This is a genomic window from Evansella vedderi, assembly GCF_030813435.1.
Taxonomy (GTDB): Bacteria; Bacillota; Bacilli; order Bacillales; family Salisediminibacteriaceae; genus Evansella; species Evansella vedderi.
In genome coordinates, this window is the sequence record NZ_JAUSUG010000009.1 from 115,344 (window position 1) to 173,014 (window position 57,671).

59 protein-coding genes (2 of these 59 cut by a window edge) are annotated in these 57,671 nt (G+C 38.1%); 17 read left to right on the forward strand and 42 right to left on the reverse strand.

Annotated elements, in window-relative coordinates:
- The 5 genes from J2S74_RS12470 to J2S74_RS12490 all read right to left on the reverse strand — a co-directional run.
- Positions 1–381 carry the 5' portion of a VOC family protein gene (locus J2S74_RS12470; protein ID WP_307326120.1) on the reverse strand. 93 nt of this gene lie to the left of the window's left edge, so 381 of the gene's 474 nt are visible here — the first part of the coding sequence; its start codon is at positions 379–381; its stop codon lies off the left edge, out of view.
- A 222-nt stretch (positions 382–603) separates the two neighbouring features.
- Positions 604–1,269 carry a response regulator gene (locus J2S74_RS12475; protein WP_307326121.1) on the reverse strand — a complete coding sequence of 222 codons (666 nt, stop codon included), beginning with the start codon at positions 1,267–1,269 and terminating at the stop codon, positions 604–606.
- A complete protein-coding gene (locus J2S74_RS12480; RefSeq protein ID WP_307326122.1) occupies positions 1,238–2,392 on the reverse strand; it encodes a GAF domain-containing sensor histidine kinase in 1,155 nt (384 codons plus the stop codon). Before J2S74_RS12480 ends, J2S74_RS12475 begins: the two co-directional genes overlap by 32 nt.
- Positions 2,393–2,531: 139 nt before the next feature.
- Positions 2,532–2,870 carry a hypothetical protein gene (locus J2S74_RS12485; RefSeq protein WP_307326123.1) on the reverse strand — a complete coding sequence of 113 codons (339 nt, stop codon included), beginning with the start codon at positions 2,868–2,870 and terminating at the stop codon, positions 2,532–2,534.
- Positions 2,871–2,906: 36 nt separating this feature from the next.
- The gene (locus tag J2S74_RS12490; protein ID WP_307326124.1) at positions 2,907–3,569 is read right to left on the reverse strand and encodes a TVP38/TMEM64 family protein; all 663 of its coding nucleotides are present in this window, start codon (positions 3,567–3,569) and stop codon (positions 2,907–2,909) included.
- A 275-nt stretch (positions 3,570–3,844) separates the two neighbouring features.
- Between J2S74_RS12490 and J2S74_RS12495 the strand changes: the two genes are divergently transcribed.
- Positions 3,845–4,948: an SDR family oxidoreductase gene (locus J2S74_RS12495; protein WP_307326125.1), complete on the forward strand. Its 1,104-nt coding sequence runs from the start codon at positions 3,845–3,847 to the stop codon at positions 4,946–4,948.
- 59 nt (positions 4,949–5,007) lie between these two features.
- Positions 5,008–5,583 carry an HD domain-containing protein gene (locus J2S74_RS12500; protein ID WP_307326126.1) on the forward strand — a complete coding sequence of 192 codons (576 nt, stop codon included), beginning with the start codon at positions 5,008–5,010 and terminating at the stop codon, positions 5,581–5,583.
- 114 nt (positions 5,584–5,697) lie between these two features.
- Here J2S74_RS12500 and odhB read toward each other — a convergent pair whose 3' ends face one another.
- The 8 genes from odhB to J2S74_RS12540 all read right to left on the reverse strand — a co-directional run bounded on the left by odhB (position 5,698) and on the right by J2S74_RS12540 (position 16,089).
- Complete coding sequence (gene odhB, locus J2S74_RS12505) at positions 5,698–6,978, reverse strand: 2-oxoglutarate dehydrogenase complex dihydrolipoyllysine-residue succinyltransferase (RefSeq protein ID WP_307326127.1); 1,281 nt, start codon at positions 6,976–6,978, stop codon at positions 5,698–5,700.
- Positions 6,975–9,830 carry a 2-oxoglutarate dehydrogenase E1 component gene (locus tag J2S74_RS12510; RefSeq protein WP_307326128.1) on the reverse strand — a complete coding sequence of 952 codons (2,856 nt, stop codon included), beginning with the start codon at positions 9,828–9,830 and terminating at the stop codon, positions 6,975–6,977. The genes odhB and J2S74_RS12510 overlap by 4 nt, the downstream gene beginning before the upstream one ends.
- 365 nt (positions 9,831–10,195) lie before the next feature.
- Positions 10,196–10,891: an SOS response-associated peptidase gene (locus J2S74_RS12515; protein ID WP_307326129.1), complete on the reverse strand. Its 696-nt coding sequence runs from the start codon at positions 10,889–10,891 to the stop codon at positions 10,196–10,198.
- A complete protein-coding gene (locus J2S74_RS12520; protein WP_307326130.1) occupies positions 10,878–12,041 on the reverse strand; it encodes an aminotransferase A in 1,164 nt (387 codons plus the stop codon). The genes J2S74_RS12515 and J2S74_RS12520 overlap by 14 nt, the downstream gene beginning before the upstream one ends.
- A 19-nt stretch (positions 12,042–12,060) precedes the next feature.
- Positions 12,061–12,570: a hypothetical protein gene (locus tag J2S74_RS12525; RefSeq protein ID WP_307326131.1), complete on the reverse strand. Its 510-nt coding sequence runs from the start codon at positions 12,568–12,570 to the stop codon at positions 12,061–12,063.
- Positions 12,571–12,656: 86 nt separating this feature from the next.
- Entirely contained in the window at positions 12,657–13,838 is a 1,182-nt protein-coding gene (locus J2S74_RS12530; RefSeq protein ID WP_307326132.1) for an alpha/beta hydrolase, read from the reverse strand.
- Between the two features lie 290 nt (positions 13,839–14,128).
- Entirely contained in the window at positions 14,129–15,283 is a 1,155-nt protein-coding gene (locus J2S74_RS12535; RefSeq protein WP_307326133.1) for a D-alanyl-D-alanine carboxypeptidase family protein, read from the reverse strand.
- A gap of 137 nt (positions 15,284–15,420) precedes the next feature.
- The gene (locus J2S74_RS12540; RefSeq protein WP_307326134.1) at positions 15,421–16,089 is read right to left on the reverse strand and encodes a DUF4397 domain-containing protein; all 669 of its coding nucleotides are present in this window, start codon (positions 16,087–16,089) and stop codon (positions 15,421–15,423) included.
- Positions 16,090–16,186: 97 nt separating this feature from the next.
- Here J2S74_RS12540 and J2S74_RS12545 point away from each other — a divergent pair, with 97 nt between their 5' ends.
- On the forward strand, positions 16,187–17,881 hold the full coding sequence (locus tag J2S74_RS12545; protein ID WP_307326135.1) for an ABC-ATPase domain-containing protein: 1,695 nt from the start codon (positions 16,187–16,189) through the stop codon (positions 17,879–17,881).
- A 108-nt stretch (positions 17,882–17,989) separates the two neighbouring features.
- Here J2S74_RS12545 and msrB read toward each other — a convergent pair whose 3' ends face one another.
- The 6 genes from msrB to J2S74_RS12575 form a co-directional block, all read right to left on the reverse strand.
- Positions 17,990–18,421, reverse strand: a complete 432-nt coding sequence (msrB, locus tag J2S74_RS12550) for a peptide-methionine (R)-S-oxide reductase MsrB (RefSeq protein WP_307326136.1) — start codon at positions 18,419–18,421, stop codon at positions 17,990–17,992.
- Positions 18,418–18,957 (reverse strand): peptide-methionine (S)-S-oxide reductase MsrA, encoded by a 540-nt coding sequence (gene msrA, locus J2S74_RS12555; RefSeq protein WP_307326137.1) that lies wholly within the window; start codon positions 18,955–18,957, stop codon positions 18,418–18,420. Before msrA ends, msrB begins: the two co-directional genes overlap by 4 nt.
- A 69-nt stretch (positions 18,958–19,026) precedes the next feature.
- The gene (locus J2S74_RS12560; protein ID WP_307326138.1) at positions 19,027–19,227 is read right to left on the reverse strand and encodes a fructosamine kinase family protein; all 201 of its coding nucleotides are present in this window, start codon (positions 19,225–19,227) and stop codon (positions 19,027–19,029) included.
- A 229-nt stretch (positions 19,228–19,456) separates the two neighbouring features.
- Positions 19,457–20,383 (reverse strand): dipeptidase, encoded by a 927-nt coding sequence (locus J2S74_RS12565; protein ID WP_307326139.1) that lies wholly within the window; start codon positions 20,381–20,383, stop codon positions 19,457–19,459.
- A 146-nt stretch (positions 20,384–20,529) separates the two neighbouring features.
- Positions 20,530–21,924, reverse strand: coding sequence for a class II fumarate hydratase (fumC, locus tag J2S74_RS12570; protein WP_307326140.1), 1,395 nt, complete (start codon positions 21,922–21,924; stop codon positions 20,530–20,532).
- Positions 21,925–21,979: 55 nt separating this feature from the next.
- Positions 21,980–22,147, reverse strand: coding sequence for a hypothetical protein (locus J2S74_RS12575; protein WP_307326141.1), 168 nt, complete (start codon positions 22,145–22,147; stop codon positions 21,980–21,982).
- A 401-nt stretch (positions 22,148–22,548) separates the two neighbouring features.
- On the opposite strand from J2S74_RS12575, the gene acsA reads away from it, so the two are divergent.
- The 4 genes from acsA to J2S74_RS12595 all read left to right on the forward strand — a co-directional run bounded on the left by acsA (position 22,549) and on the right by J2S74_RS12595 (position 27,667).
- Positions 22,549–24,261, forward strand: coding sequence for an acetate--CoA ligase (acsA, locus tag J2S74_RS12580; RefSeq protein WP_307326142.1), 1,713 nt, complete (start codon positions 22,549–22,551; stop codon positions 24,259–24,261).
- 157 nt (positions 24,262–24,418) lie between these two features.
- Positions 24,419–25,831 (forward strand): sigma-54 interaction domain-containing protein, encoded by a 1,413-nt coding sequence (locus J2S74_RS12585; protein WP_307326143.1) that lies wholly within the window; start codon positions 24,419–24,421, stop codon positions 25,829–25,831.
- A gap of 133 nt (positions 25,832–25,964) precedes the next feature.
- Complete coding sequence (gene kamA / locus J2S74_RS12590; protein ID WP_307326144.1) at positions 25,965–27,398, forward strand: lysine 2,3-aminomutase; 1,434 nt, start codon at positions 25,965–25,967, stop codon at positions 27,396–27,398.
- The gene (locus tag J2S74_RS12595; protein ID WP_370876008.1) at positions 27,392–27,667 is read left to right on the forward strand and encodes a YokU family protein; all 276 of its coding nucleotides are present in this window, start codon (positions 27,392–27,394) and stop codon (positions 27,665–27,667) included. Before kamA ends, J2S74_RS12595 begins: the two co-directional genes overlap by 7 nt.
- A gap of 86 nt (positions 27,668–27,753) precedes the next feature.
- On the opposite strand, the gene ablB is transcribed toward J2S74_RS12595, so the two are convergent.
- The 6 genes from ablB to J2S74_RS12625 are packed head-to-tail and all read right to left on the reverse strand — an operon-like array spanning position 27,754 to position 33,947.
- Positions 27,754–28,581 (reverse strand): putative beta-lysine N-acetyltransferase, encoded by an 828-nt coding sequence (gene ablB, locus J2S74_RS12600; protein ID WP_307326146.1) that lies wholly within the window; start codon positions 28,579–28,581, stop codon positions 27,754–27,756.
- Between the two features lie 27 nt (positions 28,582–28,608).
- Positions 28,609–29,952 carry a 4-aminobutyrate--2-oxoglutarate transaminase gene (gabT, locus tag J2S74_RS12605; protein WP_370876005.1) on the reverse strand — a complete coding sequence of 448 codons (1,344 nt, stop codon included), beginning with the start codon at positions 29,950–29,952 and terminating at the stop codon, positions 28,609–28,611.
- Complete coding sequence (locus tag J2S74_RS12610; protein WP_307326148.1) at positions 29,949–31,232, reverse strand: peptidase; 1,284 nt, start codon at positions 31,230–31,232, stop codon at positions 29,949–29,951. Before J2S74_RS12610 ends, gabT begins: the two co-directional genes overlap by 4 nt.
- Entirely contained in the window at positions 31,229–31,894 is a 666-nt protein-coding gene (locus J2S74_RS12615) for a 3-oxoacid CoA-transferase subunit B (protein WP_307326149.1), read from the reverse strand. The genes J2S74_RS12610 and J2S74_RS12615 overlap by 4 nt, the downstream gene beginning before the upstream one ends.
- Positions 31,873–32,571, reverse strand: coding sequence for a CoA transferase subunit A (locus J2S74_RS12620; RefSeq protein WP_307326150.1), 699 nt, complete (start codon positions 32,569–32,571; stop codon positions 31,873–31,875). The genes J2S74_RS12615 and J2S74_RS12620 overlap by 22 nt, the downstream gene beginning before the upstream one ends.
- Positions 32,572–32,585: 14 nt before the next feature.
- Positions 32,586–33,947, reverse strand: a complete 1,362-nt coding sequence (locus J2S74_RS12625; RefSeq protein ID WP_307326151.1) for an aspartate aminotransferase family protein — start codon at positions 33,945–33,947, stop codon at positions 32,586–32,588.
- Positions 33,948–34,143: 196 nt separating this feature from the next.
- Here J2S74_RS12625 and J2S74_RS12630 point away from each other — a divergent pair, with 196 nt between their 5' ends.
- The 3 genes from J2S74_RS12630 (at position 34,144) to J2S74_RS12640 (ending at position 36,295) form a co-directional block, all read left to right on the forward strand.
- Positions 34,144–35,802, forward strand: a complete 1,659-nt coding sequence (locus J2S74_RS12630; protein ID WP_307326152.1) for a PucR family transcriptional regulator — start codon at positions 34,144–34,146, stop codon at positions 35,800–35,802.
- A gap of 71 nt (positions 35,803–35,873) precedes the next feature.
- A complete protein-coding gene (locus J2S74_RS12635; protein WP_307326153.1) occupies positions 35,874–36,017 on the forward strand; it encodes a hypothetical protein in 144 nt (47 codons plus the stop codon).
- Positions 36,018–36,136: 119 nt separating this feature from the next.
- On the forward strand, positions 36,137–36,295 hold the full coding sequence (locus tag J2S74_RS12640) for an aspartyl-phosphate phosphatase Spo0E family protein (protein ID WP_307326154.1): 159 nt from the start codon (positions 36,137–36,139) through the stop codon (positions 36,293–36,295).
- 96 nt (positions 36,296–36,391) lie between these two features.
- Here J2S74_RS12640 and J2S74_RS12645 read toward each other — a convergent pair whose 3' ends face one another.
- The 7 genes from J2S74_RS12645 to J2S74_RS12675 all read right to left on the reverse strand — a co-directional run bounded on the left by J2S74_RS12645 (position 36,392) and on the right by J2S74_RS12675 (position 44,019).
- Complete coding sequence (locus tag J2S74_RS12645; RefSeq protein ID WP_307326155.1) at positions 36,392–38,209, reverse strand: S8 family peptidase; 1,818 nt, start codon at positions 38,207–38,209, stop codon at positions 36,392–36,394.
- A gap of 127 nt (positions 38,210–38,336) precedes the next feature.
- Entirely contained in the window at positions 38,337–38,876 is a 540-nt protein-coding gene (locus J2S74_RS12650; protein WP_307326156.1) for a DUF420 domain-containing protein, read from the reverse strand.
- Positions 38,877–38,980: 104 nt separating this feature from the next.
- Positions 38,981–39,151, reverse strand: a complete 171-nt coding sequence (locus J2S74_RS12655) for a hypothetical protein (RefSeq protein ID WP_307326157.1) — start codon at positions 39,149–39,151, stop codon at positions 38,981–38,983.
- A 100-nt stretch (positions 39,152–39,251) separates the two neighbouring features.
- Entirely contained in the window at positions 39,252–40,445 is a 1,194-nt protein-coding gene (locus tag J2S74_RS12660; protein WP_307326158.1) for an MFS transporter, read from the reverse strand.
- Between the two features lie 154 nt (positions 40,446–40,599).
- On the reverse strand, positions 40,600–41,013 hold the full coding sequence (locus J2S74_RS12665) for a hypothetical protein (RefSeq protein ID WP_307326159.1): 414 nt from the start codon (positions 41,011–41,013) through the stop codon (positions 40,600–40,602).
- Between the two features lie 234 nt (positions 41,014–41,247).
- Positions 41,248–43,041, reverse strand: a complete 1,794-nt coding sequence (locus tag J2S74_RS12670; protein WP_307326160.1) for a S9 family peptidase — start codon at positions 43,039–43,041, stop codon at positions 41,248–41,250.
- Positions 43,042–43,155: 114 nt separating this feature from the next.
- Positions 43,156–44,019 carry a patatin-like phospholipase family protein gene (locus tag J2S74_RS12675; RefSeq protein WP_370876006.1) on the reverse strand — a complete coding sequence of 288 codons (864 nt, stop codon included), beginning with the start codon at positions 44,017–44,019 and terminating at the stop codon, positions 43,156–43,158.
- A gap of 147 nt (positions 44,020–44,166) precedes the next feature.
- Here J2S74_RS12675 and J2S74_RS12680 point away from each other — a divergent pair, with 147 nt between their 5' ends.
- The 4 genes from J2S74_RS12680 (at position 44,167) to J2S74_RS12695 (ending at position 48,037) form a co-directional block, all read left to right on the forward strand.
- Positions 44,167–44,292: a hypothetical protein gene (locus tag J2S74_RS12680; RefSeq protein ID WP_307326162.1), complete on the forward strand. Its 126-nt coding sequence runs from the start codon at positions 44,167–44,169 to the stop codon at positions 44,290–44,292.
- A gap of 57 nt (positions 44,293–44,349) precedes the next feature.
- Entirely contained in the window at positions 44,350–46,233 is a 1,884-nt protein-coding gene (fdhF, locus tag J2S74_RS12685; protein WP_307326200.1) for a formate dehydrogenase subunit alpha, read from the forward strand.
- A 435-nt stretch (positions 46,234–46,668) separates the two neighbouring features.
- Positions 46,669–47,319: a deoxynucleoside kinase gene (locus J2S74_RS12690; RefSeq protein WP_307326163.1), complete on the forward strand. Its 651-nt coding sequence runs from the start codon at positions 46,669–46,671 to the stop codon at positions 47,317–47,319.
- Between the two features lie 28 nt (positions 47,320–47,347).
- The gene (locus J2S74_RS12695; RefSeq protein ID WP_307326164.1) at positions 47,348–48,037 is read left to right on the forward strand and encodes a deoxynucleoside kinase; all 690 of its coding nucleotides are present in this window, start codon (positions 47,348–47,350) and stop codon (positions 48,035–48,037) included.
- A gap of 47 nt (positions 48,038–48,084) precedes the next feature.
- Here J2S74_RS12695 and J2S74_RS12700 read toward each other — a convergent pair whose 3' ends face one another.
- From J2S74_RS12700 to J2S74_RS12725, 6 genes are all read right to left on the reverse strand, one after another.
- Complete coding sequence (locus J2S74_RS12700) at positions 48,085–48,648, reverse strand: 4Fe-4S dicluster domain-containing protein (RefSeq protein WP_307326165.1); 564 nt, start codon at positions 48,646–48,648, stop codon at positions 48,085–48,087.
- Positions 48,645–48,905: a chaperone NapD gene (locus J2S74_RS12705; protein ID WP_307326166.1), complete on the reverse strand. Its 261-nt coding sequence runs from the start codon at positions 48,903–48,905 to the stop codon at positions 48,645–48,647. The genes J2S74_RS12700 and J2S74_RS12705 overlap by 4 nt, the downstream gene beginning before the upstream one ends.
- A 55-nt stretch (positions 48,906–48,960) precedes the next feature.
- Positions 48,961–49,227, reverse strand: a complete 267-nt coding sequence (locus J2S74_RS12710) for a hypothetical protein (RefSeq protein ID WP_307326167.1) — start codon at positions 49,225–49,227, stop codon at positions 48,961–48,963.
- A 227-nt stretch (positions 49,228–49,454) separates the two neighbouring features.
- The gene (gene tatC, locus J2S74_RS12715) at positions 49,455–50,195 is read right to left on the reverse strand and encodes a twin-arginine translocase subunit TatC (RefSeq protein ID WP_307326168.1); all 741 of its coding nucleotides are present in this window, start codon (positions 50,193–50,195) and stop codon (positions 49,455–49,457) included.
- A 77-nt stretch (positions 50,196–50,272) separates the two neighbouring features.
- Entirely contained in the window at positions 50,273–50,464 is a 192-nt protein-coding gene (locus J2S74_RS12720; protein ID WP_307326169.1) for a twin-arginine translocase TatA/TatE family subunit, read from the reverse strand.
- 118 nt (positions 50,465–50,582) lie between these two features.
- Complete coding sequence (locus J2S74_RS12725) at positions 50,583–50,915, reverse strand: hypothetical protein (RefSeq protein ID WP_307326170.1); 333 nt, start codon at positions 50,913–50,915, stop codon at positions 50,583–50,585.
- 88 nt (positions 50,916–51,003) lie between these two features.
- Here J2S74_RS12725 and J2S74_RS12730 point away from each other — a divergent pair, with 88 nt between their 5' ends.
- A complete protein-coding gene (locus J2S74_RS12730) occupies positions 51,004–51,897 on the forward strand; it encodes a diacylglycerol/lipid kinase family protein (RefSeq protein WP_307326171.1) in 894 nt (297 codons plus the stop codon).
- A gap of 43 nt (positions 51,898–51,940) precedes the next feature.
- Here J2S74_RS12730 and J2S74_RS12735 read toward each other — a convergent pair whose 3' ends face one another.
- Positions 51,941–52,693 carry an NRDE family protein gene (locus J2S74_RS12735; RefSeq protein WP_307326172.1) on the reverse strand — a complete coding sequence of 251 codons (753 nt, stop codon included), beginning with the start codon at positions 52,691–52,693 and terminating at the stop codon, positions 51,941–51,943.
- A gap of 231 nt (positions 52,694–52,924) precedes the next feature.
- Between J2S74_RS12735 and J2S74_RS12740 the strand changes: the two genes are divergently transcribed.
- Together J2S74_RS12740 and J2S74_RS12745 are read left to right on the forward strand one after the other, a co-directional pair.
- A complete protein-coding gene (locus J2S74_RS12740) occupies positions 52,925–53,980 on the forward strand; it encodes a toxic anion resistance protein (protein WP_307326173.1) in 1,056 nt (351 codons plus the stop codon).
- Positions 53,981–54,006: 26 nt separating this feature from the next.
- Entirely contained in the window at positions 54,007–54,936 is a 930-nt protein-coding gene (locus J2S74_RS12745; protein WP_307326174.1) for a hypothetical protein, read from the forward strand.
- Positions 54,937–54,964: 28 nt separating this feature from the next.
- Here the strand turns inward: J2S74_RS12745 and J2S74_RS12750 are convergent, their stop codons facing one another.
- The 3 genes from J2S74_RS12750 to sigI form a co-directional block, all read right to left on the reverse strand.
- Positions 54,965–55,939 (reverse strand): DUF5667 domain-containing protein, encoded by a 975-nt coding sequence (locus J2S74_RS12750; protein ID WP_307326175.1) that lies wholly within the window; start codon positions 55,937–55,939, stop codon positions 54,965–54,967.
- A gap of 123 nt (positions 55,940–56,062) precedes the next feature.
- A complete protein-coding gene (locus J2S74_RS12755) occupies positions 56,063–57,214 on the reverse strand; it encodes an anti-sigma factor domain-containing protein (protein ID WP_307326176.1) in 1,152 nt (383 codons plus the stop codon).
- Positions 57,211–57,671 carry the 3' portion of an RNA polymerase sigma-I factor gene (gene sigI, locus J2S74_RS12760; protein WP_307326177.1) on the reverse strand. The gene runs 289 nt beyond the window's last position, so 461 of the gene's 750 nt are visible here — the last part of the coding sequence; its start codon lies beyond the right edge, outside the window; it ends in the stop codon at positions 57,211–57,213. Before sigI ends, J2S74_RS12755 begins: the two co-directional genes overlap by 4 nt.

The window sequence follows — 57,671 nt, forward strand, 5'->3', positions numbered from 1 at the left end:
CTGTGGAAGACGTACCGCCATCTCTAGTGAATTACCATCGAGATCCTGAAAATAAACGCAAGCCATAGGAACCCATGTATGAACAACCGGTTCCACAGGTTCCAAACCAAAGGAAACGACAGGCTCAATTCCCCTTGATTTCAACCAATCCGTTGCTTCTTCAATGGAGGAAACTTCAAAGGCGAAGTGACTACGGGTCCACTTTTCTTCCCCTATCTCCCATACTCCAAAAATCTGTACTCCATTAGGCATTTCGTAAAATACAACACGGCGGTCATCCAACTCTAGAACTCTTTTCAGACCTAATTTATCTTCATAAAAACCTTTTGCCCTTTCCAAATTACATACATGAACATGTGTTTCAAAAATACCTTTAATCATAGTCCCATCACCTCTCGAGTTTTTACAGATCCGCTTATAACTAAAACACTCATCATAAAAATAGCCCCTTTCATTTAATAATTTATATACTCATTGTATAAAGTAAAGGGGTTTCAACCATGAGAGTGGAGACTGATATTCCATCATAGTAAATACCGAAAATAATTAAGACCAAAGTCTTAGATAAAATGTTAAACAAGTAAAAAACGTCTGACATTTATATCAGACGTTTTCGTTACCTTCAACTAGTTTATGTTTTACTGCAAATAGGGCTGCTTGGGTTCTGTCTTTCACTGGGAGCTTGGAGAAAAGATTCGTAATATGTGTTTTCACGGTTTTTTCTGAAACAAATAGTGCTTCGGCAATTTTTTTATTACTTTTCCCTTTGGCAATTTCTATTAGCACTTCCCTTTCCCGCTTCGTAAGCTCCTTTAATGCCTTTACTTCCTCCGATTCTCCTTGGTTCACATGCTGAAATAAGTGATTGGCTACCTTCGGGTCGATGTTTTTATTACCGGCAAAAACCCTCTTGATGGCTTCCATTAAGTTTTCTGGCTCCGTATCCTTTAAGCAATAGCCATCGGCACCTGCTTGAATTGCAGAAATAACATGCTCTTGATCCTCAAAGCTAGTTAAAACTAGGATTTTCTGATTAGGATTTTTCCCCTTAATTTTTCTTGTTGCCTCTACTCCGTCCATTTGTGGCATGGATAGATCAAGGAGGATCACATCCATTGACACTCCATTCTCTATAGCTTCCACCGCTTCCATTCCGTCCCTTGCTTCTGCTACCACTTCAAATTCCGTTTCCCTTGCGAAGAAAAAAGTGAGACCTTTCCGGACAATATGGTGATCATCAACAATCATCAATTTTATTGGCTGTGACATTGCTTCCTCTTCTCCCCTTCCTTAAAGGAATTTGAACGTATACGGTTGTTCCTTTATTTAACTCACTAGTAATCTTACAATCTCCTTCAACTAATTTTGCCCTCTCAGCCATACTTGTAAGACCAAATCCATTCTGGGAAACTTCCTGTCTATTAAAACCACAACCGTTGTCTGAAATGGTTAAAGTCATATAAGAATCTACTTTTTTTACTTCGATAATTACTTGTGAGGCATTTGCATGCTTATAAACATTGTTGAGTGCCTCTTGGGTAATTTTCCAAAAAGTTGATTCAACACACCCTGGAATATCCTCTTCCCAAAATATAGAGGTTACGGACAACTTTAATTTTTTGCCGTAGTTCTCTATTCTTTTCTTTAATCCTTCTTTAATATTGTCTGACCGCAGTTGCCATATAAGATTCTTCATTTCCGATAATGCTTCCTTTGACAATTGGTAAATCTCATCTAAGGATTCCCCTACGTCTTCATCCGTCGTTATACTCTTTGTTCCCTTGGCTGTATACATAATCGAAAATAAATGTTGGTTGACAGAGTCATGTAGGTCCCTTGCTAAACGATTCCTTTCCTCCAAAATATGCATTTCATGCTGTTTTTCCGAGAGGCGCATCCTTTCACATGCAGTTCCGATTTGGTAAGAGATAGACTCTAAAATATGTAATTCATCATCATTAAAGTTCAGCTTATTTGGAGAAGCAACATTAAGCAATCCATACAATTCTTCACCAGATTTAATGGGAACCGATGCGTGGTGGGTAATCCCTTCCGTATCACCACGCTTTTCCTTCATGGCATACTCAATCCGCTCACAGTCGATTATATTAGTAGCTTTATTCAAACGCCCACTAAGGCATCGGTCAATACAGCGACAGCCACCTTCACATAAGTATTTTCTATCTTCAAACTCCAAAGCTTCTGGTAATTGAGCATATGCCTTTAACTCAAACTCACCCTTTTCATCAAATAAAAAAATCCACCCTGTATGTAAGCTCGTAAGTGCTAGAATTCTGTTCAAAACTTGTTGGAGCATCGAATCCATATCCGTTTCTTTATTCAACATCTCTGCTATTGATTTAATCAGGAAAAGCTCCTCATTCCGTTCCATTGTAATGCTCACCACCTTATGTCTAGTTTAATGGATAGGAATAGTCCCGTATAGTATATTTTAAGTATGTATACCGCGGAACAAATCCCCCTTTTTTATGAAAAAAACTACAACAATAGTCGTAGTTTTTGAGAATAAATTATGTCATTTTGTTTCTCCACAACCGGTATATCCCTATTACTAAAAAGAAGTACGCAATACATTCAATCGTGAAGGGAATATTGTTAAATAGTTGAAACATTTCTCCAGAAGTCATTCCAAATAAGGGAGAAGCCGTTCCCGCCATGACAGAATCAAAATAGTTCTGAAACATCCACGGTGCTATAAATGAATACATTTGATGAATAATCATGAGCAAAAAGAAATAAAATCCTTCTTTAAACCCCTGCTTTTTACTAAAGACTAGTCCAATAATTAGTAGAAAAAAAATAAAAAGACTAAGAAAAAAACCATAGATATTAATTAATAATCCTATCAAATCATCACCTCTTAAATTGATTTTTTATTATTATAGCTAATCTCTAGAAAAATCGATGGGAATATTTTTTTTCTCTAAGACTTTACGAATAAAGAGAGGTATGATAAAGGCAAGGATAAAGACTAAAGCTGTTATTAAGAGCATTTGCCAGTCTGCTCGTAGAAGGGAAGCTCCAAGAAAATTAAAGGCTATTGTCCCCGGTATAATCCCTACCATCGTTGCCCCTAAATATTCCCGAAAACTAATTTTTGACAAGCCTGATAAGTAACTTACCACATCGAAATTGATTACGGGGATTATTCTTAATCCTAACACATAATAAAAACCGTTGTCTTCCATTCTCATTTGCAGGTGCTTCCCTTTGCCTTTCCAGTGTTTTTGCACTATTGATATACGAAGCTTCCTCACTGCTAAAAAAGAAAGTATTGCACCCGAAATGGAACCGATATAAGTTACAACCATTCCTAACATAGGACCAAAGGAAAGACCTGCAGCTATGGCAAATATGGAAGCAGGAAATAAAATGAACGGCCTCAGTGTATACATTAATATAAATATAAAGGGAGCTAGCAAGCCGAAAGAAAACATCGCACCTTGAATGTCCTCGGGTGTTATCTGGATAAATGTACTATTTACCCAGATAAGAAGGAGAAGAACTACTATAAAGATTGTTGGTTTCCAAATTTCCTTATTTACCATAGATGAATTCCCCTTTAATAAGAACTACTACTATGTATATAACCTAACTTTCCCACTGGTAACCTTTAAATTTACATTTCTTAACAACATACTCTTTTCCCTCACGGCTTAAGTTAGTAATCCTTCCGAAACATTAAGAATATTTATTAAATATACGCTTTTGCATTTTTTTTGATAATGAAAAAGGAAAAGTTATAACAACGGTCGAATGGTATATCATTATTCAATCTTTAGCCATCACCAACAAATTTTTTTTTGCGAAAAGGGGTATGTAAATGGGAAATGTTTATTTTTTCACTGGGTTTCCTGGGTTTATAGCAAAGGAGTTAATAAAGGAATGTATTCACATTAGTGGAAAAACTCCCATTGAACAGATCTATTTACTCACTCTCCCCTCCATGGAAAAAAAAGCCCTACTAGACTTACAGGAAATGTTCATCCTTTACCCAGAGGCTAAGGACCTCATTACACTAGTCATAGGTGATATCACTAAGAATGACCTAAATATTAGTACAAGGTACAATAACGTATTGAAATCGTCCGTTACCCATGTTTTCCATTTAGCAGCCGTTTATGATCTTGCTGTAGATAAAAAAACAGCGGAAAAAGTAAACGTTTCTGGAACGAAAAACGTAAACAATTGGGTTCAAGAAATCCAGTCCCTTAAAAGATATACGTATTTTAGCACCGCCTATGTGTCGGGTAAACGGGAAGGAAGGATTTACGAGAAGGAGCTTTCCATGGGACAATCGTTTAAAAACCACTATGAACGAACAAAATATGAAGCAGAGGTTTTAGTTCGAGATATAATGGATGTTGTACCTACTACGATTATCCGGCCAGGTATCGTCCGCGGACACTCTGAGACAGGTGTAACCACGAAGTTTGATGGTCCCTATTTTATTTTGCACATATTGGATCGCCTTTCCGCCTTACCAGTTATTCCTTACTTAGGTGATGGAAATGCAGATGGTAATTTTGTGCCTGTAGATTATGTAATTAAAGCAAGCTTCTATTTAACTCACTTGGAAACAGGGGCAGGGAAGACCTACCATTTAACGGACCCCGCACCATTTAAGATGTCCGAGGTTTATCGTATGTTAGCCGAAGAGTATCTTGGAAAAACCCCACGGGGCAAGCTGCCACTTTTATTTGGAAAACTAAGCATGTCTATTCCTCCATTTAGAAAATGGATGCAGGTAGAAAAGGAAGCATTAGAATACAATTCCTGTCTTGCATTCTATGATACAAGAGTTGCAGAAAATGATTTGCAAGAAAGTGGAATCGAATGCCCAAGCTTTGATAAAACACTAACCACAATGGTCAACTATTACCGTGAACACAAAGACGATAAACAAAAGTATATACAAATCCATTAAGTTTCTATATTAAAAGCGGCAATCGCAACTAAAATCTTATTTATACCAGGAGGCGAAACATGAATCTCAACCTTATTCACGAAGCAGTGGTCTTTGCAACAGAAGCACACGAAGGGCAAACTCGGAAAACATCAAAGGTTGCTTACATAAGCCATCCTCTTACAGCAGCCCTCTATGCACAACGTTATTTACTAGATACTTCCTTTACTGAGGAAGAACAAACAAATATAGTGGCTGCCATCATCTTGCACGATGTATGGGAAGACACGGATGTCACTCTGGATGCAATTGAGGAAAAATTCGGTTCTGCTATTGCAAAACTAGTTAAAGGTGCCTCTGAAGAAGATAAATCTAAAACCTGGTTAGAGCGGAAAACAGCGACCATAAAGAAAACTACAGGTGCACCATTAGATTTAAAATACATCATCTGTGCAGATAAAGTTCATAACTTAGTCTCCATGGTAGAAGCTCAAGAGTTGATTGGAGAAGAAATGTGGAAATCCTTCAAAGAAAGGAAGGAGACCCAACAATGGTACTATACCAATATGTACAAAGCATTATTGGATGGCGTCGACCATGTACCTGCGTTTTTTCAGGAAATGAAGAGACAAATTGAGTTGGTTTTTGGGGAGTAGGAAGGCGTGTAGAAATAGGGTTTTCTGACCCAGGGTTAGCTGACCTGCGGTCAACTTAGAGAAATAGAACATGGAGACCCTAAAGTCTCCATGTTCTCCAAACTCATCAATCTTTTACCCTTCTAACAACAACGATTCTGGGTCTTCAATTAATTGTTTTACTTTCACTAGGAATCCTACTGCGTCTCTACCATCGATGACACGGTGGTCGTAGGAAAGGGCAATGTACATCATTGGGCGGATTTCCATACGCTCATCATCGATCACTACTGGGCGCTTTTGGATCGTGTGCATTCCTAAAATACCAACCTGAGGAGTGTTCAAGATTGGTGTAGAGAACAGGGATCCAAATACTCCACCGTTTGTAATCGTAAATGTTCCACCTTGTAAATCGTCAATAGCTAATTTCTTTTGATGTGCTTTTTCTGCTAGGCGGCCAATTTCTTTTTCAATGCCTGCAAAATCAAGGCGCTCTGCATCGCGTACAACAGGAACAACAAGTCCTTCCTCTGTAGATACAGCAACTCCGATGTCATAGTACTTCTTCAGAAGCAGCTCGTCACCTTGGATTTCTGCGTTTACGTTCGGATATTTCTTTAGTGCAGCAACAACTGCTTTTGTAAAGAAAGACATGAATCCTAGTTTTACACCATTTTCGTCTAAGAACTTATCTTTGCGGCGTTTACGTAGGTCCATTAGGTTTGTCATGTCTACTTCGTTAAAGGTTGTAAGCATGGCAGCCGTTTGTTGTGCTTCCACTAATCTCTTTGCAATCGTTTGACGGCGGCGAGACATGCGAATGCGCTCCACAGGTTTCCTAGGGTCATCTGCCGGTTTTGGAGTACTTGCAACAGGACTAGCAGCCGGCTTTTGAGGTGCCGGTTGATTTTTCTTCGTTTCGTGCTCTAAAATATCCTCTCTGCGAACTCGACCTAAAGGATCCCGAGCAGAAATTTCGTTTAAAGCGATACCCTTTTCCCTTGCTAGCTTTCGTGCAGCAGGTGTTGCAATTGGACGGGAAGCTTTCCCTGCTTCTGCCGTTTCTGCTGGAGATACACCTTCTGTTTCTGTAAACTTAGGTACGGATTCCTTTTTCTCCTCTGCTGGTGCCGGAGTTTCCTCTTTAGGAGGAGTGGAAACCTCACCTGCTCCTGCGCTTGCTCCCGTATCAATTTTTGCAATAATCGCTCCTACTTTTACTGTGTCTCCTGCTACTACTAATACATCAGTTAGAACACCCGCTTCATCTGCTGCAATTTCTACGTTTACTTTATCTGTTTCAAGTTCTACGATGTCTTCCCCTTTTTCAACGTAATCACCTGGTTTTTTCAGCCATTCCGCAACTGTTCCCTCTGTAACTGACTCGGCTAATTCTGGTACTTTTATTTCGATCATTCCTCGTCTCTCCCTTCGATGTTTCGAGTTAATGCTGCTGTAATTATTCGTTGCTGCTCTTTCTTGTGTGCTTTCGGATCTCCTTCAGCAGTACTTGAACGGCGTCTTCGGCCGAAATAATTAATTTGAATATCTCTACCTGCTATCTCACGTAAATGTGGCAACGCATAATGCCATGCCCCCATATTACGAGGCTCTTCCTGTACCCAAACCCACTCATCTACATTTGGATAATCCTCTTTCAGCTTTGTCACATGTTCCCTAGGGAACGGATATAACTCCTCAACTCTAGCAATATGGAGCCAATCTAGATCACCGTGTTTTTCTAAGTTTTCTTCAATATCCACTGCAATTTTTCCTGAACAGAAGACAATGCGCTTTACAGCTTCTTTGCTCCCGCCTAATCCAGGCTGCATAATTACAGATTGGAAACTGCTATCAGATAATTCTTCAGGTGAAGAGGCTACACGTTCGTTTCGCAGTAAACTCTTTGGTGTCATAATGACTAGTGGCCTTACTTCTTCTTTTCCTAAAAGCTTTGCTTGTCGTCGTAAAATATGGAAATACTGACTGGCCTTCGTTAAATTAGCCACATGCCAGTTATTCTCCGCAGCAAGCTGAAGGAATCTCTCTACTCTACCGCTGGAGTGCTCCGGTCCTTGACCTTCATAACCATGAGGTAGCAGTAATACTAATCCAGACTTTTGACCCCATTTTGCACGGCCAGCTGAAATAAATTGGTCAAAGATTACTTGAGCTCCGTTGGAAAAATCTCCGTATTGCGCTTCCCATAAAGTGAGTGTTTCTGGCGCATGCACATTGTACCCATATTCAAACCCTACAACTGCCATTTCAGATAGTGGACTGTTATAAATGGCAAAGGCAGCATTTGCAGATGGCATAGCATGAATAGGTGAATAAATTTCATCTGTTTCATAATCATGAAGAACTAAATGACGCTGGGAGAAGGTTCCCCTTTCAGAATCCTGTCCTGTTAAGCGTATTGGCGTCCCTTCATGAATAATGGTGGCAAAAGCTAATGTTTCCGCTAGTCCCCAATCCACTTTTCCGCCATCTTCTACGGCGTTGGTTCTACGTCTTAAAATCTTTTCTAGCTTAGGGAAGACATTGAACGTTTCTGGGAACTGCAGCAGTTCTCCGTTAATTTTTCTTAAGAGATCGATATTGACCTTTGTTTCAATCCCTTCAAGCCTATTTTCCACATAGGTTGGGGGCTCCATTTTCTTATCTACTTCTTCACGCTTTCGGTTCTTAATATTTTCAAATTGGTTTTCTAATTTTTTCAGGAATTCTTCTCGCAATGCTGGGAGCTCTTCCTTAGAAATAATCCCTTTCTGAATTAATTTCTCTCCGTACAATTGAAATACTGTATCATGATTTTTAATTTTTTTATAAAGGGATGGCTGTGTTACCAATGGTTCATCCATTTCGTTATGACCGAAACGACGGTATCCAATCAAATCAATGAGAATGTCCTTATGGAATCTTCTGCGATATTGATAAGCAAGATACGCTGCAGCTATACAAGCCTCAGGGTCATCTGCATTAACATGAATTACAGGCACCTCAAATCCTTTAGCTAAATCGCTGGCATAGTTCGTTGAGCGGGAATCGCTAAATACAGTGGTGAAACCGATTCTATTGTTAGCTATAACGTGTACCGTTCCACCTGTGGAGTATCCAGTTAACTGACTAAGATTTAACGTTTCAGCTACTACTCCTTGACCAGGGAAAGCAGCATCCCCGTGAATAAGTATCGGCATAGATTTATTTTTATTTTGTACAGGATATCCTGGCTTCGTGCGATCATCCTGAGCTGCCCTTGCAAATCCTTCTACGACAGGATTAACAAATTCTAAGTGACTTGGGTTATTGGCTAGGGTAATCGTTGCCTCAACAGTGCTTTCTTTAATTTCCCTATCTGCACCGAGATGGTATTTTACATCTCCTGTCCAGCCAAAGTTAATCCCAACGGAACCTTCAGAGGGAACTAACTCCTTGTTTGGGGCATCATGAAACTCAGAAAAAATCATTTCATAAGGTTTCCCTAATACATGGGCCAAAACATTTAAACGCCCTCGGTGGGCCATACCAATTAAAATCTTCTGAGTTCCATCTTCTACCGATTCTTGGACTAACTCATCCAGCATTGGTACCATGGCATCTAAGCCTTCAATGGAAAAACGTTTTTGTCCCACAAATGTTTTGTGAAGAAATTGCTCGAAGCCCTCCACTTTGTTTAATCTATCTAAAATTTGTTTTCTTCGCTCATTGGAAATATTCGGACGGTAATTCCCTGACTCCACCATTTGAATTAACCATTGACGTTCTTCCATGTCATGAACTTGGTTAAATTCAAAGGCCATTGTATCCGTATAAATGCTTTTTAAATATTCAATGGCATCATATCCGTTTTTAATATGTGCCGGAGCATCTGATGAGATTAAATAGGCTGGGATACTACGTAAAGCCTCCTTAGTAAGTCCATAGTCCTTTAATGAGAATAAATCTTCCCCTTCTCTCTTCTCCACAGGGGAGATATTCGCCATTAAATGACCATTTCTTCGAATAGAATCTCCAAGCTTAATGGCATTTGCCATTGCTAACAATTGTTCAGAAGAACTGTATTTAGATACAGACTGTCCCTCATGAATGGATGGACCATCTACGTGATCCTCTGGAGCACCCCATTTTTCAAAGAAAAGCTTTAGCTTTTCATCCACGGAATCTGGGTTTTGTAAATAATCTTCATACACATCTAACATATAACCCAGGTTGGGGCCATAAAATTGACTCCAGCCCTCATCAAAAAGAATGTCGTTGCTGCTCATGAACTAGTACCCTCCAATATTATGTTTAGAAAATTAATAAGAAAATCTTCACAATGTTAAAAGCTATGAAAAGTCATATCATTTCATTATATATGCAGGTAAAATACAGAGTTGCTCTTTTTTTTACCGTTGAAGATTCCCAAATTAAACACTATGTTTATAGTTAAAACGCTTCCATTGATTATTTTAGCACTATAGGGAATTTTACTCAAAAGAAATTCTTTATTTTTTTTAAAAATTTGTCACATTTTTTTATACCCTATATTTTAAATATAAATCAGGTAATTTCCTCTCTGCTTATCCTTTACTTATTGTGGAAAAAATACAAATAAAAATACGGCTATTTACGCCGTATCACGAAAATATTAAATTAATTCTTTTATGCATTCTACAGAATCGTGCTTTGGACTATTAACTACCTTATTTACGGGAAAAGTCATCATTTTTTCAGAGGGAAAGGGTTTAAAAAATTCCTCTTCCAGCAGGTCCTCTGTCCAATTAGCCTGTTGAAGCCACCAATTACATTTCCCTTTATCTAGAATAACCGGCATCCGGTGGTGTAGGTCCCGCATCATTTCATTTGCTTCCGTTGTGAGAACCGTACAGCTAACAATTTGTTCTCCATTTTCTTTGTTAACCCAACGATCCCATAAACCAGCAAAGATAAGCAGATCATCATTTTTATTTTTGATATAATATGGTTGCTTACCAACGTCTGTCTTCTTCCATTCGAAAAAACCGTTGGCTACAATTACACAATGTCTCTTTCCTAACAAGCCCTTAAACGACCTTTTTTCATGAAGAGTTTCCGATCTTGCATTAATCATTTTACTGCTAAAAGATTCATCCTTTGCCCAATGTGGAATTAGACCCCACTTCATATATCCTGCACGTAATCCTTTCTTGCCTTGAACGATAGACAAGATTGGCTGAGTAGGAGCTATATTATAACGTGGTTCAACCTCTAAATTATGACCATTTTCCAAGTCAAAGTAATCTTCTAGGAAATCAGGGTCCGCATAAAGGGTAAATCGTCCACACATTGCATCACCTAGTTTCAATTTTTTTCCAAAAAGCTTCTAAACGGTCTAAAGCTTCTTGTAATTGTTTCATACTGTAGGCATAGGATAATCGAATATAACCTTCTCCGTAAGAAGAAAATGCATCTCCTGGTACTACGGCCAATTTCTCCTCTTCCAGTAATTTTACTGCAAAGTCAAAGGAAGAGAGTCCACTTTCTTGAATAGAAGGAAAGACATAGAAAGCACCTGCAGGCTTTACCGTTGGTATCCCCATTTCTCCTAAGCGCTGAAGCATATAATCCCTACGCTCCCTGTACTCTCCTTTCATTTCTTCTGGGTCATCCATCCCAACTGTTAGTGCCTCTATTGCAGCATGCTGAGAAATGGATGTGGCGCAGCTAACATTATATTGATGAACCTTTAACATATGCTTCTGAATATAGGCTGGTGCAAAAATAAAGCCAATCCTCCACCCCGTCATGGAATGAGACTTAGAAACCCCATTGATTACAATTGTTTTCTCCTTCATACCAGGAAATTGTGCGATGGAAATATGATCTTGGTCGTAATGAAGTTCCGAGTAGATTTCATCTGAAACAACGAATAAATCCTGTTCCCTTAAATATTCTGCTAATTCTTTTCCCTGATCATAGGTCAGAACTGCTCCAGTTGGATTTGAAGGATAAGGTAAGATGACTGCCCTCGTCTTCTCTGTCTTGTGCTTCTCAATTTGTTCTTTAGTGATGATAAAATTTGTTGACCTCGTATCCACAAATACGGGTGTCCCGCCACAAAGGGTAATAATTGGTGCATAGGCGGGATAGACAGGCCCTGGCAAAATAACTTCTGTTCCCGGCTCCAGAATGGTTCGGAAAGTTACATCAATCCCCTGGGAGGCTCCAATCGTTGTAATAATCTCTGAGTCTGGATCGTATGTAAGGTTGTATTTTTTCTTTAAAAAACTACTTGCTGCTTTAAGTAACGCTTTTTCTCCAGCATTAGCGGTGTAATTTGTCTTGTTATCTTGAATAGCAGAAATAGCCGCTGTCTTTATATGTTCAGGTGTATGGAAATCAGGCTGCCCTAAAGTCAATTGAACAGCATCAGGAACAGAAGCAACTCGGTTAAAAAATTGCCTAATTCCAGATATTTGTATATTTTTCACATGAGTGTTTAATAAATGTTCCATCCATTATACCTTCCTTTTTTCAATATAATATTGGCTGCACCCATGAAATAATGAAGACAACCACAATAAAATAAAGCATGTATACAATTAGTGCACTAACATTAACGAGAAATACCAGCTTTTTTCCCTTCCACTGAATGGAAAAGAAGCTGCGTACCATCGGTAACGATAAGAAAAAAATAACAATAGAGTACATAAATAGAATAAAAACTTCAAGAATAAAGGATTCTATTTGAAAGTCTTCTACAATAATTCCGGAAAAAATCATTGACGTTTCTGCAATTAAGGTTACTGCCTTAGCAATCAAAAGCTTCGTATAGACAATAATTGTAAGCCACCAGCTCCAATTTTTCCCCATAAAAAGACCAATAGAAGATAATATCAATAATAAATAAATTCCATCCGAAGCCATGAGTAAAATGAGCCTTTCACCAAATCCCCATTGTATACCAATGTATAAATAATATATCAAAAATGCGGTGACAAAAACCAGTTGAAATACTGCTAACAAATTTAACGGAATCTTCAATGGTCGGTCCAATACTATTCACCTCATTTAAAATAGTTTCATCTGTATAAGGTTATAAAGCGGGGTATAAAGGCCCGCTTCTCTACTTATTGTGTAAAAAAATTTATCCCAGAACGCCCTAATAGGTAAGCAGCAATGGCAAAGGCTTCCGTTTGCTCCCTTACTCGGTCAAAGCCTTGTGGCGGCTGTCTAACCTGAAGCTGATAAGGATCAGGGGTTTGCAAGGTTCCTTGATGGGCTTGACGTAAAAAGCCAGATACTTCTTGTAAGCCGTATTGTCCACTCTGCATAATTTCATATAAAGAAACAAAACCGTGCATAACTCCCTTATATCGCGTGGCTCTAACTGAGACACCAAATTCTGCTAGTCTTTCTGCATATGCCTCCCCTTCATCCCGGAGCGGGTCAAATTCAGCTGTAATAATCAATGCAGGGGGGAGTCCTTCTAAATTCTCTGCTTGTAAAGGTGAAGCGTAAGGACTACTCCACATCCACTCCTCAGGAGTATAGAGATCTCTCGCCCGATACATAACAGTACGGGACAATAAATAATAGCCACTATCATATATTTCCCTCGAGGCCAAAGATACATCGAGAAAGGTTGTTAACGGATACATTAATACTTGAGACGTTAATTCAGGACCCTCCCTATCTCGGGCCATTAAGGCCATAACAGTTGCGATGTTTCCGCCGGCACTGTCCCCTGCAACACTAATCGTATTCTCATCACCATTAAATGTTTCTGCGTTCTGTACCGCCCATTTGATAGCGGCATAGCTATCCTCTACAGCTGCAGGAAAAACATAATCCGGGGCCACTCGATAACCTACGGCAATAACAACACTGTTCGTTCTTGCAGCAAGGGAACGAACAATATTATCATGGGTATTTATATCCCCATAGCCACGTAAAAATGCTCCTCCATGGTAATACATGACGATAGGGAAAGGACCTTCCCCTTGTGGTCGATAAATCCGCAACGGAATCTGAGAATCTCCTTGGACAGGGATATATAAGTCCTCTCGCAGTAATGGATTGCCACCGACCCCTCGCCCACCTGATACTATCTTCGGAACACGAATATTAATATCAAGGGCTACTAGGTTATTATTGATGGCATGAAGAATGACAGCTGTCTTTGCTGGCAAACGGCCTTCATCAGTATTTTGCCATATATATATTGATACCCCGATTAAAATTAATAGAATGGAAATTAATAAAGAACCGAGGAGAAATATATTTTTAAGCCATCGTTTGATCCTCTTCATTACTCTTTTTTCACCTCACCTACTGCACGGTTTAAGCGTATTTCTTAAGGTAAGTTTATCAAAGCTCTGTGGAGTGATTTTAACATTTTACATACTTAATTAAAAGCCACCAGTATAAATAACAAACTAGTCTAAATTGGTAATATCTATATAAATTGTTCTGTTTCCTTTATTATACAGTCACACCTTCATTCTCGCCATCAACGTATAACAATTTGTATCTTATTTTTAGTTTAGGAAATAAAAAAGAAGGTAACTTTAAAGAATAAAAAACTTTTAAAGTTACCTTCTTAGTTTCGGTTAAAGAAATAAAACCCTGAAATGACCAGCCAGTCGGTCCAATGGTTATTTTCCTGTTCCTCAATGGGAACTGTTGCTGATAATACCGGGTTTAAAGAAAAGCGAGGCAATTGCAAGAGCTCACGATGTTTAAGCTGAAAGCCATCAATTTTTCGATTTTCTTCCCCTGTTATGGTTACGTAACCACTATTAGAAATAGAATAATTTATTTCTTCTCCTTTTTTTGTTGTTACTGCTATCGGATCTGGAAATACAAATTGAACTAATAACGGCTCCTTTTCGAAACTTATCCATTGTGTTTCAAAATTATCGAAACCATACCGTAGTAGTGCAAGGGTATCCCTTTGGGCATAGTTTCGTGAAGGAGCTTGTAATGTTACAGCTATTAGTTCCGTGTCATCTACTTTAGCCGCCGTAGACAATGTATAACCAGATAAACGAACAAACCCATTTTTTATCCCTATTATATTTTCTTCGGAACGTAAAAGGGGATGGTGATTAAAAAGCCTTGTTTCCCAACCTTCTCCAACCCAATCGTAGTAATGCGTTCCAACTAGTTCACGAAAGGTCTCATTTTTCATGGCATAAGAGCTTATTTTTGCCATATCCGCTGCAGTTACAATATGTTCATCCTCATATAGTCCATGTGGATTGGTAAAGTTCGTTTGATCACTAACTCCCATCCGAAACTGGGCAAAACGGTTCATACGCTCCGCAAAAGCTTCTACCGACCCATCAATATGCTCTGCAATGGCTATTGCAGCATCATTTCCAGAACTGACCATTAATCCGTGTAATAATTGACCAATGGTAATCTGTTCATCCTCTAATAAATACACACGTGTTCCAATTGCTCTAATGGCATTACCGCTAACCGTTACAACATCATCTAAATCCTGCGTTTCGATGGCTATAATCGCTGTTAATATTTTTGTAATACTTGCAGGATACATTGGTTGGTGAGCATTTTTCTCATATAATACTTCTCCTGAATTGCTGTCTATTAAAATTGCCGATTCACTAACAAGACTCGGTGGTGGGGTGTGGTCTGCAGATATGGACTCAAAAGGGATTAGCAAACCCATGAGTAAGACTAGGGTAAAGGTAATATTTTTAATTTTTCTGTACAATCTTAATCTGCTCATCATTATCACCTTTTTTAATTTCAATTGTTAATACATTTATAAACTGATTTATATTACTGAAACAAGTCATTTTATATAACAATTGTATTACAAATGAAATTAAAAAGGAGTGGAAATTATCTCCACTCCTTTCCCTTTTATTTTAACAGGTCCTTTGTAATAACTACATCTAAACCAGGTTCTCCGTTAAATAACCCTAAAGTAAAAATGGAGTAATTTGCCCCTTCCATAAGTTGCAAATTAGGGATTTCGTATATAGTTGTTTCTTGCCTAGCAACATTTATTTTGATATCTTGGGTGCTAGGTTGAAGTTCTACATAGTCACTTGCTTGTGTATAGGTAAGGTTTTGTACAACTGGTTCATCTGTTACAATATCTACTGCCGAGGTATCAGGAGATAGATGTACAAATCTAATATGAGAAGAATCCTTATTCGGCTGAACAGTATCTGTTAACGTAAGTAATTCGAATTCTTCTTGTTGGCCTAAAATTGCTAATGTATAAAATTGGTTATCCTTTAATTTTAATTTTTCTTTAATAATTGGTTTTTCTTTCTTCGGGTCCGCCCCTTCTGGGAAAACTTTGATTTTATAAGAACCTGCAGGCATGTTCACATACTCTGAAATTTCCTTAAAAGGAATTTCGCTAAAAATATTTTCTTTCTTAAAGTAAACATCTACATTAGGGGCATCTGGAGAAGCATGTAAAAGACGAATATGTGTTCCTTGTACATCAGCAAATGCAGATGAATGGAATAATAAAGTTAATGATAAAATGAACCCAAGGGTGATTATTATTTTCTTCATCTATAACAACTCCTTATCATCGTTTTTTACAAAGTTAGGCTTTCCCTGTTAAATGTATTTATTCATGGGTAAATTTGAGAACAAGGGGGAATTTTTTATGTTGGCTTTACAGAAAAAAATGGATGATTTAGATGGAAAGGGATATAAGGCCCTAAAATCAATACAAGGTACATATAAAGGATCATTTTTTACTATGTTTATTGATTATGTTCAGGGGGATCCCTTTGCAAGTCCATCAAAGGTAAGAGTAATGGTTCCTTTAAACAGGACGGATCTTGATGTTTCTTTGTTTAAGATCACCCATCGGCGAATTGCTTTTGAATACTTTTTCGCTAAAACCATTGATGGGCAAATAAAAGCTACGAAAAATCCAATTAGGGGTACAGGAAAAAGCGGTCTATTAATGATTGATGCACCCGGTCAAGCAATGATAGATAGGACCGCGGTTAATATCTCTGAAGAGGGAATTGAATTTCGAATATTTGTTGGTCTCCCAGCTAGGGGGCGAACAATTTTAGGTAAACAGGGGAAGGAATTACTTTGCTCCCTCATACCAACAATTGTAGAGAAAACAGTAAACGATTATGACCGTGAGATCTTGCAGCGTAGTATACAATTAAGTGACGAACAACAAGAAATACGTACATATTTAAAAGAGAATGATTTTATTGCTTTCGTGGCTAATGGGTCCATATTGCCTCGCAAGAGTGGAGTGAGCCAGCTTCCGTTACAGGGAAATAACGTGATTCCATTTCAATCTCCTTCCAGTTATGAAATTTCTATCTCCCTTTCTAGTGGTAAAGTGATTCAAGGTATGGGAATTCCTAAGGGAATATCCATTATCGTTGGGGGAGGATATCACGGGAAAAGTACTCTGCTGCAAGCCTTAGAACGAGGAGTTTATAACCATTCATTAAGGGATGGGAGGGAATATGTCCTTGCGGATGACTCGGCCGTAAAAATTCGCTCAGAGGATGGGAGATCTGTTAATGATGTAAATATATCTCCTTTTATAAACGATTTACCATTTGGAAAAAGGACAGACAAATTTTCCACAGAAGACGCCAGTGGTAGTACTTCACAAGCGACCAATATAATGGAAGCACTGGAAGTTGATGCTAAAGTACTATTAATCGATGAAGACACAAGTGCTACCAACTTTATGATTCGGGACGGAAGAATGCAAAGATTAGTTAACAAAGAGAAGGAACCAATTACACCCTTCATTGATCGAGTAAGACAATTATTTATGGAGAAAGATGTGTCAACTGTATTAGTTATTGGTGGTTCGGGGGATTATTTTGATGTTGCAGATCATGTTATTATGATGGACAACTATATTCCATATGATCGGACTAGAGAGGCAAAGGAAATTGCTGAACAATATGAAACCAATAGAATACCTGAAAAAGGTACTGTATTTGAATCTGAATCTTTACGGGAGCTGGATTTAAAGAAAATTAACAAACTTTTGGACAGGAAGGAAAAGATAGATGTTAAAGGACTTGGGACAATAATTATTGGAAAAAGTAATGTCTACCTCCATAATGTGGAGCAGTTAATCGACGTTAGCCAAACAAGGGCTATTACGTATATACTAAAAGCTGTATTAAACGATTCAGGAAAACATGGCAATGAAGAGACCGTTCAATCACTGGTTGATAAGGTTATGACTATGATTGATAAGGAAGGTTTAGATTTCCTCTCCCATTCACGCGATCGATACCCAGTAGACCTTGCCAAACCAAGGAAATACGAAATTGCGGCAGCGTTGAACCGTATACGTTTATAAGAGAATTTAATAAGACTTTTAGGCTTGGCTGTACAGCGACATGAATACTAAAATGTGCTCATTTCACTGTTTAGTCCAAGCCTCTTATTTACGACTCTATAGGATTACTCATTTGGATTCAAACAAATAAGAAAGTTCTCCATACCCCTCTTTATCCAAGTCCTCCCGCGGGATAAACCTCAAGGCTGCTGAATTAATACAATACCGAAGCCCTGTTGGCGGGGGACCGTCCTCAAAAACATGCCCTAAGTGGGAATCCCCCTCCTTGCTCCTAACCTCTGTACGAACCATAAAATGAGAAAAATCTGCCTTTTCTACAATTTGATCCTCTTTAATTGGTTTAGTAAAGCTGGGCCATCCACAGTTTGAATCGAATTTATCCGTTGAACTGAATAAGGGTTCCCCCGAAACAATATCCACATAGACACCCTCTTCAAAGAAATCCCAATACTCATTGTGGAAGGGGCGTTCTGTTCCGTTATTTTGTGTTACTTCATACTGAATTTCCGTTAGTTTTTTCCTTAAATCTTCTTTACTCACTGCATGTCACCCCAGTTTTGTTTGATAAAATCTTCTCTCCCACTTCCCTTACGGTACATTTTATAATGGAGTGGGTTCTTCTTATGGTAGTCTTGATGATAATCCTCCGCAGGGTAAAAGGTAGAGGCCTTACGAATCTCCGTTACAATTGGTTTTTGGAATCTGCCGCTTTTCTCAAGGGCTTCTTTCGATTTCTCCGCTAAGGCCTTTTGTTCTTCATCATGATAGAAAATAGCCGTTTGGTAGGACTCCCCCCTATCATGGAACTGTCCACCTGGATCAGTAGGGTCAATTTGTGCCCAAAATAAATCCAGTAGCTTTTCATAAGGAAATACAGTTGGATCATATGTAATTTCTACCGCTTCAAGATGACCCGTTGTATTAGAGCATACCTCTTCATACGTGGGATTTTCTTTATGCCCGCCAGTATATCCTGATATAATACGTTGAATGCCCGGTTGCTCTTCAAAGGGGGAAACCATACACCAAAAGCATCCTCCGGCAAACGTTGCTTTCTTCCATTTTGTATCCGCCAAATTCTCTCACTCCTTCTATAACATTTAGTACTACGGATTACTATACCCATTTTCTTATTACTGTTGCAACTATAACAAAGGGGTATATCTATTTATAATCCCGTCCACTTGTTTTCCGTAGATTTCTCCAAATATATTCAAATGGACCAATAAGTAAAATAGCTGATAAATAGGTCTTCGATTTTCGTATTCCGGATCAATATCGTTAGTGCTCTTATACTCCTCATAAAAGGCACATGGTAAACCGCCAAATAACTCCGTAAACGCCAATTCAAACTCATTTACTGGAGAATTAACCCCTTTATCTTTGTATACTCATTTTCATACAAACCATAAATTTCCGGTACGCGAACCGCCCCTGTATTTCTCAGGGCATTTAGGCCGTCTATTGATAGGTTTTTGGCTTTTAGATGTATTGCCCGCTGCGGATATTATGAACGGTTAGATACAAACAACCAACCCTGATTATGGTTGGCTGTTTTGTTTTTATATTGAAAGATTACTTGTAAGGTAGGCTTTTTAAGATATTTTCAAAGGCAAATCCCCTAACCTCTTCTTCACTATACCTTTTCTGAAGTTCATTTATTAAGGTTTGATATTTTCCTGCATTCTCCAAATCTTTTACATAATAAGAAATCCCGTCAAAGTCTGAGCCGAATGCAATATGTTCCTTTCCACCAAGCTCACAGAAGTGATCCACATGTCTTAGTAAGTCATCAATAGTGGCTTCCTCTTCACCTGAAATAAATGGTGGATTAAAAACTAATCCAATAAAACCATTTTTGTTGAAAAGTGCTTGCGCCTGCTCATCTGTTAAATTCCGTCGATGATCACAGATCGTTTTGGAGTTAGAGTGGGTTGCTACAGGGTAATCTGCTGATTTAATCACATCCCAAAATCCAGCTTCACTCAAGTGGGATACGTCCGTTAACACACGATTTTCATTGTTTAATTTAACTACTTCGAAACCTAACTCTGTTAAACCGCCCCCTCGTGGTTCACCTGCACCATCTGCACAGAGGTTAGCATTGTTCCAAGTAAGTCCAATAGATTTTACACCTAACTGGTAAAGGGTTCGCAATTTCATTAAATCATTCCCGAAGGCATCTGCTCCCTCTAATGTAAGTACAGCACCAATTTCACCATCTTTTAATTGACCAATATCTTCCCATTGAGAAATTTTCTTTATTTTCTCGTGTTTACCAACTACTTCCGTATGAAAAAGATCTACTTGCTCTAGTGCATACTGGAATTTTTGGTCACTCGGGTGTTCTGGGTAAAGGAATATGGCAAAAAACTGTAATTGTACCTTTCCTGTTTGCAGCCTTTCATAATTGGTTTCTAAAATAGGGTGATTCGTAAAAGAACGATTACGATCCTCCCATAGCTTCAATAAAGCATCACAATGTAAGTCGAAAATTTTCATATAAGCCGCCTCCTCCATTTTCAACAGTACCACAGAAAATTTATAATTGTCCATTAATTCCCAGAGAATTAAGGGTACTATGCCCCATATGATAAAAGGCTCAGCTTGCATTCCCTTCAAAGGGTTTAGCTGAACCTTGAAATTAATTATTCTGATGGGTGGATCATTTTTGCTGGGTCCACATATTGGTCAAATTCTTCCTCCGTTAAATAGCCTAATGCTAGAGTTGCATCCTTTAATGTAGTTTTTTCCCGGAAAGCCTTCTTAGCAATTTCCGCCGCTTTTTCGTACCCAATGTAAGGATTCAATGCAGTAACAAGCATGAGAGAATTCTTCATATGCTCTTGGATAACTTCTTTATTTGCCTCAATCCCCACCACACATTTGTCGTTAAAGGAATCCATCGCATCGCTGAGTAATCTCACTGATTGCAAGAAATTATAGATGATCACAGGCTTAAATACGTTTAATTCAAAATTACCTTGGCTTGAAGCAAAGCCAATAGTGGCATCATTACCGAATATTTGTGAAACTACCATGGTCAATGCTTCACTTTGTGTTGGATTTACCTTTCCTGGCATTATAGAGCTTCCCGGTTCATTAGCAGGGATAGCAATCTCCCCGATCCCGGACCTAGGGCCGCTTGCCAGCCAACGAACATCATTGGCTATTTTCATTAAATCAGCAGCTAGTGCTTTGAGAGCACCGTGAACATAGGTGATTTCATCATGGCTCGTTAGTGCATGAAACTTGTTTTTGGAAGAGTAAAATTGCTCTCCAGTAATTCGGGAAATTTCCTCCGAAGTATACTCACTGAATTTCGGGTGGGCGTTAATTCCTGTCCCCACTGCTGTACCGCCAATGGCAAGATAACGTAGGTGCTCCGAAGATTCCTTAATCATTTCTTCACATTTAATTAGCATATGCTCCCATCCGCTGAACTCCTGACCTAAGGTTAAAGGAGTTGCGTCCTGTAAATGAGTGCGGCCGATTTTAATAATGTCTTTAAACTCTTCTTTCTTTTTCTGAATGGAAGTTCTTAAGCGTGATAATGAAGGAAGTAATCGCTCGTTTACACTTTTAAGGGCAGCAATGTGCATAGCAGTTGGGAAGGTGTCGTTAGAGCTTTGGGATCGATTCACATCATCATTTGGATGGATGCGAAGTTCTTCTCCAATGTCGGCTAATTTTTCATTTCCACGACGAGCAACAACCTCATTCATATTCATGTTCGATTGGGTGCCGCTTCCCGTTTGCCAAACGACCAGTGGAAAATGTGTAAGGCTTTCTTCTCCACTTTCCCTGAGTTCTTTACAGACCTCTTGAATCATTGCACCCTTCTTTTCCTCGATCTTTCCAAGGCGAAGGTTTGCTGCAGCACAAGCTTCCTTTAAAATAGTAAATGCTTCCACCACTTCACTCGGCATTTTTTCTGTACCGATCTTAAAATTCTCTAGGCTGCGTTGTGTTTGTGCTCCCCACCATTTATCAGCAGGAACCTCAACTTCTCCAAGGGTATCCTTTTCGATACGAGTCTTCACAGGTATCGCCTCCTATGTAATTCTTCTTAATAAACTTCCCCATAATGGCCGTACATTAAACAGTTATATTTAATAAAACTGCTGCAGCATCAAATTGAGTTGCTAATACATAAATAATCAGTCCCACAATTCCAACCCCAATAACAAACTTAAGAATTTTACCTACAATTCTCAATAACACAAATCCAATAACAATCAACACAAGCACTGTTAAAAAATCCATTTCTATTCCTCCCCCATCTAGACCTTGTCTAAATTTTAGTAGTTTTTTAAACTTACCCTAGTGGAACACCTTCAAATATAATAAAAACAATATATCAAATTCACCGTACAATTCCATTGTGAAAAAATCAAGGAAAAAAGAGATTCATAGTGTTATTTTTCCTTCTTTAAAATAAGGTACAAGTGCGGACCTCTATAAAACCATCTGTATTGTACGTTTTGGACAAATATGTTTACCAGAAGCATTCTTGTTTTGTTTTGGAAACGCGCATTTTGGGCGAAGGTTAAATTACAAACCCCTCCTTAAAACCCCAAACTTATAATTTGAAGTTTCTGAATATTACGTTTATGATTAACGTAAATTGGTACAATAAAGGTTAATTTTTTAGGAGGTGCTCACAAATGGAAATATTACAACCGAAAAAAGGAGATTACCAGCTTAAAGATTACGACCAAACGAGAGACAATTTCAGCTGGGAAGGTGTGAAAAAAGTTTTTTCTTGGTCAAAAACAGGAAGAGTGAATATGGCTCATGAGGTAATTGACCGGCATGTGGAGGAAGGTCGCGGCGACAAGGCAGCACTTCTCTATTCCGATGCTAATCGCGACGAAATGTATACGTTTGCACAACTGAAGGAGAAAACAAATCAAGCTGCCCATATGTTTAAAAACATTAATGTCCAAAAAGGAGACCGGGTCTTCATCTTTATGCCACGAACGCCGGAATTATATATTTCTCTTTTAGGTGCAATTAAGGTTGGTGCTGTTGTGGGACCGTTATTTGAAGCCTTTATGAAGGATGCGGTGAAGGCACGACTAGAGGATAGTGAAGCGAAGGTCCTTGTTACGACTCCTGAACTTCTTACGAGGGTACCGCACAAGGAGCTCCCTCACTTAGAAACTATTATTCTAGTCGGCCCCCACAATGAAACAGGCGATAAATTCGTTTCCTACGCTGAAGAAATGAAAGCTGCTGCAACAGACGATTCAGCCATTCAATGGGTAGACTTAGAGGATGGGCTAATCCTCCATTACACCTCTGGTTCCACCGGTAAACCTAAAGGGGTATACCATGTCCATAATGCCATGCTGCAACACTATCAAACTGGCAAATGGGTGTTGGACTTAAATGAAGACGATATATACTGGTGTACAGCGGATCCCGGCTGGGTGACAGGGACTTCCTACGGTATTTTTGCACCATGGTTGAATGGGGTAACAAATGTTGTCAGGGGTGGGCGTTTCTCTCCGGATGATTGGTACGCGACCCTTGAGAAAAATAAAGTAACCGTCTGGTACAGTGCACCGACAGCTTTCCGTATGCTTATGGCAACTGACCCAGCTACGGTCAAGAAATATGACCTCTCCACTGTTCGCCATATCTTAAGTGTTGGTGAACCTCTAAATCCTGAGGTAGTACGATGGGGCTATGATGTCTATAAGCTTCGCATTCATGATACATGGTGGATGACAGAGACTGGTGCCATGCTCATTTGTAACTACCAATCGGAGCCTATTAAACCTGGTTCCATGGGTAAACCTATTCCAGGGGTAGAAGCCGCAATTATCAACGACAAAGGGGAAGAGCTGCCACCATATGAAATGGGTCATTTAGCTATAAAAACTGGCTGGCCGTCCATGATGCGGAAAATTTGGAAAAACGAACCGAAATATAACGAGTATTTCGCTATTAAGGGGTGGTACGTCTCTGGTGATACGGCTTATCGTGATGAGGATGGCTACTTCTGGTTCCAAGGAAGAAATGACGATGTTATTAACACCTCTGGTGAGCGTGTCGGTCCATTTGAGATCGAAAGTAAGCTAGTGGAGCACCCTGCCGTTGCGGAGGCTGGTGTTATTGGAAAACCAGATGAAATTCGCGGTCAGATTATTAAAGCATTTATCTCGTTAAGGGAAGGCTATGAGTATAGTGAAGACCTGAAGGAAGAAATCCAAGCCTTTATAAAAAATGAGCTATCTGCTCATGCTGTTCCCCGTGAGATCGAATACAAGGAAAAGCTGCCAAAAACCCGTAGTGGAAAAATTATGCGCCGAGTATTAAAAGCCTGGGAATTAAATGAACCAACTGGTGACCTTTCCACACTGGAAGATTAATTGCAAGGGTATAGCAAAAGGTTATAAACATACCTTTTGCTATGCTCTTTTTTTCCTTGATGGGACAAGATTAATAAGCGTATGATACTAGTATCGGTATGCCGAAATTCAGGCACCGCCCAACGATTTTTCGGCAGTACAAAAGGGGGAATTTCTTTTGTTTGCATCAGAAACTGACACGAAAGAAATGTTAAAGGCGATTCTTTCCAGTATTGATGAGGGTATTCATGTGGTGGACAGTCGTGGAATCACTATCTATTACAATAAGATTGCTGCCGAACATGACGGTTTAAAAAGCGAGGAAGTCATTGGGAAGCCCTTACTGGAAGTTTTCCCCTCACTTTCACCGCAAACGAGCACAATGCTTAAAGTCATTGAAACTGGGAAACCTATTTACAATCGTCATCAAACGTATCGGAATATTAGGGGAAAACTAATTGATACGGTAAACACCACGATACCTATAATCACAAATGATAAAGTATTAGGGGCAGTAGAAATTGCGAAGGATTATTCTAGAATCAAGGAGCTCTCTAATAAACTTATTGATTTGCAAACAAAAATTGACCGCCGTCAAAATAAAGCCGAAAAGATTAATGATAATCAGGCTTCTTATAGTTTCCGAGACATCATTACGAACGACCCGAATATGAAGCGTTTGATAACTAAGGCTAAAAAAGTAGCACAAACCTCCTCCCCTATTTTTGTTTACGGAGAAACAGGTACTGGAAAGGAACTCCTTGTACAAAGTATTCATCAAGCATCCCCTAGAAAAAACGGACCTTTCATTTCTCAAAACTGTGCTGCCATACCTGAAACATTATTGGAAAGTACGTTATTTGGTACTACAAAGGGGAGTTTTACAGGGGCGGAAAACAGGGAAGGATTATTTGAATTAGCCCATGGGGGGACTTTATTTTTAGATGAAATACATACCCTCTCATACGATTTGCAGGCGAAGCTCTTACGTGTGTTGGAGGATGGGGTAATCCGCAGAGTTGGCTCAAATAAAAGTGTAAAAACGGACGTACGTATCTTAGTAGCCACAAATGAGACACCCGAAAAGCTATTAAACAAGGAAACTCTCCGAAAGGATTTGTATTATCGGCTAAATGTTGTTTCCCTTTCCATCCCACCTCTAAGGGATAGGATGGGAGATATAGAACAATTGACAGTCTCCTTTATAGAACACTTTAACCATAAATTCCATAAACAAATTTATGGATTGGAAAACAATGCCTTACTTATTTTTAAAAATTATCATTGGCCAGGAAACATTCGTGAATTACGCCATTGTGTGGAATCAGCCATGAACCTTGTGGATGGCCCCTATATTCAACAAGATGACTTACCAGAGGAAATAATAGCACATGTTTCCCATGAAAATAAAACCCACCATCACCTTGCATTAATGGAAGGACTAGGATTGAAGGATGCCGTTGAAAGGCTTGAAATGGAACTGATCCAAACTAAACTGACAGAAACAGATGGAAATGTAAATAAAGCTGCTAGGCTCCTGAAAATTCCTCGACAAACATTGCAATATAAAATAGCCAAATACGACCTCTAAACATAACGCCGGATTTTCGGCGTTTTTTTATTCCCCTTTAAGAGAAAAACCTTCATTTTCCTTATTCTAAATTTGGCACGAAACTTGCATTATTATAAAAGTAATTAACTTGCACCTTTGAGGAGGTAAATTAATGAAGATGGATTTATATAAACCAGCTAGACATTGGAAAGAAATCGAACTATGGAAGGATGTTCCCGAAGAAAAATGGAATGATTGGATGTGGCAATTAACCAACACAATCCGTACATTAGATGATTTAAAAAAGGTCATTCATTTAACACCCGAGGAAGAAGAAGGAGTTCGCATATCAACAAAGACGATCCCTTTAAACATTACACCCTATTATGCATCATTAATGAATCCCGATGACCCACGCTGTCCAATACGTATGCAATCTGTTCCCGTATCTGAAGAAATTAAGAAAACAAAATATGACTTAGAGGATCCCCTATCAGAGGATGATGATTCCCCTGTTCCTGGTCTTACCCACCGTTACCCAGACCGCGTCTTATTTCTCGTAACTAACCAATGCTCCATGTATTGCCGCTATTGTACCCGTCGGAGATTCTCTGGGCAAATTGGCATGGGAGTACCGAAAAAACAGCTTGACGGGGCAATTGAATATATTAAAAATACACCTGAGGTAAGGGATGTCTTAATTTCAGGTGGAGATGGTTTATTAATAAATGACCAAATACTTGAATATATTTTAAAAAACCTTCGTGCTATTGATCATGTGGAAATTATCCGAATTGGGACGAGGGCCCCTGTGGTTTTCCCGCAGCGAATCACAGAAAAGCTATGTAATATATTGAAGAAATATCATCCTGTATGGCTTAACACCCACTTTAATACCTCGCTGGAAATTACGGAAGAATCTAAAAAGGCTTGTGAAATGTTGGCAGATGCGGGAGTCCCTCTTGGGAACCAAGCAGTTATTCTAGCTGGGATTAACGACAGTGTGGAAATCATGAAGAAGTTGATGCACGACTTAGTGAAGATTCGGGTACGACCTTACTATATTTATCAATGTGACCTATCAGAAGGAATTGGGCATTTCCGAGCGCCAGTATCAAAAGGATTGGAGATAATGGAAGGCCTAAGAGGCCACACCTCAGGATACGCTGTGCCACAATTTGTCGTGGATGCCCCTGGCGGAGGTGGAAAAATTACGTTGCAGCCAAATTATTTAATCTCTCAAAGTCACGATAAAGTGGTGCTAAGGAACTTTGAAGGAGTTATTACCTCCTATCCTGAGCCACAAAATTATACCCCTGGAACTGCAGAAGATTATTTCTATTCCTATTACGAGAAGAAACAAAAGAAAAGGGTTGGTATTTCAGCATTAATGAATGACGATGAGTCTCATTTAGTTCCTGAAGGGCTGAAACGGTTAGATAGACGCAAAAGCTACGAACAGGACATTTCCCATCAATCTTTAAAAAATCAGCGTGAGAAAAGAGATAAAATGAAGGAAAGAAAATGGAAAAAAGAGCTTGAACGTATGAAGGAGTCCGAAAAGAAAGAACAGACATCAAACAATACAGGAGGCGTTCAATATTGATTTGTAACTGGTGTCAACATGAAGGAGCAGTTGAGGCCCAAAAAACTGCTTTTTGGGAACTCCCAGATGGAACAAGGGCAGTGGAGATAACCAATGTCCCTTCCATACAATGTCCTAACTGTGAAATGACCTATATTGACGATGATATAATTGATGAAATAGAGGATCAATTTATGCTCATTGATACAGAGAAACTTCCTAATTCCTTTACCTATCAACAATTTATGAACCAGCCAAAGCTATTAAAAAAGAATTATTTTAAATTCTAGGCGCTGGAGTCGCCGCCTTCCGCTTCTCCAAGCTGCAACAAAGTTTGAGAAAGAAGCCAGATTTTAAATAAAGAGGAACCCAACAGTTAAAGTTTGGGTTCCTTTTTGGGTTCCTTTTCGAGTTTCTTCGTCCAAACATTCATGTCCTCGAATCCAGTGGAAATGACGCAGTTATTGGTTAAAGTCCCTTCGTAAACATAACCTAAACGTTTAACGGTCAAGTTCATTCCCACGGATTTGGCCCTTGTAATGGAATAGGCATGATAGATTCCTTTTTTTATCAATTCCTTTTCGAGAGCTAAAATGATACCGTACAAAACTTGATTTCCACGATAATCTGGATGAACTGCACAATCGGTTATTTCCGCACTTCCATAGCCAGATTCCATAGCTGAGGCAGCACCAATAATTTTTCCTGCTTCATTTTTGGCTACTATAAATGTATAATTCTGTTCTCCCGCTTTCCTTAAGTAATTTGGGTCATAAATGTCCGTTGGATAGACGGGGAACACTATTTCAAATAACTCAGCTAAATCATTCCATTCCGTATCCCCCACCAACTCTACTGAAAAATTAGTTATTATCAAATTAGAAAGATCCTTGCTATCCATCTGAACAAGTGCCATTACCTCTTTATTTTCAGACGCAGTCTTTGATGCGGACCTTCTCTCATTTCCATAATAGGAGAAGATACAAGCCTTTTTCCCTTGAAAAAATCCAGACATCTCCGCCTCAAATTGGAAGCCCAGTTCACTTAACCCCTTACTGTCCCTTTCTAAGGAAAAAATAATCAGTTTTCCAAGTGACTCAGTTTTAAACCGGGTAAATATTTCCATCAATTCTCCCTTTTCCATACTTGGTAAATAAGCTACTATCCTATCATTTTGTCTATCCAGCTCCCACTGATTTTCCATAACATCACATCCATTAGCTGCTAGAATTTATTTTCTAGTACATAAGACGTCTAACACAGACTCGAGTATTTCTAAACCTTCTTCCAGTTCCTCATCCTTTATCACAAGGGGAGATAACACCCGTAATACATTACCATATAGCCCCGCTCCCATAATTATTAATCCCTTTTGAATACAAACTTGAATTATTTCATGTGTTAATTCTTTGTTAGGTTCCTTTAATTTCTTATCCACCACTAACTCCATGGCATTCATTGCACCTATTCCCCTAACATCTCCTACCTCTTCGAACTTATCTTTAAACCGATGAAATGCTTCCATTACCATGGCCCCAATTTCCCTTGCCCTTTCAGGTAAACCTTCCGTCTCCATCATCTCGATAACCTTTAATGCAGCAACACAACCGAGGGGACTTCCGCCATAGGTACCACCAATTTCACCAACACCTGGAGCATCCATGATTTCTGCACGTCCCGTTACTGCACTTATGGGAAGCCCGGCGCCAATGGATTTGGACATGGTCATGATATCTGGTACCACATCAAAATGTTCGGAGGCAAACATTCGACCAGTCCTGCCAAAACCTGTTTGAATTTCATCTGCAATAAATACTATTCCATACTTTTCACAAATCTCCTTTACCTTTTGGATAAATGATTTACTTGGAACCACAAAGCCTCCTTCCCCTTGAACAGGTTCTACAATGATGGCCGCCGTCTCTTCTGCAGACACTTCTGAGAGAAAGAAGGTTTCTAATCTGCGGATACATTCTTGGTCCACCTCTTCATTGGTCATCCCTTCTGGCTTGCGAAAATAATACGGATACATCATTTTATACGTTTCCCCTACGAAGGGGCCGAACTCATACTTATACGGTTTTACCTTACTAGTTAAGGACATGGCCATATACGTTCTACCGTGAAAGCCACGGTCAAAAGAGATAACGGCTTTTCTACCCGTATATTTCCTTGCAATCTTAACGGCATTTTCCACTGCTTCTGCTCCACTGTTTAGGAAAAAAGTCTTTTTATAATGTTCCCCAGGGGTTATTTTATTTAATTTCTCTGCTAACTCAATATAAGGCTCATACATCATCACGTGAAAACATGGGTGCAAATAGTTGTCTAATTGCTTCTTTAAAGCTTCAACTACTGCAGGTGGACAATGTCCCGCGTTTAGTGACCCTATTGCCCCTGCAAAATCTATAAATCTATTACCATCTACATCTGTTAAGATTGCTCCCTTTCCCTTAGCCGCAAAGGTGGATGCAGTATTAAAAGGGCCCCTTGGAACATTATTTACCTTTCTTTCAAGAAGCTCACTAGCCTTAGGACCAGGAATAACAGGTTTTATAGCGTCTTTCTTTCTCACGACCATTCTCTCCCTTCCTTTTCCCGGTTACACCACTCATAAACAGTGTTTGCAATTATCTCGGCACATTGGAGTACTTTTTCCACTTCAATATATTCATTGGCGTAATGGGCCAAATTAGTGATACCCGGTCCAAATACAATGGACGGTGTGTTGCCAACAGCGGTTAATAATCCTCCATCTGTTCCCCACGGAGCTGCTTCTACCTCGGGCGTTTTACCCATTACCTTTTCAAAATTACTAGTTAACAAACTCATAAGGGGGTGGTCTGTCTCGATGGAACCAGGGAACCAACGTGCCCCAAACCATTCTAATTTGACAGGGTGTTTCTGAAACCAATCATCCTTTTCCCCTAATTTCTTGACCCATTCTCTAAATTCTTCTTTTGCTGCCTCCACTGTTTCATCAGGGGAAATGCCACATCTCCCCTCAATTTTCACAAGATCGGGTACGGATGAAGGCCAATCTCCCCCTTCTATTACGCCCACATTTATAGGAATCGGGATAGGTACTTTAGAAAACAACGGATCCGTTATGCGATTATTACGAACCCTTTCTAATTCCTTTAAGGCTATTAAGACTGTTTGTGCTTTTTCAATGGCATTTACCCCTTCGTAAGGAGTTCCCCCATGGGCAGATGCCCCCTTAACATAAAGGCGGAACCACATAGACCCTTGTTGCTTTGGGAAAATTTTCATTTTCGTAGGCTCAGGAATAATTGCTGCATCCCCTGTATAGCCCTTTAAAATAGCCGCTAACGTTCCAGCACCGCCGCTCTCCTCTTCTATAACACTATGAAAAATAATGTCGCCTTTCATCGAAAGATCGAGATCCTTAAGGGCCTTGAGAGCAAAGAGCATTGCGGCATTTCCACCCTTCATATCAGTGGAACCTCGTCCATATATTTTTCCATCCTTATAGGTTCCTGAATAAGGGTCCTCCTCCCAATTCGTTAAATCCCCTTCTGGCACCACATCAATATGCCCATTCAAAACAATGGAGTGGCCATTTCCTTTCCCTTTTTTTACTCCAACTACATTTGGGCTTCCCACAAATGACTCCCTTGCAGAAATAAAGGCTTCGTGTTTTACTAACTCCTCTCCCCTTGGTTCCCACATATCTACTTCAAAGTCCAATTCCTGGAGCCATTTTTTTGTTAAATACTGTATACCTGCTTCATTCATTTGTGTAGAAGGCTCTTGCACCATTGTCTTCAGCATTCCAATTAATTTCCACTGATGATCTATCATCCAGTTATGGATAAGCTCGTTTCTAGTCATTTTATATCCCCCTTCAACAGTTTATTCGTTATGACAACGGAAGCGTTGGTCTTTGCTAATACATCCTCCACACAAAATGGGGCAAACACTTCTTCAAGAACTAACTGTTGATCAGAAATTGTAAACACTGCCATGTCTGTAATTACCATGTCTACACATGCCTTTGCCGTTACAGGTAACTTACATTCCTTTACGATTTTTGAATGACCATTCTTGTCCGTTTGGTTCATTAAGACAATAACCTTTTTTGCCTTTTGCGCAAGCTCTAACGCCCCTCCCATTCCAGGTACCCGTTTTCCCGGTACAATCCAATTGGCTAAATCCCCTTGTTCACTTACTTCTAAAGCTCCTAAAATGGTCATATCCAATAAGCCGCGGCGAATGAGGGCGAAGGCGGTAGCACTGTCAAAATAAGCTGCCCCTTTTACAGTTGTAATGGGAAAACCCCCAGCATTGCATAAATTAGGATTTTCCTCCCCTTTTATAGGACTAGGTCCTGTTCCGAGGACTCCGTTTTCTGCATGAAACATTACTGCTTTATCCCCAATGTAATCAGCAACAAGGGTTGGAATTCCAATTCCTAAATTGACAATCATTCCATCCATAATTTCCTGTGCCGCTCGCTTGGCAATAGAATGCCTCACTTCTCTTCCCATGCCCATTGCCAATTCACCCCTTCACTTTGAACCACATAATCTACGAAGGCACCTGGAGTTACTATTTCCTCCGGGTCCAACTCTCCCATATCCACGATTTGTTCTACTTCAGCAATGGTTATGTCCCCTGCCATAGCCACAAGTGGGTTTGTATTTCTAGCACTCGTATCGTAAACTAAATTGCCAAAGGGGTCCCCTTTTTTTGCATAAACGATGGACACATCTGCAGTTAAAGCAGTCTCTATTAAAAACTGTCGGCCGTTAACGGTAACTTTTTCCTTCCCTTTTTCCACAAAGGGGTGCCCCACACCAACATCTACTAAGACTCCACCTAAACCAACACCTCCGGCCCTGATCCGTTCTGCTAAGCTTCCTTGGGGTGAAAACTCTATTTCTAATTCCCCATTGGTCATTTGCTTTCCAGCGTTTGGATTGGAACCAATATGGCTTGCAATTAACTTCGTTAATCTCTTATCCGTTACTAACTTTCCAACACCGATATGGGGAAAGCCTGCGTCATTACAAATTAACGTTAAGTTTTTTATATTATTTTTTAGTAAATAATCAATAATGGTGGGTGGATTGCCTACTCCCCCAAATCCCCCAGCCATTATAGTCATTCCGTTTTTAATGCATTGACCTGCCTTTTCTATGGACACTACCTTTTTCAGCTTCGTTACCATTTCCCAAGTCCTCCTCAAATGACCGAATGAAAATAGCCTTGGATTTGTAATTCATCTTGGATTTCTTTTATGACATTTTCAAAAATAGAGACCAGTTTATCTATTTCTTCCTTTTTGATTGTCAGTGGTGGGGCTACAATAATAGCGTCCCCTCTCATTCCTTCCAAGCCTGCAGATGCCGGGTAAACGAGTAAGCCTTTTTCCATAGATTTCTTGACCACTGCATTTGTCACATTTACCTCCTCAGAGAATGGAAGTTTGTTGAAAATATTAGACACAAACTCCACTCCAGTTAAAAGGCCTTTCCCCCTTACATCACCAATGATCGGGTATTTTTTCTGCAGTTGTGTTAACTGATTTATTAAATAATTTCCTTTTTTCTCTGATTGTTCCACAAGCATATGTTTTTCCATATATTCTAAAACTGCTAATCCAACAGCTGTAGATTGAGGGTTAGCACTATACGTATGACCGCTCATAATTAGCTTTGACCCTGATCTGATAGGTTCCATTACTTTTTCACTTATCATCGTAGCTGCAAGGGGGGTATAACCTGCACTTAAGCCTTTACCAATGGCAATTATATCCGGGACTACACTCCAATAATCTATGGCAAATGGTTTCCCGCATCTCCCTATCCCTGTCATCACTTCATCGGCTATAAACAATATTTCGTGACGATCACAAATCTCACGAATTTTCTCATAATAACCATCTGGCGGTACTACAGCCGCTCCTGAAGCACCAATAATAGGTTCGGCAATAAACGCAGCAATGTTATCAGCCCCAATACGATAGATAGCACGTTCTAATTCATTAGCACACTTTAACTGACACTCTGGATAGCTCTGATCAAATGGGCAGCGATAACAATACGGGGGGTCTATTGTTGGAAAATCTTCCAATAGGGGAACGAATCTCGCCCTTCTCACTTCATGACCGGACATAGATAATGCCCCCAAAGTTATACCGTGGTAACTCATCCATCTAGATAAGATCTTTGTTTTAGTAGGGCGCCCCTTTTCTTGCCAATACTGAATGGCTACCTTCAATGCTGTTTCTGTTGCTTCCGATCCACTATTAACAAAAAAAGACCAATTTACATCACCTGGAGCCCAATCCTTTAGCTTCCATGCAAGCTTTTCTGCAGGTGTACTTGTAAATTGAGACCGGTACACAAAGGACACCTTTTCTCCCTGTTTTTTCATTACTTCTGCAATTTCTAGAACGCCGTGACCAATACTTGCTGTTACTGCACCACTAGATCCATCTATATATTCTTTTCCTTCAGAATCGTATAGATAAATACCTTTACCATATTCAGCAATAGGGTAATCTTCGTCTAAAAAGGGCTTCACTAAGAAACTTTTATTCACAGATAGCACCTCCCTCATTTAAAATAAAAGACAAAGAAGGGTAAAACATGGCAATGGATATTTAAATGATTTTCCTTGCCTATACTTCCATCGTATTCAAACTTCAATTGTCTGACTATTCTCTCTTTTGACTGAAAATTCGTTGTTGTTTTTTATACACTCTGTATAAAAAATCCTTTAGGATGAGGTGGACTAATTGTTAACCATTTATGAAGCATTGAAACTTCCTGCATTAAAGGGAACGAAATTACTTGCTGGGGACCGGGGCGTTGAAAATTCGATCAAATGGGTTACAACGATAGAAATCATTGAGGATATAAGTCGATTTCACTCTGGGGAGTTTGTTGTCACAACTGGCTTTGGTCTAGAAAAAAACGAAAACTACCGAGAGCGTTTGCTTAAGTTGATTCAATTAAAGGTGTTATCTGGTATGGCTATTTATACCGGTTTTTATCTAGAATCGATTCCACCTGAAATTATTCAAAAAGCTGACGATGAAGGGCTTCCCCTAATTGAAATCCCTACCACTATAAATTTTTCCACCATTACAAAGGCAATTGTTGAACAAATTGGCAATCAACAGATGCATTTGTTAAAGAATTCTTTAAATGTTCATAAGGAAATGACAAAATTAGCATTAAATAATGACGGTTTAGATGAAGTGTTATGGAAAGTTAGTAATTTAATGGATGCCAGCATCTTTGTCTTTGACGACATTAATCAATTACAAGGATCTACAAATATACACGAGGAAATCGAAATTAGAGAAAATAAAATCTTCATCGAGGATAAATCCTTCGACCTTGAAAAATTATTCAGGACCAGCAACGACGGTGGAACGGCAATAAAAGCTTTTCCTATCAAAGGATTTTATTGTTTTTGTTCACCGATCAAGGCAGAGTCTTTTATGTACGGTTACTTATTAGCTGTTCAAAAGAAGAGTATATGGACAGATATGGATGATATTTTTATGGATCATGTATCTACATTAGTGGGGATTGAATTAGTAAAGAAATATGCAATTGAAGAAACACGCGCAGGTCTTCAAGGAGAATTGGTGGAGGAGATTATAAAAAAAGAGTTTCTTAATCAAGATAATGCAATAAAACGGGGTAAAAAACTTGGTTTCGACCTTACTAAAACCCATTCAGTTTTTTACTTGAAGGTATTTGCTGATGATAGGCCTTTGAAAACTTCAGAGAGTTTAAGTCAACATTTACATTATGTTGTTTCACAATCACTTTATAGAACGAATCGGCAACACATACTTTTACCTAAGTTCAATTCCTTAACTGCTTTAATAGAGACTAATATGAGGGAAAAATCAAAGGAAAAGGATCAATTACGTTTATTGGCTGCATTGATAAAGGATCGCTGGTGTAAGCATTTTTCAGAAAAACTAATGATAGGAATAGGTAATCCCTATGAGCAGCTAGATCATCTATCTCTTAGTGCAAAAGAAGCTGAAAATGCCGTTAAATATTCTCCCTTACTTTTGAAAGGATCTGATATTGTTCACTTTGATGAGCTTGGCTTTTATCAAGTACTTTTAAAAATGCAAGAAGGAGGTATTTCCTTGAAGGGATTTTATGAAAATTATTTAGGAAACCTTATACAAAGCACTCAGCATCGAACCGATTTAATTTTAACTTTAGAAACCTTTTTAGCACATAACTGTAACTTACAGCAAACTTCCTCCTCCCTTTATATTCATAGACATACATTAAAGTACCGCCTCTCACAAATTGAAAAAAGAACAGGTCTCAGCTTGCAATCTCCGAATGATCGCCTGAATCTGCACCTGGCCATTCTTGCCTATAAATTTGTACAACTACAAAAGCAGCAAGATTTTTAGGCACGTTGCTCATTAAATCCTTTATTTTTGTTTAACATAAGGATAATCAACAAATTAAAGGAGTGATTTACGTGCCAAAAAAGTATAAATTAAGTAAAACAAAACATCCTTCTTTTAAAGAAGATAAAAATAATGGTGTAAGATTCCATTATCAGGTATATATACAGGAAGAGCGTTCTATTCATCCTAAAGATGTGGACGAAATAGAATACTAATTTGTCGAATTGTGACATTTTTAATTGGAAATTGACAAGTTTTTGGGAAACTATTTCACTTTCTTTAAGCTTGTACGATAATAGGAATACAGTACAACAAAGACGGAGTGTTCCTGCCTATGTCCATCCAATGTGAAATTGAACGCAAAAGAAGAGAACTTCAATATATAGCAAAACTAACTGGCTTATCCTCAAAAGATACGCTGCGCTGCTCAGAAGAATTAGATGAGCTTATTATTATTTATCAGCAAAAAATACAACAAGCACAGAACTCTTAATATCTTCTTCGACAACAAACATAGAACGATGTATATAATGATGGGTGTGTTATCCAAATGGATGACACACCCATCATTCATTTTCCCTATTTTATATTAATTTCTGCTTATGCTTACCTCTTCAAGAGCCCTTTGGATATTTATTTCACCAAATCCATAGTATGGGTCGTATCCTTCCACTCCGAGGTCATCACTGGTATAACAAATAATATCGTAAATCTCCTCATTTGTTAAATTCGGATCGAGGGAACGGATTAATCCTGCCAACCCAGCTACATGTGGGGCAGACATAGAAGTCCCGCTCATAATAACATATTGATCTCCTACATAGGTACTAGGAATATGTTCTCCAGGAGCAGTTACGTCGATATGATAACCAAAATTGGAGAATACCGCTTTTTCCCTGTGAGGATCTACCGCCGCGACAGCTAATACTTCCTCATATGCAGCAGGGTACATTGGCGTATCTACATTATCGTTACCTGAAGCTGCAATTAAAACAACATCTTTATCATAGGCATATTTAATTGCTTCGTACATAATATCGGAATCATGACTGTCTCCCAAGCTCAAATTTATTACCTTTGCACCATTATCAACTGCCCAAACAATTCCCTTTGCAATGGACAGTGAACTTCCTTCTGCATTATGGTCTAAGGATTTTACCGCTAATAAAGGGTTATACCATGACACGCCAGCAATCCCATCCATATTATTTGTTATAGCCCCAGCTATTCCAGCCACATGTGTCCCATGGCCATTATCATCTTCATAAGCCCCATTATCTTCAAAGGCATTGTAGCCGTCTGTTATTTTTGCAGCTAAATCTTTATGATCAGGATCGATACCGCTATCGATGATGGCGATAGGCACGCCTCTCTCCCCTATGGATATGTTCCAACCAGGTTCCGTAAAAATTTGTGTTAAATTCCACTGATACGGCTCGTAAAATTCATCGTTAGGCGTTTCAAAACCATCAAACCTACCGAAATAATGTGGAACACTTCGCCTGTTTGATGAACGTGTTACGTGCTGTTTCGAGTACATATAGTTAGGTTCCATATACATAATGGAAGGATCATTTGACCAAAGTTCCATTAATTCCTCAGTTGAACGGTTAGTATCCCTAATAATGATCTTCCCATTAAATTGGTCAATGATGGCCACTTCATTTTCCGCTGCCCATTGTTCCCTATTAATATTCTTTGCTAATTCTATAATAAGCTCTCCTTTTTTAAAATGTTCTTCCTCCTCCATTGGGGCATCACTTTGTACATATAAGTTCCAGCCGATTTCTGGTACTTCTGTCTTTGCATAAGGTAAATTCGCTTCCTCCTGTGACAATGAAACATCAACATCTTCACCGATAAAGAATTGACCATTTGCATCTGCTAAAGAGGCAATATCCTTTACATACCCTTCGATGAACGACAAATCAACTTCTGCAATATAGGAAAGATCTTCAACACCTGCGCCAATAAGGAGCCTTTTCTTCCCTTTTTCAATGAAAGGATCAGAGATACTGGCACCATTTCCTTTTTGGTAGTGAAGGATTTCATTAGGCTCGGAAGCAGTAACTTCACCAATTCTTTGAAGCTCTTCACCATTAGAATAAAGAACAAATCCATTCACATGTGGATGTTCTTCAATTTCCTCCGTCATTTTTTCCTTTAATTCATCATTTGACCAATCTTCCTTCTCCCATCTTTCTAAATCATCCTCAATTTGATGAAGGAACATTTGAATAGTTAGGGATAAATCCTCTGCCATAATCTCACTCATGGCACTTTGTAATACGGAATCACCTTCTTCTGCCATTTCTCCTCCATTTTGGTGATCTGATATAAACCATAGCCCTAGTACTGTAAGTAATACAATACTAAAAGCAATTGTCAGACGTCTGAGGGATCTCATGAAACTACTCTCCTTTGTTTTAGCTTCTGCTATAATAACTTGAGTTTAGGGTACCCATGAAAGGATTGTGCTATGAGGGTCCAATATAAAAAATCCTCCTTGTAGGACAAGGAGGAAGAGTCGTTTTTTAATAATATGGGGATACCAATATATAAATAAGGACACCTGTTAAACTCACATACAGCCACAACGGCATAGTCCAACGAACCCATTTTTTATGACGTGGTCTCTCATCTTTATAACCTGAAAAAAAGCTCATTAACGCTAACGGAACAATAACAGCTGCTAATATGATGTGCGTTATTAAAATGAAATAATATACTCCTGCAATAAGGCCTGTTCCCCCAAATGTAGTGGACTCAGCTAAGAAGTGATAGGTCACATAAGATAAAAGAAAAAAGGTTGTGGTTGTGAACGCAGCATAAATAAACCGCTGGTGTAACGTTATATTTCTTTTTAGGATAGAGACTAATGCTAATAATAGAAAAATAAATGTGAAGCTATTTAAGGTGGCGTTCAATAAGGGAAGCTGCCTTACCCAGTTTGGGAGCTCACCTTGATATGGCGGAATAAAAGATAATAATGTTACTAGTCCAACAATAACTACCGTCAAAATAAGTACTGTTTTTTTGTCATGTTCCACGATTGTATTCCAAAAGTTTTTCACCTATGATAACACTCCATTTCCGTTTTATCACTATAACAAATCAACCGCTTTAATTATACAATAAGAAAAGCAACATTCAAGCATTCATGCTTGAATGTTGCTTGTTATAGTTTTGATGGCTTTACCTTATTAACTTTCTCATTTCTCACGTTTTGTTCTAGTTTAGCAATTAATTCATTTACTTCATCTTTATTTTCCTTAAATCCGAAAACACGCATCTTTTCTTTCTTTAAAACCCTTATTAACAGCTTCTTCTCTTTTTTTGTTAAAATCACGCTTGCCCCAGCCCCTTAAAAAACTTTAATACTATTATTCATTCTATCATGAGATTCCCTGTCCTGTGAAACAGTATGAAAGGCTTCCTTGAGCAATTTATCAAGCAGATAAATCATTTTTACTTAGGGACAATGATGCATATTTTTTTAATACGACTGCTAGGGAAATAGCTGCAATTACAAGGAGTACTGTGGAATAATAAAATACGGATGATATTGCCCATGTACTGGAGATAATTCCGCCTGTAACAGGTCCTGTAACATTTCCTAAAAAACGGAAGCTTTGATTATAACCAAGAACTTCTCCCTGTACGGATAATGGCACGGTACGTCTTATATAAGCTGTTACACATGGGATTGTTCCACCAATTTGAATTCCAAAGAGAAATCTCAATACAACCAACTGCCATATTTCCGTTACGAAGGCTTGTGGTAAAAAGAACAGTGCCCCTAAAATTAAACAAATTAATAGAACCTTTTCGTGACCAATTTTATCTCCTAGTGTTCCCCAAGCTCTTGTGGCTAACAAACTGCCTAACCCAGTTACGGAGAAGGCAAACCCTGCCAAAAATGCAATGTTTTCCCCTTCCATTAATTGATTTACGTACAAGGCCAATTGTGGTTGGATGCTGAAGTTAGCTGTCTGTATTAATAAAGATATAATCATGATCATCAGTAACACGGGATTTTGGAAAACCATCTTGAAAACTTCTGCCATACTCCGTTTTCTTTTTTCGTTTTTACTTTCTTCTTTTGCCATTACTTCTTTTATTCCAAAGGCTACAAAAGTAGTTGCAGCACTGATTACAATGGCTGTAATTATAAATGTGTAGGTGAAACCAAAGGTATCGGCTAATGCCCCTCCCATAAGTGGGCCAATTAAACCTCCTGAAACGGTTCCCATTTGCAGTGTACCTACTACTTTTCCAGCTACTTCTTTCTTCGTTTGCGCCGAGATTAGTGCCATTGAAACGGGAATAAAGCCGGTAACTATACCCATGAAGAACCTTAGGATAAACAACCCTGCTACTGTTTCAACATAGCCCATAATAAAAATACTTGCCGCTATTCCGTATCCAGTGATAAGGAGAATTTTCTTCCTGCCGAACTTATCACCAAACCTTCCCCAGAATGGAGATACTGCAAAGGCTACTAGAAAGGTAATACCAAATACAAAGCCTGCCCACCTTTGTACATAAGCGTCCGAGTAATTTCCAAAGGTCTCTATATACAGTGATAAAAAAGGTAAAACCATCGTTGCACTAGCTGCCACAAAAAAATTTGCGATACACATGATCAGCAAATTACGTTTTTCTAATGAAATTGTAAACACCTTCTCTTGAAGTTTTATTTCGCCTCTCTAAGTATTAATTATACAAAAAAAATAAAAAATTGAAAAGAAAATGACTCAATGGATTTTGTATTCCCATGAGTCATTTACTATATTGTTACGCTTCAAGGTATTTTTTTAACAGAACTATAAAACTGTAAATAGTTATTAGTCCACCAATGGCCATTGCTAAAATAAGAAAAAATGGATCATTAATCATTAGTCCAAATTGTGCAAAGGTGGATCCTGTATGGAAATAGCCTGTTATTCCATAGGCAATCAAAACTATTCCGCCGATTAACAGGATAAAATTTGTTACCTGTCCCTTTTGAGGTTTTCCTTCGGTGGGAGGGGTCTCCTTCCCAACCCTTGTTGTAGATCCCTTTTTCCTTATATCCTTACTTAAAAGTAATATAATCAGAATAGCTATTGTTAATGAAATTATTAAATAGATCAATGATCTAGAAATTAAGCTGATGAAAGCAAAGAACAATAATACAATGAGTAAACGATAGCTTTTGCTACGATTCACTTTAGTTCAACTCCTTATGTATAGCACCTTAACATTATATAATAAATTGTTTCATAATGAGAGTTGGAGGAGTTATTATCGTGTAACAATTAACCTAGTGTGCACTATAATACTTTCAAGGTGACTTTTTTATGCTCCTACTCTCCTTTTGGTCGCCATAAAAGCTTTTATTACTGATGACCAACATTAAAACCAGCTAAGAGCCTTTTCGCTCAGCTGGTTTTAACTCTAATCCTATCGATGTTTCTCAAGGAAATCTAAAATTTGCTTATAAACTTTAATTTCGTTTTCCTTCTTCGAAAAACCATGTCCTTCATCATCTAGAACCAAATACTCTACTTCTGTACCTTGTTTTTGTAATGCTTCAACAATTTGATCTGATTCTTCCTTTACCACGCGTGGATCATTAGCCCCTTGTATGACTAGCATAGGCTTTGTCATGGAGCTTAAGTAAGTAATTGGAGAGTCCTTTTCAAAACGTTCTTTATCACGGACAGGATCCCCAACCCAACGCTCCATGATTGGTTTCCAATGATCCGGTACGGAATTAACAAAAGTGAATAAATTAGATACACCAAATATATCGATTACTGCTCTAAAATATTCAGAATGACGACCAGCAAGGAGTAAAGTCATGTAACCACCATAGCTTCCACCTAGAACAAAAAGGCGGTCACGATCACATTTACCAGTTTCAAACAACCACTCAATACCAGCTACACAGTCAAGTCGAGGTCCTTCTCCCCAGTCTTGTTCTACTAATTTTTTAAAGGTTGCGCCATAGCCGGTACTTCCCCTAAAGTTAGGGGCAAAGATGGAATAACCTCGATTTAAGAAGCATTGGAACATGGCACGAAACATTTTTCTTTCCGCTGCCTGTGGTCCACCGTGAGGCCAGAAAATAACATGGCCATTATCCTGTTCTGGTTTTGCCTTAAACCAAAGGGCCTCAATTTCTTTACCGTCAAAGGAGGAATAAGAAACGACCTCTGGGTCTACCATATCTTCTTGAGATATCCCTAAAACACGGTTGTCTGTAAGCTTAGTCCAATCACCTTCTGGAGTTGAAGCGTAAATATTAAATGGCTCAACGGCACTTCGTCCTAAAACATAGACACGACCGCTTTTGGCCACCTTCACAGAATCTAAGGATGTCAATGGACAAGGGACTTCCGTTGGTGTAGATTCGCCATCAGCGAATCGATAAATGTAGTCCTCTACTCCCTTTTCCGTTACCATGTATAGCGTTTTTGAATCCTTATGCCACTGTATTGAAGTTACACTTTCATCTTCAAATTCCATATATTTTTCTTGAGTCCCAGTTGGAATATGATATTTCACCACATAATTAAATTCTGATTCATCATTTGTAATAAATAACAGTTCATCATCCGAAACGAAAGTAGCACCTGCAAATTCATGAACCCTATCTGGCTCTTGTGAAAGAGTCTTGATTTCACCTGTTTTCAAATCCTTCAGATATCCAACTTTGTAGGTATTAGCATAGAACTTTACCAAAACTAAATATCTTTCGTCCGCTGAAACAGCATAAACAAAAGTGGAAGCGTCCTCCCCAGAATATAACTGTTCATGGCGGTCTTCCTCCATATGATATACATAACCATTTAAAAATTGTGGATTGCCTTTACTTGTTATGTAGTATAATCGAGAGCCATCTTCACTCAAATGAACATAGAAATACTTATCACTTTTATCTGCCTTAATAAGCTCCTTAGGTGGTCCACCTTCATAAGGAAAAGCATAAATATGATAGTTTTCGTCTCCATCATGGTCAAACCCACCTAAAACATAGCGCATCTTAGGGTCTGCTTTCAGAAAACTACAAGCTTGCTCCGTATGTGCAAACAAGTATGGATATCCCCTCTCCATATCCAGTGCCCACACATTCATTTTTCCGTTAAGGTTACTGGAAAATAATAACTTCTCCTCATTGTCTGTTACGGTAAAATTCGTAATATTGTACGTACGAAAAAACTGTTCGACTGAAGGCTTACTAAATTTGATCAAAGTATTTCATCCTCTCTAAGATATTAGTCATTAAGCTATTGTGTCTATTACAAAACCAGGACGAACAGCAAAACCAATGAAAGACTTTCAACTTCCTCTACCTAATATACATCATTATTGATTAATAAATTGAAGAAGCTCTTTATGACGCTTTTTTGCATGTTCATATCCATGATCATATAAATCCTTTAACCTTTCTCTTCTACGCTCCGTTCTATTTACTCCCCTTAAATCATCTGGACGAAAAACAAAGGCTTTTCCTTCCTTCTCTAATTCGTTAACCATTTGGATACTCCCATTATAAATCTTCTCTCTTCTCTCCACTATATCAATTAGGCCTGGATAATCTCTATATTTTCTCTTGAACCACCATTTCCCTCGCTTAACAGGTTCTTTAATATAGCCCTCGCACTGGGTTAAAATGATTACATGCTTTTCATTTCCATCCTCCATAGATTTGCCGATAGGGATCGGATCACTAATTCCCCCATCTAGGAGTGGACGCGTGCCATATTCTACTATTGGTGAAATCATCGGCAACGAACAGGATGCTCGCAGTATTTTATTTAAATCTGGTTTAATTTCATTTTTCTCATAATAAATCGTTTCTCCTGTTTTACAATCGGTAGTTCCTATATAAAACTTTTGCTGGGACTTAAAGAATGCTTCATAGTTAAAGGGATTTTCAATATTTGGAATGGTATCGAAGATTAAGTCCATGTTAAAAAATTCCCCATGTTTGATTAATCTTTTAAAAGAGATATATTCTGGGTGCCCAGCATAATCGACAGTAACAGCTTGGTTTCTTCCAAACTGTTTAGATATATATGAAGCAGCGTTACACGCACCTGCGGATACAGCAACTACATAAGGAAATTGAATATCATTTTCAAGGAAATATTCTAGGATTCCTCCAGTATAAACACCGCGTAATCCGCCACCTTCAAGTACTAAACCGATGTTTTGCAAGTCGTACACCCTCCTTGTCTCTCCTATTATTGTAACGAAAGCTTCTAGTTTCTACAATTATTAAAATCTCCATACTTTACCTATTTATAATTTGTTAAAATAATGTTGTAAGCCTTTACATTTATGTTTGGGGATAGAAGAAGGGAGAGGGAAAGTGTGGGAGAAAAAAGAGAAGTAAAAACCATATGTGCCTATTGCGGTACAGGGTGCGGATTAGTACTAGAAGTAGAAAAGGACCAAATTGTGCGTGCTCGGGGGGACAAGGACGCACCGGTAAACTAAGGTCAGACATGTATTAAAGGTGCTTTTGGTTATCACTATATACACTCTACTGATAGGCTGAGGACACCATTAGTACGAGACTTAGAAACAAATGAGCTTGTGCCAACAACGTGGGAAAAAGCCCTTACCTATGTTGCTGAAAAGCTGACAGCTATAAAAGAAACATATGGCCCTGATACAGTATCTGTATTTGCCTGTGCAAGGGCAACCAATGAAACAAATTTTGTAACCCAGAGATTTGCCCGTGCTGTATTGGGCACAAATAATATTGACGGATGTAATCGTACGTGACACGCTCCTAGTGTCGCCGGTCTGGCGACTGTTCTCGGAAGCGGATTCCCTACTAGCTCTATTGATGACTTTGAACTAACAGACGTCCTTTTGCTAATGGGTTCAAACCCAACAGAAGCTCATCCTATCATTGCCAATAGAATAAAAAAAGCCGCAAAGAAAGGCATGAAGCTTTATGTATTTGACCCTAGAAAAACAGACATAACAAAGGTGGCTAAAAGACATTTGCCCCTGAGGGTAGGTAGTGATATTGCCCTTATGAACGGGATGATGCATATTATTATTCGTGAGAGCTGGTACAACAAAGACTTCGTTCTTCGCTCCACCTTAAATTTTAATGCATTGAAAAAGAAGGTCGAGCATTATACTCCAGAAAAGGTGGAGTATATAACAGGAGTTAGCAAGGAAGATATCTATGAAACTGCCAAAGCATATGCCCACGCAAAAAAAGGTATGATTGCCTATACTTTAGGGATTACGGAACATCATTGCGGTGTAAATAATGTCTTTGATATTGCTAACCTAGCCCTCCTCACTGGTCATATCGGTAGAGAGGGCACAGGGATTATGCCTTTACGGGGACAAAATAATGTGCAAGGTGCCGGAGACATGGGCTGCCTCCCAAACATGCTTCCTGGCGCAAAGTCAATAACGGATGAGGATGCACGTAAGAAGTTTGAAGAGGCCTGGGGAGTATCGTTAAACCCTTTTGTTGGTAAAACATTAACAGGTATGTTAGAAAAAATGAGCGATGGGGCTATGAAAGGCCTGTATATAATCGGGGAAAACCCGATCCTGGCAGATGTTCATCAAAACCATACGAAGGCAGCATTAGAAAAACTCGAGTTCTTAGTGGTTCAAGATATCTTCTTAACAGAAACTGCTTTGTTGGCCGATGTCGTCCTCCCTGCAAAAGGGTGGGCTGAAGTGGAAGGGACGTATACAAACACGGATCGTCGAATACAACGAGTTAGGAAAGCCGTTAATCCTCCAGGAGAAGCAATGGATGATTGGAAAATCTTTGTGGAACTAGCTGAAAAAATGGGCTATTCTATGGAATATGAAACCTCTGAGGACATTTGGAGTGAAGTACGTGATTTGTGTAGTCATATGTACGGTGGAATGTCCTACGAGAGATTAGATCAATTAAATGGTCTCCAATATCCATGTCCAACGGAGGATCATCCTGGGACAAAGATAATCCATACAGAGTTTTATAATTTTGATTCCAAAAAAGCACCATTTACCCCTGTATCCTATACACCACCATTGGAGTTGCCGGATGAGGAGTATCCATTTACATTGACAACAGGAAGAAGATACGAACCATATAACACGAATACTCAAACAAAGTATTATCCAGATAATATTAAATTAAAGCAAACAGAAGAAACTGTTGATATGCATCCCCACAACGCTGTGAAATTAGATGTTTCTACGGGGGACTGGGTTATAGTTCGTTCACGGCGTGGTCAAGTGAAAGTTAAAGTAAAAGTCACAGACCAGGTACAGCCGGACTTAGTATTTATGAGCTTTCATTGGGCAGATGTTCCAACAAATAGTCTGACACTTGATAAATATGATCCAATTTCAGGAACAGCAGAATACAAAGCATGTGCCGTGCATATAGAGAAGCTAATAACTAATTAAATCTAGGTATAAAAGAAGAGGCTGGGACAAAAGTGTTTTTATCAATAAGAAATCCGATAACTAAATAGAAATAATTAAAGTTGGTGCATATAAATCGCTTCGGATATATAACCCTATAATAATGCATTGTTCGTATTTTCAGTTAAACATTTTAGTTATGTCCCAACCTCACTATTTTTAGAAATCCCTATTCTTTTAACTACCTTACCTGACGTTTCTTCCTCAAATTTCTTCTTTAGAAACTTGATTAACTGGACATTTTCGCGGTTTTTCACGTGAACATTATACCCTTTCCGACATATTTCTAAATAAAAGTAAATGATTTAACAATTTCCCTGCCCATATCCGTTTTCTTATTGTAAAATTATGATAGAATTAAATTTGCTTCGTATTTTTTTACTTCTAGGTTCTTTTTCAGGAAAGGAGGCAAACACTATGAGTCAGCAATATCACGCACCATTTATTAGCATTGAAGGTCCAATCGGAGTTGGAAAAACCTCGTTAGCGAATAGATTATCAGACTATTTTAATTATCATTTGCTAAAGGAAATAGTAGATGAAAACCCATTTTTAAGTAAGTTCTATGAGGATATTGAAGAGTGGAGCTTCCAAACAGAAATGTTTTTCTTATGTAATCGTTACAAGCAATTAGAGGATACATATGAGCACCACTTATCAAAAGGTCATGCTGTAGTGAGTGACTATCATATTTTCAAAAATTTACTCTTTGCAAAACAAACACTCCATAAGGATCACTTTGATAAATATAATCGTATATATCGTATTTTAACTAATGACTTACCTAGGCCTAATATAATAATCCACTTACATGCTAGTTTACCCACATTGCTCGAGAGGATTGAGCAGCGAGGTCGTTTAATGGAGCAAGCAATAGATCCAAATTATTTATTACAATTATCAGAAGACTATCACCAATTTATAAAAGACCATAGAAGAGTTTACTCACACATTCCAATTTTGTCATTTAACGGTGATGAAATGGATTTTGTAAATAACGAAGGTGATTTCACTCGGATTATTGATCAAGTTCAAGAACTCATACAAAAACAGGAAGCATTCTTTTAGAATTCTTCTTTAAACGGAGTTGTTAAATATGTCAAAAATAACGCATAGTTTAAATAAAAATTCACTTATCACTCTAGCGGGAACTGTAGGAGTAGGAAAGTCTACTTTAACAAATACCTTAGCAGATGCCCTTGGTTTCGATGCATCCTTTGAAAAAGTAGATGGAAATCCATATTTAGAAGATTATTATAGTGATTTTAAAAAGTGGTCTTTTCATCTGCAAATATACTTCTTAGCGGAGCGATATAAGCAGCAAAAAAGAATGCATGAGACAGGTATTGGTTATGTTCAAGATCGTAGTATCTATGAGGATGTCGGGATATTTGCTAAGCTGCAATATGATAATGGAAACATGACTGATCGTGACTTTGAAACTTACGAATCCCTTTTTGAAGCAATGGTCATGTCCCCATACTTTCCAAAACCAGATGTACTTATATACATAGACGGTAGTCTCCCAAGAATAATGGATCGAATTAAACAGAGGGGAAGACAAATGGAGATGAATACTCCCCACTCCTTTTGGGAGGATCTTTACTTTCGTTATGCTAATTGGATTTCTAAGTTTGAAGAGTGCCCAATTCTCCATCTAGATATTGATTCCTATGATTGTCATGATCCTGAGTCTGTGAAGGAAATCGTTAGAAGCCTTGAAGTACTTCAAACTGACCCAAATATGAAGTATTTGAAATTTAAAAGTAATTTGCAGAGATTATAAGATAAGGATGGCGATTGCCATCCTTTTTTTATTCTGGGGATGGTTTATTACGTTGAGCGGGGTACAATCGTAATTCCTTTATACTCCTCAATACAAGCGGCAATACAGATTCCACAACCGATGCAGATATCAACATCGACTTCTGGTTGTCCTCCACGACCTACCAAAGCATTCACTGGGCAGCTGCGAATGCAATAATCACACATTACCCCTTCGAAAGTGATGCAGTTTTTCTTTATTACCTTTGCCGTACCTAATACTACAGCGTGTGTACCATAGGTCAAGGCTTCTGTTGGGCAGGTTTCGATACATTTATTACAAAAGGTACATGCTGCCTTGGTCAAATTTAAATAAGGTGTTCCTGTCAACTTAACTCCGCTATTGGTGGAAAACAATGAAATAATCCCTTCAGGACATGAGTCCTGGCAAACGCCGCAGCGGGTACAGGAGGTTAAAAAATCCCACTCCTCCTGTACACCTGGTGGTCTAATATAATTAACCTCCGTTGTCATGCTTGCATCAATAAATTTCATCAAAAATCCAATGGATGATAAAAAGTTTTCCTTGATGAACTCCCGCCGGTTCATTTTTTCATTCTCAGGTATAATCATAACCCAGCCTGAGGATTACTTAATACCTCATCCTCGAAGTTAGTATAAATCAAACATAAACTGATAACCCCTGAAAGCTTACTCATTTTTTCGCCGATTCGATAGCTTTGATCTATTGTGTCTGTTTCTAGCGTGACAATTATTTTGATATCTTTAATTATGGAATGTACTTCTACCCCTGGAAGGCTTTTTAATAGAGTTTTAACTTCATCCACTTTTTTTAAATGAGCTTCAACAATAAAACTTGAAATAACCATCTACCTTCCCACCTCTATTAGTTTTCCCTGTTAAATGCAATTATCATAGAAATGATCATTTAGCAATGTAGTAGCTCCTCCACTCCCAGTGACATGATAAGCAACTATCATGCTGCATACTCCCGCTCCACCTGTTTACGTGGTCCTCCGGCTGCATTGGAGGTGATGAGATGAGGACCATTGTAGCTGCATCTACCTTGTCATCTGTTAATTGTGGAAGGTCAACGGCCAAACCTTCACCTACATCATTACTACAGGCAGCAACAACTCCTAAACAACTTATGGAAAGAACTAGTAGAATCAGCTTTTTGAGATTATACAAAGGTTTTCTATTTCCCCCTCATCCCATGTTTCCAAAACATACTTGAGCCCTCTAATTCCTAATTATTAGTGTATCTTTTGCCAGTACCTACCCAATGTGATGAAAATCACTTTTTCCTCCTCATATATGGTTATTTTGTGAAGTTTTTATGAACGAAGAAAATACAACAAAGAGCTGACCCGTAAGTATAAAACTTTGGTCAGCTCCATTAAATGATTTATTCCTATTTAGCTTTCGAGTGATCGTTCGTACTCTTTTTCCTTTTTCAGTTTTCTAATGTAGACCACTCTCGATAAACTTATACTAACTTCATATAAGAAGAGCAACGGGATAATTACTAGTACATCGGAAATAAAGTCTGGAGGTGATATTAGAACGCTAACAACGATTAATGCAAAATACGCATATTTCCTATTCTTTTTCATTCCCTCTGGAGTAATAATACCTATACTAGTTAAAAACATAACTACTAAAGGCATTTCAAATAAAATACTAAAAGGCAATGTCATCCTTAAGACAAATTGGAAGTATTTATCTGGAGTAAACATTGTTACGAACATATCCTGTCCGAGGCCTATCAAGAAATTCAGCACTAAAGGCAATACAACAAAATAACCAAAACATAGCCCACCTACAAACAAAATAAAGGATGCAGGTATATATATAATTGTGGCTCTTTGTTCCCTTGGTGTTAATGCTGGTTTGACAAACAGCCAGATTTGTAAAACAAGGACAGGTATGGTTAACGCAAAGGCTATTACCCCGGCTAATGAAAAGTATACCCAAATAATATCCAACGGCCCCAGAACCGTTAAAGTCATATCTAAATCTTTAACAAACCATTCGTATATATCTGTTATAAATACAAACACGCCGATAAAAAACACTATAAATGCCGCAAGGGAGATCATGATCCGTTTGCGTAATTCATCAAGATGATCTAATATATTCATATTTTGATCTGACATGACCAAACGCCCCTTAAACATGAAAGAGATGTAAGATGAGACACCTCACATCCCTTCAAACGATTTATTTTTTCCTATTACTGATTTCTATTTTCTTTTGACGAGGCTTGCTCATCATCATCTTTTGTTAATTCCCTTGTTGAGTTTTTAAACTCCTTTAATGTTTGCCCCATAGCACGGCCAATTTCTGGAAGCTTTTTAGGACCGAAAATAACAAGTGCAATGACAAGAATTAAAATTAACCCTGGAATACCAATATTAGACAGCATGACTACCTCCCTCTTACCGCACTAGACGGTACATGGTTAAACAACTCTACTCCATTATTATAAATGTTATAATTAGATTTTACTATAAGTATGGTAAATTATCATATAATCTTCATAATTAACGATTTAAATTTAATTGTTCCAGTAAATCATCTATAGAAACCCCATCCCCATAACTAATAGCATCACCAACCTTAGTTTCAGGGAAAACCATTTTATTTATTTCGACCGTTACGTTAGACACGGTAAATATTTCTTTACTTTCCATACGGTTAATAAACCGAGCAGCCGGCTCTTTCATTACAGAAATGCTTCTCTCTTGTTGTCTAACCTGTCCATGGTCTTCACTAGCAATAGGTGCATCTTGGAATAGAAAAACAAACAACATAGTCCAAATTCCTATACAAGTAAAACCTAACAAACATATACCAACACTTTGTCGTTTCGACATTTTTCCACCACATTTCTATATGTTTTCCCCTAATATAGTTTTTCGATGCTATAATAAACATGTTATATGTTTATTAAAGGAGAAAATTATGTATATTATTATTGTTAATTCTTACGCGGGAAAATACCGTTTCCAACATATTATGACTCAATTAAACACACAATTACATATTCCTTTTGTAACATATTTTTCTGATCAATATCAAGGGGAAGATATGTGGATGGAGATAGAAAACAAAATAAAAGAACAAAAAGAAGGGGTGACTGGTTTTATAGTAGTAGGGGGAGATGGGACTTTCCACCAAACTATTCAACGGCTTCTACCATATAATTTGCCATTTGGATTAATTCCAACAGGCTCAGGGAATGACTTTGGTCGCGCATTAAAAATCCCTCGAAATACGCGAAAAGCGATTGAAAGAATTAATAAGCAACAACCCCAGTTATACGATTTAATGGAAGTGAATGGTCAGAAAGTGTTATCAGTTTTAGGGATTGGTGTAGATGCTGAAACAGCTATAAAATGTCAAAAATCCCGAATAAAAAAAATATTAAATCGTGCTTTACTAGGAAGTTTAGCTTATATAACCGTAGCACTTAAAACGATTTTAACTTTCCGCTCTTTCCATGTGGATATAGAAGTGGATAATGGAAAGGTGCATTCTTTCACAAGGACTTGGTTAATCGCTGCCGGTAATAGCTCCTATTATGGTGGCGGAATCCCTATTTGTCCAACTGCCGATCCTCAGAATGAAAAATTAGATTTAGTCATTGTTCACGGATTAAATGCATTTCAATTATTTTTAGTCATGCCAACGGTATTTTTGAAAAAGCACGTTACCCTCCCATACGTTACAACGCTAAAGGGTGAGCAATTTTCTATTAAAACAAAAGAAACAATTGCCGTACAAGGGGATGGGGAAGAATTGGGAAAAACACCTGTACAAGTAAAGGTTTTAAAAAAGGCAATAAATATCTATTAACGGTATGATATGGAGTCAGAAGGTTAGACCGACCTCCAGACTCCTATATTTGTAGTTGAAATTCATAGATAACTTGCATTTCTTCTGGAATATATGTTTTTTCCATAAAGATGCAATTATTATGCTTATCAACAATGATAACCGTACTGGAACGTGATCCATATCCTTCTCCTTTTATAAAAACAGGTGAAAGAAACTTTTCCATCTCTTTTCCAAATCCAGTGTCCGGTAATTCTTCCTCAAGCCCTTCCTTTTCGTCTTGTAGCAGGAGTAATAAGTCCCTCTGAAGCTGCTCCTTACTAGAAATAGATGCCATATTCTCCAATCCCTTTCGCAAATAATTTGACTTCGGCCAAGGAGTGTTAAGAGATGCATTACTTAGTATGTGAACTCCTTCTTTTATCTTTGCTGTATCTAATACTCGGTTAGAAACATAGGTTAGTTCGTTGATATTTCCATAAAGTAAATTAAATCCATCATATTGTTCCTTTTTGTTTAATTCTTTTTCGTAGGAAGATGGATTTTTTAAATAGTTTTTAACTAAATCCCCCCTTGATTGAAAGGGCATGTCCTTATTACCTGCTTCTCTAACATTCGTTAGGGCTGCAATATTTCCATTTCTTTTTATTCCGAGCCAAGTCCCCCCTTTTTCTAAGTCAATCCCTCCTAGAATGGCAGGAGTTTCTTTCCAAAAATGAGCGTGCATCGTTGAACGACAATAAAATTCATCACGGTTTGCAACAAGTATAAATGGAAACTCCTTATTTACCTTTATGGCAACCCCTAATATACACAATTTGGATTCCCCCTCTTTTTTAACAAAATATGTCTACAAAACACCGCATCAATATCAGTAGCCTTCTTTCCATTTTACATAATTTACTTATTAATTAACAATTCTTTCATTATCCCTGTTGTTTCAATAAATATAGACCTGTATAATTTTAAAGAGATATTGAAACTTTCTATGGGGATAATCCGTATAGTCATAGGTAAACTATAATCCTCAATTTAGGAGGCACACGTAATGGCTAAAGAATATACACAGGATCAGAGTAAACAAAACAAATCCATCGTAGAACCGGAAATAAAGGCAGAGGAATATGTAGAAAAAATTCGTACAGAAAAGGACAAAGATTTAAACAAAATTTTAGAAACGTTAGGAAAAATTGGTACAGTTGAACAGGAAAAAGCCGGTGAATCCTTAGAGGCATTAAAAAGACCTGTTAGCGATATGATGAATGATTCTAATCAGGACCTCCCAGAACAATTGACAAAGTTAAAGGAAATGGTTTCGGAGCTTGAGCCAAATTATCTAAAGGAAGGAAAATTTAAAAGGTTCCTTTCAAAAATGGTTCGGAAAAGTCCTATAGAAAAATACGCCCGTAAATACCAAACGGTAGAAGCAGAAGTGGAGACGATCATTGGAGCTTTATTAAGCGGTAAAGACCGCCTTCAAGAGGATACTGTCATGCTCCATCAATTAAAGGATGTGGCAAGGGAGCGTATTAAAGCCCTTCATGAACAAATTGAAGTAGGTAAACAATTAAACCTAATGCTCGAAGAGGAGCAGAAAAAGGAAGAATGGAAAGCTGACCCGACCCCCATTCAAAAGGGACAGCAAAAGGTTTTATCAAGGGTGAAGAATATGCAGCAAGCAGTCCTTGTTCTGCAGCAATCACTAGCATCTGTAGATATAATCGTTGAAAATAACGATAAATTAGAAGAAGCCATTTTTAATGCCATAACAATGACAAAGAATATAATTACTGTTACTGCCTCTATTCAATTGGCACTAAGTAATCAAAAAAAGGTCATTGACGCCGTTAAAAACGTTAATGAAACAACAGAGTCCATGCTCCTGTCTAATGCCCAGTTGTTAAAATCCAATACAGAAGAAACACTGAAAACATTAGAACAGCCTGCTATCGCAATGGAAACTTTCAAGAAGGCATATGAAGATGTTTATGCTGCAATTGAAATGACGGAGCAATCCAATGTCCGTATTATTGAGTCTAGCAAACAGTTTATTGAAGAGATGGATCAACTAAACGAACAGATGGAACGAAAGCTCCTTAATTAAGATGATCTAGATTAGAGGTGACCGTCATGAGTTGGCGTGAACACATTTGGGAGCAAAAGTGGTTAGAACCTCTACTCCCAAATTATTTAAAACCATTAAATGACCCGGCAATTGAGACAGAAGATACAAGGGAGTTTGTCCAAGAAGCAGTGGAGTTTCTCTCCGATCTAACCTCCTTATCTGAGCTGCCTAGGTTAAATAAAACATTTAAACGAACAATCAAAGGTTTTTTATTTAAAATCAAAATAAAGCAAAAGAAAATTCATGTTGAGCTTATAGATACGAAAAAAACCTCAGCATCCATTAAGAAAAGAGTTTATATTACTATATTCCGCAAGCAATTTAAATCTGAAAAGGGAATGGGTAAGTGTATCGATTCAACCATTTACTACCAGGTGGAAAACCGCACCATCGTAAGAAACATTAGGAAACATCCCCTTTTTCAACCTATTTTTATTAAAATTCATCAACTAGACCGATCTTTATCAGGTGAAAAATTACTTCCAGAGGAAACGGAAAGTTTCGTAGCAAAGGAAGTAAAAGAGAAGAAGCAATCTGTAAAAATAAATGATGAGCAGCGTTTTATACTAAATCATATGGAACAGGCCATTAAGAAATACGAAGGCAAAGACGAGTTAATAGAAACGAAGTTGAGAGAGTTGCAGTACTCCCTAAATGAATGTATAAAAGAGGTAGAGTTATTGGATATTGAAGAAAGACATCATATAAAACGATTAGTCAGCCATGACCTGCCAAATTTATTAGAAACGTATTTAAGCCTAACTGAGAATCAAAAGAAAAAATCGTATGATGAGGTCATTTATTCCATTCACTCTATGCGTACTTATATAGAAAACCAAGCAAAACATCTGCACTCATCACGAATGGATCGTATGAAGCAATTGCTCCATTTAAACCGTCTTCGATACGAAACAAAAAAGATGGATGAAGATTAGCAAAGTTGCTATCTTCATCCATTTTTATTTATCGATTTCCGTTATTTTTATTTCCATTACCATTATTTTTTCTGTTCCCGTTTCCGTTCCCCACGTTTTTTCCAGTATCTTTATCTACTTTAATACCATTATTACTATTATTTCCGTTATTACCCCTATTTTCCTTATTCCCCCTATTTTGACCTGGGGCAACTTCCTTACCTTTATTTTTGGATTTATCTTCTAAAGTAGAATTAGTATCTTCTTCCCCTTTATTGTCTGAGGAAGAATCCGTAACTAAAAGTTCTTCGTTGTCTTCTTCCCTTTCCACTATCTCTACTTCCTCTAGACTTGCAAAGAATTCTTCAGGATCCAATCCTAGTTTCGAAAGTTTTCTTTCCACATTTCGTGTTAAGGCTTCTTTTGCTGTTGGATTGTTTATTTTTTCAATATTTCGAAGCAGACTTAAAACAGATTGATGAATAGTTTTCTCATCTTCTATATCTGTTTCTGTAAGGTCTTCCTGTTGAGTCTCATCATCCAAGTCTCCATCTATATCTCCTAATGGGTCTTGTGTGTCATCATTACGAGCTTCTAGGTCTACAGAAATACCTGTAATGGAGCCATAATGATTAAGTCCTTCTTCGATTGCTTTCTCTGCTGCTTCGAAATCCTCTTGTTCAATTAATTGATAGGCTAACTCCATTTTTTCTTGTGCAAATTGTGTTAAAAGCATCGCTCTACCTTGTTCACTAGTTGCTAGCTTTAGCTGAATAGATTCCATGGTCTGCTTCATAAAGTAATAAAAATTACCTGGAACAAGTAAAAGATTATCACTATTTAATACATTATGATCATCAAAGACTTCTTCTACAGTACCTTCCTCAGAAAAAATAACTTGTAAGTCTGCGCTTTTAACTAAATCATCTTCCTCAGCAAAGCTTATATTAGCTGGTAATGTGGTAGAGAGTAAACCAACTAATGCTGCTGTAGTCATTACATTTTTAACCTTTTTCCATTTCATTTTATAAACACACCCCTTTATGTTTTCACACTATTACTTTCGAAAAATTAATAGTTTTTTGGGGTAGTTTCTAATATTTATTTAAAACAGGGACTAATTTCTTATTCCAAGATAAGGGTTCCGCTAATTGTTATTATTATTTCCTTGATTTTGATTCCCATTGTTTTGGTTTTGTCCTTGGTTTCCATTGTTTTGGTTTTGTCCTTGGTTTCCATTGTTCTGGTTTTGTCTTCCATTATTCCCTTGATTTTGTTTCTCCTTTTTTTCCTTCTTGGAGGAAGGATGATCCTCTTTTTTATTTTGTTGTTTGTTTGAATTCTCGTTTTTCTTGTTTGAAGGATGCTCATCATCCTTTGATTTATTATTTCCTTGGTTGTTCCCGTTCCCTCTATTTTTTTTCTCTTTTTCTTCCTTTTGTTCTTCTCTCTTTTCTTCTTTTTCTTGTTGCTTTTCATTATTTTTCTTATGATCAGAATTACCTGGATTTTCTGGTTTTCCTCTTTTGAATGGAGCGTTTACCTTGATACTCTCTGGGGATATCAACTTATCAAGTTTTTTCCCTCTATCTGCTTCAATGTCCTCAATGGACCTATTTTTCATTTGTTCTACGTCAATCTCTATGCCTTCCTCTTGTGCATCCCTTAGGAAAACAAATTTAGTAGGAGAGATAGATAATTCTTTGGCTGCTTCAAATATTTCATTATCTAAGTTTATCGTTATAAAATTCACTTCATAATTTTGTTGAATGGCTTCCATCCAACGTTCATAGCTTTCGCCCCACGATTCCTCTGTTAGGGTTAAGGAAGATGAAATATATATATCGTTTTCGTTTGATAAATAACCTAACTCATTCCCTTTAGTGATTAAAAGACTAACAGCAACATTTAATGGTTGCCCAATAACCTGATCTTTAAGACCTTTTATTATCGTGCGTCCATCTTCATTGTATCCTTCAGCATCGATAACATCGTAGTTACTGTTAACTGTAAATTCTAAACTAGGATTTATATCCACAGTAACAAGTCCATACGCCTTATCTGGTGATATAAACTGGTAAATTGGTAAAAAGGCTAATAAGAGGATTGCTGCTGCCATTACCGATACATATTTCTTACTTTGATAAATAGTAGACCATTTTGGGACTTGTATGGGACTAAAAGGTATTTCCTCCCCAATATCTACATCTTCCCTCAGCTTTGCCTTGATAAACTCTCCTTCATTTGTCATGACAATCATGAAGCGTTTATGCTTTTCAAGTACTACCCCTTTATTCATGACGTCCACTCCTTCAAATAATCCTGTAAATATCGATAATCTTCCATTAAAACAATACAAAGTGTAATGATATACTTTCTATTTCGTTCAATGGTTTTTCTACTCATTGTAATGCTTTTCGTTAATGCTTTCATAGGAAGTCTCTTTTTTTCTATAAGAAACTCCTTCAATTCGGGATTCTGTATAATCGTTTTTGCTATCATAAGCATATTTTCCCTTGCATCTTGATGTTTTGGGGACTGCTCTGATACTTCGGCTAATGTAATACCGTATACAGCCAGCTGCTCCTGTAAGTGGAATATTTCTTCTCTTCGGTACTCCGTTTCCCGCCGCTGTTCAAACTCCTTAAATGATGCCTTTACTTCTGCTATATTTTCCATGTTTTCCTTATCCGTATCCACATAATCGATAGATAAAGAAACTTTCTTACGTTGTTCCTGTCTAATATAATCAATAA

Coding starts and splice junctions, on each gene's coding strand:
- J2S74_RS12475 (WP_307326121.1), bottom strand. CDS start 1,269: ATGTCACAGCCAATAAAATTGATGATTGTTGATGATCACCATATTGTC.
- J2S74_RS12480 (WP_307326122.1), bottom strand. CDS start 2,392: ATGGAACGGAATGAGGAGCTTTTCCTGATTAAATCAATAGCAGAGATG.
- J2S74_RS12490 (WP_307326124.1), bottom strand. CDS start 3,569: ATGGTAAATAAGGAAATTTGGAAACCAACAATCTTTATAGTAGTTCTT.
- J2S74_RS12495 (WP_307326125.1), top strand. CDS start 3,845: ATGGGAAATGTTTATTTTTTCACTGGGTTTCCTGGGTTTATAGCAAAG.
- J2S74_RS12500 (WP_307326126.1), top strand. CDS start 5,008: ATGAATCTCAACCTTATTCACGAAGCAGTGGTCTTTGCAACAGAAGCA.
- odhB (WP_307326127.1), bottom strand. CDS start 6,978: ATGATCGAAATAAAAGTACCAGAATTAGCCGAGTCAGTTACAGAGGGA.
- J2S74_RS12510 (WP_307326128.1), bottom strand. CDS start 9,830: ATGAGCAGCAACGACATTCTTTTTGATGAGGGCTGGAGTCAATTTTAT.
- J2S74_RS12520 (WP_307326130.1), bottom strand. CDS start 12,041: ATGGAACATTTATTAAACACTCATGTGAAAAATATACAAATATCTGGA.
- J2S74_RS12530 (WP_307326132.1), bottom strand. CDS start 13,838: ATGAAGAGGATCAAACGATGGCTTAAAAATATATTTCTCCTCGGTTCT.
- J2S74_RS12535 (WP_307326133.1), bottom strand. CDS start 15,283: ATGAGCAGATTAAGATTGTACAGAAAAATTAAAAATATTACCTTTACC.
- J2S74_RS12540 (WP_307326134.1), bottom strand. CDS start 16,089: ATGAAGAAAATAATAATCACCCTTGGGTTCATTTTATCATTAACTTTA.
- J2S74_RS12545 (WP_307326135.1), top strand. CDS start 16,187: ATGTTGGCTTTACAGAAAAAAATGGATGATTTAGATGGAAAGGGATAT.
- J2S74_RS12565 (WP_307326139.1), bottom strand. CDS start 20,383: ATGAAAATTTTCGACTTACATTGTGATGCTTTATTGAAGCTATGGGAG.
- J2S74_RS12575 (WP_307326141.1), bottom strand. CDS start 22,147: ATGGATTTTTTAACAGTGCTTGTGTTGATTGTTATTGGATTTGTGTTA.
- acsA (WP_307326142.1), top strand. CDS start 22,549: ATGGAAATATTACAACCGAAAAAAGGAGATTACCAGCTTAAAGATTAC.
- kamA (WP_307326144.1), top strand. CDS start 25,965: ATGAAGATGGATTTATATAAACCAGCTAGACATTGGAAAGAAATCGAA.
- ablB (WP_307326146.1), bottom strand. CDS start 28,581: ATGGAAAATCAGTGGGAGCTGGATAGACAAAATGATAGGATAGTAGCT.
- J2S74_RS12610 (WP_307326148.1), bottom strand. CDS start 31,232: ATGACTAGAAACGAGCTTATCCATAACTGGATGATAGATCATCAGTGG.
- J2S74_RS12615 (WP_307326149.1), bottom strand. CDS start 31,894: ATGGGCATGGGAAGAGAAGTGAGGCATTCTATTGCCAAGCGAGCGGCA.
- J2S74_RS12620 (WP_307326150.1), bottom strand. CDS start 32,571: ATGGTAACGAAGCTGAAAAAGGTAGTGTCCATAGAAAAGGCAGGTCAA.
- J2S74_RS12640 (WP_307326154.1), top strand. CDS start 36,137: ATGTCCATCCAATGTGAAATTGAACGCAAAAGAAGAGAACTTCAATAT.
- J2S74_RS12645 (WP_307326155.1), bottom strand. CDS start 38,209: ATGAGATCCCTCAGACGTCTGACAATTGCTTTTAGTATTGTATTACTT.
- J2S74_RS12660 (WP_307326158.1), bottom strand. CDS start 40,445: ATGTGTATCGCAAATTTTTTTGTGGCAGCTAGTGCAACGATGGTTTTA.
- J2S74_RS12690 (WP_307326163.1), top strand. CDS start 46,669: ATGAGTCAGCAATATCACGCACCATTTATTAGCATTGAAGGTCCAATC.
- J2S74_RS12695 (WP_307326164.1), top strand. CDS start 47,348: ATGTCAAAAATAACGCATAGTTTAAATAAAAATTCACTTATCACTCTA.
- J2S74_RS12700 (WP_307326165.1), bottom strand. CDS start 48,648: ATGATTATACCTGAGAATGAAAAAATGAACCGGCGGGAGTTCATCAAG.
- J2S74_RS12705 (WP_307326166.1), bottom strand. CDS start 48,905: ATGGTTATTTCAAGTTTTATTGTTGAAGCTCATTTAAAAAAAGTGGAT.
- tatC (WP_307326168.1), bottom strand. CDS start 50,195: ATGTCAGATCAAAATATGAATATATTAGATCATCTTGATGAATTACGC.
- J2S74_RS12720 (WP_307326169.1), bottom strand. CDS start 50,464: ATGCTGTCTAATATTGGTATTCCAGGGTTAATTTTAATTCTTGTCATT.
- J2S74_RS12725 (WP_307326170.1), bottom strand. CDS start 50,915: ATGTCGAAACGACAAAGTGTTGGTATATGTTTGTTAGGTTTTACTTGT.
- J2S74_RS12730 (WP_307326171.1), top strand. CDS start 51,004: ATGTATATTATTATTGTTAATTCTTACGCGGGAAAATACCGTTTCCAA.
- J2S74_RS12740 (WP_307326173.1), top strand. CDS start 52,925: ATGGCTAAAGAATATACACAGGATCAGAGTAAACAAAACAAATCCATC.
- J2S74_RS12745 (WP_307326174.1), top strand. CDS start 54,007: ATGAGTTGGCGTGAACACATTTGGGAGCAAAAGTGGTTAGAACCTCTA.
- J2S74_RS12750 (WP_307326175.1), bottom strand. CDS start 55,939: ATGAAATGGAAAAAGGTTAAAAATGTAATGACTACAGCAGCATTAGTT.
- J2S74_RS12755 (WP_307326176.1), bottom strand. CDS start 57,214: ATGAATAAAGGGGTAGTACTTGAAAAGCATAAACGCTTCATGATTGTC.